The organism is Streptomyces sp. NBC_00989, assembly GCF_045162655.1.
Taxonomy (GTDB): domain Bacteria; phylum Actinomycetota; class Actinomycetes; order Streptomycetales; family Streptomycetaceae; genus Streptomyces.
Window position 1 is genome coordinate 114179 of record NZ_CP108729.1, and the last position, 56184, is coordinate 170362.

General features: G+C 68.5%; 62 protein-coding genes and 2 pseudogenes (1 of these 64 running past the window's edge). 44 read left to right on the plus strand and 20 right to left on the minus strand.

Going from position 1 to position 56184, the window contains the following annotated elements; genetic code table 11:
- Nucleotides 1–279 precede the first annotated feature (279 nt).
- Genes OG714_RS54775 through OG714_RS54785 form a run of 3 tightly spaced genes read right to left on the minus strand, consistent with a single transcriptional unit; the run spans nt 280 to nt 1794 of the window.
- Nucleotides 280–1197, minus strand: a complete 918-nt coding sequence (locus OG714_RS54775) for a DUF4238 domain-containing protein (RefSeq protein WP_331732243.1) — start codon at nt 1195–1197, stop codon at nt 280–282.
- 1 nt (nt 1198) lies between these two features.
- Entirely contained in the window at nt 1199–1573 is a 375-nt protein-coding gene (locus OG714_RS54780) for a fic family toxin-antitoxin system, toxin component (RefSeq protein ID WP_331732246.1), read from the minus strand.
- The gene (locus OG714_RS54785) at nt 1573–1794 is read right to left on the minus strand and encodes a hypothetical protein (RefSeq protein ID WP_331732248.1); all 222 of its coding nucleotides are present in this window, start codon (nt 1792–1794) and stop codon (nt 1573–1575) included. Before OG714_RS54785 ends, OG714_RS54780 begins: the two co-directional genes overlap by 1 nt.
- Before the next feature lie 247 nt (nt 1795–2041).
- Between OG714_RS54785 and OG714_RS54790 the strand changes: the two genes are divergently transcribed.
- From OG714_RS54790 to OG714_RS54810, 5 genes are all read left to right on the plus strand, one after another.
- Nucleotides 2042–3682: a hypothetical protein gene (locus OG714_RS54790; RefSeq protein ID WP_331732252.1), complete on the plus strand. Its 1641-nt coding sequence runs from the start codon at nt 2042–2044 to the stop codon at nt 3680–3682.
- Nucleotides 3683–3786: 104 nt separating this feature from the next.
- Nucleotides 3787–4221 carry a hypothetical protein gene (locus OG714_RS54795; protein ID WP_406132294.1) on the plus strand — a complete coding sequence of 145 codons (435 nt, stop codon included), beginning with the start codon at nt 3787–3789 and terminating at the stop codon, nt 4219–4221.
- Nucleotides 4222–4776: 555 nt separating this feature from the next.
- A complete protein-coding gene (locus tag OG714_RS54800) occupies nt 4777–4923 on the plus strand; it encodes a hypothetical protein (protein ID WP_331732257.1) in 147 nt (48 codons plus the stop codon).
- A gap of 1274 nt (nt 4924–6197) precedes the next feature.
- Nucleotides 6198–7019 (plus strand): DUF6292 family protein, encoded by an 822-nt coding sequence (locus tag OG714_RS54805; RefSeq protein WP_331732260.1) that lies wholly within the window; start codon nt 6198–6200, stop codon nt 7017–7019.
- A 50-nt stretch (nt 7020–7069) separates the two neighbouring features.
- The gene (locus OG714_RS54810) at nt 7070–7513 is read left to right on the plus strand and encodes a hypothetical protein (RefSeq protein WP_406132295.1); all 444 of its coding nucleotides are present in this window, start codon (nt 7070–7072) and stop codon (nt 7511–7513) included.
- A gap of 20 nt (nt 7514–7533) precedes the next feature.
- Here the strand turns inward: OG714_RS54810 and OG714_RS54815 are convergent, their stop codons facing one another.
- From OG714_RS54815 to OG714_RS54840, 6 genes are all read right to left on the minus strand, one after another.
- Nucleotides 7534–8565 (minus strand): hypothetical protein, encoded by a 1032-nt coding sequence (locus OG714_RS54815; RefSeq protein WP_406132296.1) that lies wholly within the window; start codon nt 8563–8565, stop codon nt 7534–7536.
- A gap of 516 nt (nt 8566–9081) precedes the next feature.
- Nucleotides 9082–9780 carry a hypothetical protein gene (locus OG714_RS54820; RefSeq protein ID WP_406132297.1) on the minus strand — a complete coding sequence of 233 codons (699 nt, stop codon included), beginning with the start codon at nt 9778–9780 and terminating at the stop codon, nt 9082–9084.
- A complete protein-coding gene (locus OG714_RS54825; RefSeq protein ID WP_406132298.1) occupies nt 9777–10442 on the minus strand; it encodes a DUF6919 domain-containing protein in 666 nt (221 codons plus the stop codon). Before OG714_RS54825 ends, OG714_RS54820 begins: the two co-directional genes overlap by 4 nt.
- Nucleotides 10443–10514: 72 nt before the next feature.
- Complete coding sequence (locus OG714_RS54830) at nt 10515–11285, minus strand: hypothetical protein (protein ID WP_331732272.1); 771 nt, start codon at nt 11283–11285, stop codon at nt 10515–10517.
- 127 nt (nt 11286–11412) lie between these two features.
- On the minus strand, nt 11413–12234 hold the full coding sequence (locus OG714_RS54835) for a hypothetical protein (protein ID WP_331732275.1): 822 nt from the start codon (nt 12232–12234) through the stop codon (nt 11413–11415).
- The gene (locus OG714_RS54840; RefSeq protein WP_331732278.1) at nt 12234–12584 is read right to left on the minus strand and encodes a hypothetical protein; all 351 of its coding nucleotides are present in this window, start codon (nt 12582–12584) and stop codon (nt 12234–12236) included. The genes OG714_RS54835 and OG714_RS54840 overlap by 1 nt, the downstream gene beginning before the upstream one ends.
- Before the next feature lie 488 nt (nt 12585–13072).
- Between OG714_RS54840 and OG714_RS54845 the strand changes: the two genes are divergently transcribed.
- Genes OG714_RS54845 through OG714_RS54855 form a run of 3 tightly spaced genes read left to right on the plus strand, consistent with a single transcriptional unit; the run spans nt 13073 to nt 15103 of the window.
- Nucleotides 13073–13729, plus strand: coding sequence for a hypothetical protein (locus tag OG714_RS54845; protein WP_331732281.1), 657 nt, complete (start codon nt 13073–13075; stop codon nt 13727–13729).
- A complete protein-coding gene (locus tag OG714_RS54850; protein ID WP_331732283.1) occupies nt 13726–14256 on the plus strand; it encodes a hypothetical protein in 531 nt (176 codons plus the stop codon). The genes OG714_RS54845 and OG714_RS54850 overlap by 4 nt, the downstream gene beginning before the upstream one ends.
- A 4-nt stretch (nt 14257–14260) precedes the next feature.
- Complete coding sequence (locus tag OG714_RS54855; RefSeq protein ID WP_331732285.1) at nt 14261–15103, plus strand: DUF4238 domain-containing protein; 843 nt, start codon at nt 14261–14263, stop codon at nt 15101–15103.
- 365 nt (nt 15104–15468) lie between these two features.
- Here OG714_RS54855 and OG714_RS54860 read toward each other — a convergent pair whose 3' ends face one another.
- Both OG714_RS54860 and OG714_RS54865 read right to left on the minus strand, forming a co-directional pair.
- Nucleotides 15469–16200: a hypothetical protein gene (locus OG714_RS54860; RefSeq protein WP_406132299.1), complete on the minus strand. Its 732-nt coding sequence runs from the start codon at nt 16198–16200 to the stop codon at nt 15469–15471.
- A gap of 46 nt (nt 16201–16246) precedes the next feature.
- Nucleotides 16247–16819, minus strand: a complete 573-nt coding sequence (locus OG714_RS54865) for an RNA polymerase sigma factor (RefSeq protein WP_331732292.1) — start codon at nt 16817–16819, stop codon at nt 16247–16249.
- A gap of 667 nt (nt 16820–17486) precedes the next feature.
- Between OG714_RS54865 and OG714_RS54870 the strand changes: the two genes are divergently transcribed.
- Nucleotides 17487–17873: a hypothetical protein gene (locus OG714_RS54870; protein WP_331732295.1), complete on the plus strand. Its 387-nt coding sequence runs from the start codon at nt 17487–17489 to the stop codon at nt 17871–17873.
- Nucleotides 17874–18049: 176 nt separating this feature from the next.
- Here the strand turns inward: OG714_RS54870 and OG714_RS54875 are convergent, their stop codons facing one another.
- The gene (locus OG714_RS54875; protein WP_406132300.1) at nt 18050–18703 is read right to left on the minus strand and encodes a hypothetical protein; all 654 of its coding nucleotides are present in this window, start codon (nt 18701–18703) and stop codon (nt 18050–18052) included.
- A 193-nt stretch (nt 18704–18896) separates the two neighbouring features.
- A complete protein-coding gene (locus tag OG714_RS54880) occupies nt 18897–20102 on the minus strand; it encodes a hypothetical protein (RefSeq protein WP_406132301.1) in 1206 nt (401 codons plus the stop codon).
- Nucleotides 20103–20933: 831 nt separating this feature from the next.
- Here OG714_RS54880 and OG714_RS54885 point away from each other — a divergent pair.
- The gene (locus tag OG714_RS54885) at nt 20934–21572 is read left to right on the plus strand and encodes a hypothetical protein (RefSeq protein ID WP_331732303.1); all 639 of its coding nucleotides are present in this window, start codon (nt 20934–20936) and stop codon (nt 21570–21572) included.
- A gap of 4 nt (nt 21573–21576) precedes the next feature.
- On the opposite strand, the gene OG714_RS54890 is transcribed toward OG714_RS54885, so the two are convergent.
- The 4 genes from OG714_RS54890 to OG714_RS54905 form a co-directional block, all read right to left on the minus strand.
- Nucleotides 21577–22122, minus strand: coding sequence for a GNAT family N-acetyltransferase (locus tag OG714_RS54890; RefSeq protein ID WP_331732306.1), 546 nt, complete (start codon nt 22120–22122; stop codon nt 21577–21579).
- Nucleotides 22119–22901, minus strand: a complete 783-nt coding sequence (locus OG714_RS54895; RefSeq protein ID WP_331732309.1) for a GntR family transcriptional regulator — start codon at nt 22899–22901, stop codon at nt 22119–22121. Before OG714_RS54895 ends, OG714_RS54890 begins: the two co-directional genes overlap by 4 nt.
- Nucleotides 22902–23131: 230 nt before the next feature.
- On the minus strand, nt 23132–23899 hold the full coding sequence (locus tag OG714_RS54900; protein WP_331732312.1) for a GntR family transcriptional regulator: 768 nt from the start codon (nt 23897–23899) through the stop codon (nt 23132–23134).
- On the minus strand, nt 23900–24439 hold the full coding sequence (locus OG714_RS54905) for a UTRA domain-containing protein (RefSeq protein WP_331732315.1): 540 nt from the start codon (nt 24437–24439) through the stop codon (nt 23900–23902). It abuts the gene before it with no gap.
- 155 nt (nt 24440–24594) lie between these two features.
- Here OG714_RS54905 and OG714_RS54910 point away from each other — a divergent pair, with 155 nt between their 5' ends.
- The 3 genes from OG714_RS54910 (at nt 24595) to OG714_RS54920 (ending at nt 26947) form a co-directional block, all read left to right on the plus strand.
- The gene (locus OG714_RS54910) at nt 24595–24813 is read left to right on the plus strand and encodes a helix-turn-helix domain-containing protein (RefSeq protein WP_406132302.1); all 219 of its coding nucleotides are present in this window, start codon (nt 24595–24597) and stop codon (nt 24811–24813) included.
- Nucleotides 24814–25110: 297 nt separating this feature from the next.
- Complete coding sequence (locus tag OG714_RS54915) at nt 25111–25935, plus strand: hypothetical protein (RefSeq protein ID WP_331732321.1); 825 nt, start codon at nt 25111–25113, stop codon at nt 25933–25935.
- A gap of 493 nt (nt 25936–26428) precedes the next feature.
- Entirely contained in the window at nt 26429–26947 is a 519-nt protein-coding gene (locus tag OG714_RS54920) for an ATP-binding protein (RefSeq protein WP_331732324.1), read from the plus strand.
- A 373-nt stretch (nt 26948–27320) separates the two neighbouring features.
- Here the strand turns inward: OG714_RS54920 and OG714_RS54925 are convergent, their stop codons facing one another.
- The 3 genes from OG714_RS54925 to OG714_RS54935 all read right to left on the minus strand — a co-directional run bounded on the left by OG714_RS54925 (nt 27321) and on the right by OG714_RS54935 (nt 31926).
- Entirely contained in the window at nt 27321–27911 is a 591-nt protein-coding gene (locus tag OG714_RS54925; RefSeq protein WP_331732329.1) for a hypothetical protein, read from the minus strand.
- A 251-nt stretch (nt 27912–28162) separates the two neighbouring features.
- Nucleotides 28163–30520, minus strand: a complete 2358-nt coding sequence (locus tag OG714_RS54930) for a site-specific integrase (protein ID WP_331732332.1) — start codon at nt 30518–30520, stop codon at nt 28163–28165.
- 107 nt (nt 30521–30627) lie between these two features.
- Entirely contained in the window at nt 30628–31926 is a 1299-nt protein-coding gene (locus OG714_RS54935; RefSeq protein ID WP_406123811.1) for a tyrosine-type recombinase/integrase, read from the minus strand.
- A 65-nt stretch (nt 31927–31991) separates the two neighbouring features.
- On the opposite strand from OG714_RS54935, the pseudogene OG714_RS54940 reads away from it, so the two are divergent.
- The 31 genes and pseudogenes from OG714_RS54940 to OG714_RS55090 form a co-directional block, all read left to right on the plus strand.
- A pseudogene (locus OG714_RS54940) lies at nt 31992–32216 on the plus strand (WhiB family transcriptional regulator); the annotation flags it as partial.
- 168 nt (nt 32217–32384) lie between these two features.
- A pseudogene (locus OG714_RS54945) lies at nt 32385–32576 on the plus strand (DUF5999 family protein); the annotation flags it as partial.
- Nucleotides 32577–32772: 196 nt separating this feature from the next.
- On the plus strand, nt 32773–33015 hold the full coding sequence (locus tag OG714_RS54950; RefSeq protein WP_331732338.1) for a hypothetical protein: 243 nt from the start codon (nt 32773–32775) through the stop codon (nt 33013–33015).
- 235 nt (nt 33016–33250) lie between these two features.
- The gene (locus OG714_RS54955) at nt 33251–34099 is read left to right on the plus strand and encodes a hypothetical protein (RefSeq protein ID WP_331732341.1); all 849 of its coding nucleotides are present in this window, start codon (nt 33251–33253) and stop codon (nt 34097–34099) included.
- A 218-nt stretch (nt 34100–34317) separates the two neighbouring features.
- Nucleotides 34318–35769: a DUF2637 domain-containing protein gene (locus OG714_RS54960; RefSeq protein ID WP_331732344.1), complete on the plus strand. Its 1452-nt coding sequence runs from the start codon at nt 34318–34320 to the stop codon at nt 35767–35769.
- A gap of 155 nt (nt 35770–35924) precedes the next feature.
- Complete coding sequence (locus OG714_RS54965; RefSeq protein WP_331732347.1) at nt 35925–36197, plus strand: hypothetical protein; 273 nt, start codon at nt 35925–35927, stop codon at nt 36195–36197.
- 184 nt (nt 36198–36381) lie between these two features.
- The gene (locus OG714_RS54970) at nt 36382–36909 is read left to right on the plus strand and encodes a hypothetical protein (RefSeq protein ID WP_331732350.1); all 528 of its coding nucleotides are present in this window, start codon (nt 36382–36384) and stop codon (nt 36907–36909) included.
- A gap of 12 nt (nt 36910–36921) precedes the next feature.
- Entirely contained in the window at nt 36922–37941 is a 1020-nt protein-coding gene (locus OG714_RS54975) for a hypothetical protein (RefSeq protein WP_331732353.1), read from the plus strand.
- Nucleotides 37942–37976: 35 nt separating this feature from the next.
- Nucleotides 37977–38348 carry a hypothetical protein gene (locus tag OG714_RS54980; RefSeq protein ID WP_331732356.1) on the plus strand — a complete coding sequence of 124 codons (372 nt, stop codon included), beginning with the start codon at nt 37977–37979 and terminating at the stop codon, nt 38346–38348.
- 78 nt (nt 38349–38426) lie between these two features.
- Nucleotides 38427–40130, plus strand: a complete 1704-nt coding sequence (locus OG714_RS54985; RefSeq protein WP_331732359.1) for a hypothetical protein — start codon at nt 38427–38429, stop codon at nt 40128–40130.
- Between the two features lie 131 nt (nt 40131–40261).
- Nucleotides 40262–40522: a hypothetical protein gene (locus tag OG714_RS54990; RefSeq protein ID WP_331732362.1), complete on the plus strand. Its 261-nt coding sequence runs from the start codon at nt 40262–40264 to the stop codon at nt 40520–40522.
- A gap of 136 nt (nt 40523–40658) precedes the next feature.
- Entirely contained in the window at nt 40659–42767 is a 2109-nt protein-coding gene (locus tag OG714_RS54995; protein ID WP_406132304.1) for a hypothetical protein, read from the plus strand.
- A 118-nt stretch (nt 42768–42885) separates the two neighbouring features.
- Complete coding sequence (locus tag OG714_RS55000) at nt 42886–43488, plus strand: hypothetical protein (protein WP_331732368.1); 603 nt, start codon at nt 42886–42888, stop codon at nt 43486–43488.
- Between the two features lie 166 nt (nt 43489–43654).
- Nucleotides 43655–44422 (plus strand): hypothetical protein, encoded by a 768-nt coding sequence (locus OG714_RS55005; RefSeq protein WP_331732371.1) that lies wholly within the window; start codon nt 43655–43657, stop codon nt 44420–44422.
- A 59-nt stretch (nt 44423–44481) separates the two neighbouring features.
- The gene (locus tag OG714_RS55010) at nt 44482–44703 is read left to right on the plus strand and encodes a hypothetical protein (protein ID WP_331732374.1); all 222 of its coding nucleotides are present in this window, start codon (nt 44482–44484) and stop codon (nt 44701–44703) included.
- 170 nt (nt 44704–44873) lie between these two features.
- Complete coding sequence (locus tag OG714_RS55015; RefSeq protein WP_406132305.1) at nt 44874–45518, plus strand: hypothetical protein; 645 nt, start codon at nt 44874–44876, stop codon at nt 45516–45518.
- Between the two features lie 220 nt (nt 45519–45738).
- Nucleotides 45739–46854 carry a DUF5131 family protein gene (locus tag OG714_RS55020; protein WP_331732380.1) on the plus strand — a complete coding sequence of 372 codons (1116 nt, stop codon included), beginning with the start codon at nt 45739–45741 and terminating at the stop codon, nt 46852–46854.
- A 131-nt stretch (nt 46855–46985) separates the two neighbouring features.
- The gene (locus OG714_RS55025; RefSeq protein WP_331732383.1) at nt 46986–49469 is read left to right on the plus strand and encodes a DNA translocase FtsK 4TM domain-containing protein; all 2484 of its coding nucleotides are present in this window, start codon (nt 46986–46988) and stop codon (nt 49467–49469) included.
- A 280-nt stretch (nt 49470–49749) separates the two neighbouring features.
- A complete protein-coding gene (locus OG714_RS55030; RefSeq protein ID WP_331732386.1) occupies nt 49750–49887 on the plus strand; it encodes a hypothetical protein in 138 nt (45 codons plus the stop codon).
- Between the two features lie 64 nt (nt 49888–49951).
- Entirely contained in the window at nt 49952–50617 is a 666-nt protein-coding gene (locus OG714_RS55035; protein ID WP_331732389.1) for a hypothetical protein, read from the plus strand.
- A 96-nt stretch (nt 50618–50713) separates the two neighbouring features.
- A complete protein-coding gene (locus OG714_RS55040) occupies nt 50714–51376 on the plus strand; it encodes a hypothetical protein (RefSeq protein WP_331732392.1) in 663 nt (220 codons plus the stop codon).
- Between the two features lie 242 nt (nt 51377–51618).
- Nucleotides 51619–52104, plus strand: a complete 486-nt coding sequence (locus OG714_RS55045; protein ID WP_331732395.1) for a hypothetical protein — start codon at nt 51619–51621, stop codon at nt 52102–52104.
- 114 nt (nt 52105–52218) lie between these two features.
- Complete coding sequence (locus tag OG714_RS55050) at nt 52219–52683, plus strand: Pycsar system effector family protein (RefSeq protein WP_331732398.1); 465 nt, start codon at nt 52219–52221, stop codon at nt 52681–52683.
- Nucleotides 52680–53036, plus strand: coding sequence for a hypothetical protein (locus tag OG714_RS55055; protein WP_331732401.1), 357 nt, complete (start codon nt 52680–52682; stop codon nt 53034–53036). Before OG714_RS55050 ends, OG714_RS55055 begins: the two co-directional genes overlap by 4 nt.
- On the plus strand, nt 53033–54028 hold the full coding sequence (locus OG714_RS55060; RefSeq protein WP_331732404.1) for an ATP-binding protein: 996 nt from the start codon (nt 53033–53035) through the stop codon (nt 54026–54028). Before OG714_RS55055 ends, OG714_RS55060 begins: the two co-directional genes overlap by 4 nt.
- Nucleotides 54029–54098: 70 nt before the next feature.
- Entirely contained in the window at nt 54099–54548 is a 450-nt protein-coding gene (locus OG714_RS55065) for a hypothetical protein (protein ID WP_331732407.1), read from the plus strand.
- 167 nt (nt 54549–54715) lie between these two features.
- Nucleotides 54716–54976 (plus strand): hypothetical protein, encoded by a 261-nt coding sequence (locus tag OG714_RS55070; protein WP_331732410.1) that lies wholly within the window; start codon nt 54716–54718, stop codon nt 54974–54976.
- Nucleotides 54973–55611: a GGDEF domain-containing protein gene (locus tag OG714_RS55075; RefSeq protein WP_331732413.1), complete on the plus strand. Its 639-nt coding sequence runs from the start codon at nt 54973–54975 to the stop codon at nt 55609–55611. Before OG714_RS55070 ends, OG714_RS55075 begins: the two co-directional genes overlap by 4 nt.
- A 114-nt stretch (nt 55612–55725) precedes the next feature.
- Entirely contained in the window at nt 55726–55959 is a 234-nt protein-coding gene (locus tag OG714_RS55080) for a hypothetical protein (protein WP_331732416.1), read from the plus strand.
- A complete protein-coding gene (locus tag OG714_RS55085; protein WP_331732419.1) occupies nt 55956–56117 on the plus strand; it encodes a hypothetical protein in 162 nt (53 codons plus the stop codon). Before OG714_RS55080 ends, OG714_RS55085 begins: the two co-directional genes overlap by 4 nt.
- Nucleotides 56114–56184: the 5' end (the start) of a hypothetical protein gene (locus OG714_RS55090; RefSeq protein WP_331732422.1), read on the plus strand. 484 nt of this gene lie beyond the right edge of the window; the window shows 71 of its 555 coding nt (coding positions 1–71); its start codon is at nt 56114–56116; the stop codon falls past the right edge of the window. The genes OG714_RS55085 and OG714_RS55090 overlap by 4 nt, the downstream gene beginning before the upstream one ends.

The following is a 56184-nucleotide window of genomic DNA, read 5'->3' on the forward strand; positions in this document are numbered from 1 at the left end:
CAGCCGTCCGCACGAGCTCGACAGCGCACTCCGTCGACGCATCCAACCGCTCCCGCAGTGCTTCCCATCGCGCGTCCAACGCCACGAGAACAGGATTCCCGAAATCGGGAACTGTCATGTCGGCCTCAGACACAGGCTCTCAGACTCGTCGAGGTCAAGCCCGGGCAGTTGCCCGAACCGGCGGTGTGACTCCGGAGTGTGGGCAAGTTGCAGGAGTGCGGCGCGAGTTGTGTCTCGCCCGAGACGGGCAGGCCGTTTCCGGGAGTCTGCGCGGGACTTCTACATCACGCCGGTGATCCCGTACTCCTGCAGAAAGGCCGGCGCAATCATGTGCTGGATGCCGAGCCACTCAGACAGATCCTGCGCCAACCGCGGATGGTCTGAGGCCCACGCTGGCGAGTGCGCCACGAATTCGCGGCTGTTGAACACCGTGAGGCGGTTCAGCGCGGCGGTGTCCAGTCGCCGGGCCTCCTCCGGGTCCTGGGAGATGACCAGGGCCATACTCTCGCCGAGCGGCACCGTGATCCTCTTGAACTCGTGGAGGCCTGCTCCAACACCGTGGTCGAACCACCCGAGGGGTACGGACGGGGGATCGCTTCCGGCATAGCCGGAGAGGCACACCACGTTGTCGCCCACGAGAAGCCCGCCCGCGCGGGGCCTGTAGCAGGACCAGTGCATGCCTGCGAGCACGCTCACCAGGAAGTTGAACCGCTCCTTGGGACGCACATCTTCGTGGCGCATGCTCCACGGGCTGATGACGTAGACATCGAGCAGCCCCAGAAGGCTGGTCTGCATCTCTTCGCGGGAGGCCTGTTCCCATTGACTCTCAGTGTCGACCTCCCGCGCCACGACGTACATCAGGAAGCGGGAGCGCTGCCACTGCAGGGCCAGAAGCCACGCCAGCGCCTCGCGTGCCTCATCGGGGACGGACCGTGAACGAGATGCGTCCAGTGTCCGGATCGCCGACATGGCGTCGCCCTCGATCTGGGACATGGCCGCTTCCAGCGTCGTGTGGTCCGGTTCCCGCCCCGGCCTGTACAGCGTGTGCCCGTAGTTGCGGTGCCCGACGTTGGTCACGGTGCTCTGGTACTGCCTCTGATCCATGACCTTATGGACGATCAGGCGCCCCACCGGATCGGCGAACCGTCGCAGCAGGAACTGGGGAACGAAATGGTGTTTCTTGGGATGGTCGGGCACGTCAGCCCCAGTTCTTCAGCGCTTCCGCGACCTCGCGGACGTCGCGGCGCCCCTCGACGACGTCGGCGACCAGCGTGATCGCTTCCTGGCTGCCGACCTTGACCTGGATGCCGCTGGCGTAGAGATAGGCATAGGCAACCTGCGCGGCGAACAACTCGTTCGAGTGTTCAAGAGCAGGAACCCGGGCGAGGCAGTGCAGGAGCGCGGCGGCCCGGTGACGCGCAGCCGGGTACACCAGGGTCCCCATGACCTCGTGCCGGTGGCGCGCGACGGAGGCCGCCAGCGCACCGTAATCGGTGACATCGGGGTCGCCGGGCACAAGATTCTGAACGATGTCCAGCAGCCATCGCTCATCGATGAGTACGACCGGCGGCATCAGGCGGCGTGGCTGGTGGGGCCGGTCCCGAAGCGGTCGACGAAGGCCTGCCCGTGCTCCTCGACGAAGCCCCTGGCTCCCTCGATGAACCGGGTTCGTGCGAGGTCGTCGGTCAACCGCCGACTCGCGTACTGATCTGGTTCCTCATGATCGTCGGCGGCGCGACGGCGCAACTCCTCGAACGTTTCGTCGTCGACCTGGATTCTGATCTCCTTCGCCATGCCCCCACGGTAGCCGGACCAAGTTCCCGGCGGGGAGGGATGAGCGGAGTGGTCTGTCAGGAGAAACGGGTCCGCGAGGCCTGCTTCAAGAGCTTAGCCAGATGCCTCGGAGGAAGCCGGTCCAGAGAAAGAAGAAAGGGGCAGTGGCCGTTGTTAGACGGCGAGTGCCCCTTTAAGTCTGCGATGAGCGTACCACGTGATCGTCGCCGTGCACGGTGGGCGCGATCACCTCGGCTAGGGTGCTCCGATGGCCACAGCCCCAGCTGTTTCGGATCCCTATGCCCGGCACGTGCTGGCCCGCATGTCGGACTTCTTCACCGATGAAGGCACGCCGTGGGCGCGCCGTCTGTGGGACATAGGGTCCGTGCTCGCGCTCGAGGAACTCTGGGAGGCCGGCTCCTGGCAGGCCCACGGGGTGCTCTCGCAGACCGCGTGTGACTGGCAGCGCATCCAGCTCAACGCTCTGATCGGCCCCGACCGAGGTCTCGGAGACAAGGACCTGCGCAAAGAACTCACCGGTCTGCTGAAGAACTCGTTGCCGGATCCCAGCCCCGCGCGCCGTCGTTTCAAGGAGATCATCGGGCACGTCCGGGTCGGCTATCTGGAGCGGTGGGCGTCGGCGGTCAACGTTCCCGTCGCGGAGCGGGTCAAGCCTGAGCGGTACTCCCGCACGGTGGCCTCCCACCTCCTTGACCTGGGCTACAGCGCCAGCCACCTCAAGGCCTGGGCGAAAGGTCTTTACGACGCGCGTGTCACCACGGTGGACATAGCGGATAGTGCCGCCGAGCTTGCCCGGACGCCGGCCGGCTCGTACGAGGTGCTGGTGGCGCTGGAGAAGGTGCCCATGCGGCAGCTCGCCGAACCGCTGGAGCACTGGTACGGCAAGGGCAAGGTCGTCGCCTGGCTGCGCGAGCACGGCCACGACACCGCTGGTGTCCGGCCGGGCGGCGGGTTCGTCTACCGGTTCACGGCGCTGGATCCGTACGGTGCCGCCGAGCAGGCGCGCCAGATGGTAGAGCGGATGACCGCCCGCTCCCAGTTCCTGCGCAAGGACCGCGGCGGGGTCGAGCCACTCCCCTATATCTGGGTCGCCGGTCACACCCAGCCCATCCCACTCGATCCCCCGGCGCGGGGCGCCGATGTCCTGACCCTGGTCAACGAGGGGCACCTCTACGATGTCGTCGGCACCCGCAGCCGGATCGACGACGCCCTGGAACTCGCGGCCGCAGTCAACCGCGGACCGATGGCCCCGGCCGTCGCCGGCGCGTGGGCCGCCGTCGAATCGCTGCTGACGCACCCGGACGACCCCAAGGGGGAGAACGAGCGGTCCGGCAAAGCGCTGGCAGCCGACCGGATGGCAGCCATCATCGCCTGCTCGTGGCCCCGCGCCGAACTCACCGCCCTCGCGCACCGTCACAAGCCCCGTGCGAAGGACGACCTCGCCCGTGCCATCGCCTCGTGCGTCACGAATCAGGAGCGCGCCCGCCTGGTCGCCGATGCGCTGAGCGCGGGTGGTGCCTCCGCCCTGGACTTCACCGGCACCTCCACGAAGTACAGCGACCGGCCCGCTGCCCAGCGCATGGCCGACCTGGTCCAGGACCCCCGTCCGGTACTGGGCGATGTCGCCGGTGCCTTCCGCATCGCACTACGGCGGCTGTACCGCACCAGGAACATCATCCTGCACGGCGGCGCCACCCAAGGAGTGGCTCTGGAGGCCTCGTTGCGTACCGCCGCGCCGCTGGTCGGCGCGGGCCTGGACCGCATCGTGCACGCCGCGTACGCCGAAAAACTCGACCCCCTCGACCTCGCGGCCCGAGCCGAAGTCGCCCTCCAACTCGTCAACGGCGAGACCGGGCTCTCCGTCGTCGACCTCCTGGAACCCGTCTGACCGGCAGACCATGCACTGCAACACCGCTACAGCGCGGCCCACTTCGAGTGAGCGGCCCGCCGAACGGCAGTGCGCAGCGTCCGTCCGGCTCTACGATGCCGCCGATGGCTTCCTTCGCGAAGGACCCGCGGTGTATCGCCATGGCAGAGGCCATGGCCCCGTTGCTGCGCCGCGCCTGCCCCGAGGGGGCGGGCGGCTACGGCGGCTCCTACCAGGTGAATCTGGATGACGAGGAAGCCGTAGGGCTCGGCGGAGTCGAACTGATCAGGGCTGCGATGCGCAAGGCGGCCCGGAAACTCGACTGGAAGGTCGAGACGATCGGTTGGATCGGCACCCGATTCGGCACGATGATCGCCATCCAGGACACCCGGGAGGTCCCCGAGCCGTATCGGGCGGTGGTCGAGGCGGCTATGTACGAGCGGATGAGTGCCGCGGTGGCCAGGGTGCCGTCCGAGCTCGATGAGGCTCCCGTCCAGCGTGGCTCGGTCGCGCTGATGACCCAGGAGTTCCGCGCGGCCGTGGCTGACGCGCGCGACTGATCAGACGGGTCCGCTTGAGGGCACCATCGTCAAGGTCCGCGACGTTGCCCGAACTGTCGCCGTGGATCGGGGCCTTGAGATTGCCGGCGAGGACGGGCCGGACAACGATGCCCTCCGGGCCGAGCGGGAGCGCCTCGCCGCTCGCATTGCGGAGATCGACGCCATCGTCGATTGAGAGGCTGCGATCTGCGGGGCCCGGCGATGGATGGGCCATAGCGCCGCCTGCCGCATCCAGTGGCAGACCACGATCGACCCCTTGCGCAACGTAACGTGATGCAGGTCACATTAGCCTCGTTCGTGTGACGTCGACGGTCGCCGCCGAGCGACCGGCTGAAACTAAAGCGACCACGTTCTGACCTGCACTTCTACAGGTCGGCCTATTGAGTCCGGGCGGCGGCGAAGGTAGGTAATGAAGCGCACTGGATTCATACATCATAAATTCCCCGGCGGGCCACCGAGCCTTTCCGACACGGCGTGGTGGTGTAGCTTATTCCTGCTCCCTAAATAGCCGTCTCACCTCGCGTGAGACCGGACGGTGAAGGGAGGTGAAAGCGGATGACTACCGGTACGGCGCCCGACGAGGGCGACGGGCCGGCGGGCAAGCATCGAGGCCGTTGGGCGCGGGTTTCCCGTCGCCTGCGGCCCGTGGTCGTAGTGGCCCAGCTCATCTACTACGCGCTCTGCGTGTGGCGGGAGTTGTAGGCCCTGACCTCGGATGTTGAAGAGGGGGGCCGCCGTGCCTGGCGGGCCCCCCTCCAGTCCTCCGCCAGTGGGCCCCGTGCCGTGCTACTCGGCGGGTACGGGGCCCACCCTCTGCGTGGACTGATGTCAGGCACGGTAGCACATTTTAAATCCAATTACGCAACTATCCTCGTCGGATTCTGGTGGGGATAATTTGTAATTGCGAGCCGTTGACTTTCCGGTATTTGCGTCCAAAGTATTGCGTGAAACATTCCGCAGTCTGCAATTCCCACGCTGTTGCGTCGCAAAGTTCCAGGACTCAAGTACGGAATTGTGTCCCCACCGGAGGGGCGACGCCGGGCACCAGCACTCCGTCCCGCAGACCGTGCAGGACCTCCCCGCCACCCATCCTGGTCCATCCCGCGGGCTTGCCGGCGCCCCGATGAGGTGCGCGCGCTTCGGTATCCCGGCAGGTCACCGCCGGGACAGGCCGCATTCCGCCGACCGCGCGGCCGTCCGATGCCGTCCTGAGCCACAGGGCACCGGGATGGATCGGTGCCCCTTCAGCGCACCCACGGGTGCGCTAAGGCGCAGGTCAAGGCACGTTTCATATGCATCCCGCGCGCTGGAATTCGCCGTAGATCCTTTGAATTGCGGAGCCCTGATCGTTGTTGGTTCGCTCGATTGAGGGCGACCTGCGTTGACAACGTTGGCAGTTTGAGCCCGTCAGGGATGCCATACGCAATGCACCTGCTTGCGAGGTGGGAGGCCGGGCCCACTGCGCCGTGCAGCAGTGGCCGGGCCCTGCGCGCCCCGGCCGACGCACGCGGCGTCGACGGGTAGCCCCAGGCGATACCCGTCCACCGTACGGATCGGGGTCACAGCCGCAGGAAGTCGCGCAACCCCCTGCCCCGATACGTCGGTTGGGGATCACACTCTCGTGGAGATGCCCGCCGCTCGCGCCGCATGGCGACGGGGGTTCTCCGCCCACCGCGCTCGTTCGGCAGCGAAGGCCTCGCGCTCCTCGGAGGACAGTCCGGCCCGGGCACCCGTGGTTTCCCGCGGCCGACGGCCGCTCCTGCGATACAGCTCGACGAGTCCTTGACACGGTGATCCCCTGACGATCGAGTCGAAGGGGGGAGTCCTCCGTGTGGACGACGACGTCCGTGACCTCGGGCACGGTCCTGTCGTCAAGCGCCGCCGTCCGGCGTCCGGCAAGGCGAAGCTCTTGGTGGAGAACTCCTCGCTGCGCTGACCCGTTGTCACCCGGAACCCCCACGCGATCGGAGCTCCTCATGGCCACTGATCCCCGTACGGCCAAGGACCTCGCCTTCGGCGCGCGGCACTACGCCACCGCTGTCGCCGAGGAACTGCTGGCTCAGGGCGTTCCCGTCAGCTCGGTGCACGCCTGCGGGCCGTACACCGAGCCGGAGAACTCCTTCGTCGACGTCGAGGGCGGCATCAACTTCACCGACCGCTTCGACGAACTCTTCGGCGGCAACGACTGCGGCCTGCACTGGAGCGGCGCGTCGGGCTGGTGCTTCTACAACAACCCGGGCGCTTACGGCGACTTCCTTGACGGTGCCCGCTGGATGGGAGACGGGTTGTTGCCCGAGCCGCGCCGTGTGGCGGCCTTCCTCGACACCGTCCGGCTCAACCCCGCCCAGGCCGGCAGCGTGGAACGCCCGTACTACCGCCAGGAAGGCCGCGACTTCCCGGCGCTGCTGGAGCGCCTGGCCTCGTATGTGCCGGCCCCGGCCTCGCCGAACCATCCGCCCGGGCCGCGACTCATCCAGGCCCAGGCCACGGCCTACCGCAACCGGGTCCTGGCCTCCCTCGCGGTCCGGGGCGTACCTGACCCGATGATCGAACTGCCGCTGCGTGCCAGCGAGTTCGACGCGCTCGGGCTCCTGCTGGAGTATGTCGAGGCCGTGTCCTCGGCACTGGGTCCGGGCACTTTCGCCGCGCATCTCGGGCAGGACCTGCAAGCGCGGCGCGGCCGCGGATACGAGTCCGTCCACCGCCACAGCACCGCACGCGCGTATGCCACGGAACTCCATGACCGGCTCGACCAGGCACGACGTGAACAGACAGGCAACGGTGAGGAGCCATCCTGACTCCTCCCGGCCCTCGGTAAGCGCTGAACGACGGCCCGGTCGATGTCGCGGTGGACCAGTCGCACGACCAGGCCTCGGTCGACGAACTGGTGGGTGGCGTCGGCGAGTCCGTTCACGGCGGCCTCCTCGATGTCGCCGGGGAGTACGGCGTGCAGCGCCGGGGCCGCGGCCGCCGCCCGGTGGTGACCGTCGGCGCACTGCGTGACCAGAGTGAGTGGCGCCTTCGTGGGGCCGGAGAGATATCCCTGGACCAGCAGTGCAGTCGCCGCAACGACCCCGCGCACGCCCGGAGTGGCCATCACGGTGTCGACCTCGACCTGGTCGTACGCGGTCAACTCCCGCAGTTCCGCACCGCTGTGCGAGTCCGGGACGTGTTCTTCACCGTTTCGCAGTCTCATGAGCGGTTCGGCCCCTGTTGCGTGCGGGCACGTCCCCGCACTCGCAACTGGTCAGAGTCGTGCGGGCGGGCTGAGAGTGAAGGTCGCTTCGTGTAGTTCACCCGTAGGGGTTGGAACTACTGACGAGGCCGCTCGCCTTGGCCTGAGGAGGCGGTGGTGTTGGTGTCGCTGCTCTTGACGATACTCAGGAATGCCCTGGCGGCATTCCTGGAGACGGGCTCATCGCTCTCGGCGAGCTGGTGCATCGTCTCGATGAGAGCTTCGAGCACTGCATCGTCACCGCCAACTGAGACGATCAGTTCGCGGTCGAGGATTCCGCTCCCCACCATCGCCCCAATGATGATGTTGCCGGCCGTGGCAGGGTCGCCCTCGCGGAGCTTGACCCGCGCCTCCGGGATGGCGAGCCAGACCTGCTTGAGCAACTCGGCCTGCCTGCTGGCCTCGTCGAACGACGGCATGTCCTTCTTGATCTCATCTTCGGCGCGGCTGCCGGGAGCCGCCTTCTCGATGAGCATCGTCAGCCCGCGCAGCAGACCACGGCCATGATCGAACATCTCCCAGAATCCAGCCTCGTTGAGCCATGAGTGCTCGGGGACGATGCCGTCCGCCGAGTTGATCAGCGGGACCGGGCTGATGTGGAGGCCCATGCTGTGGCCCTTGTAGTCCTTCGACTCTGCCTTGTCGCCGAAGTGCACGACTCCGGCCGTTTGGAGGCGTTTGCGAACCGGCGCCGGCGCGAAGCGCTTCCAGCGGTCCTTGTCGTCTATGGTCAGCCAGTCGTCAGCGTGGCCGGGATTGATCGCGAAGTCCATCAGGAGGTACTGGATCTCCAGAACATCACGCATGGCGTCGGACGCGACCGAGAAGTATCCGGACAGTGCCGCTTCAAGGGCTGTCATGAAGTCGGCGTGAGTGCGCTTGACTACGAAGGTGAGCTTCGAGAGCTCTGGAGTTTCAGCGAACGTCTTCCCGACCGTCGAGAGCCGGGCAAGCAGCTCGTTGATCCCCGTGAATCGGATGTCGCCAGACAGCCGCTCCAGATTCTGGCGGCGTCGGGCATCCGCAGTCGCCAGCGCAAGGGCGGCGATGGGTGCCCCGTCCCCTGCCATCTGCTTGACCAGCGACATGTATGTGGTCTTGTCGGTCATCTCACCCCTTCCTTCAACGGTGATGCTCGGTCCTGCTTCGTCTGCGGGGCAAGCGCATATCCCGGTCTGCTTGTACCAGAGCGGGCAGGGGGAACGGCGTGAGGGTGCCGTTGGCGTGGTGCTCGGATCGCGCCCCAGGTAGGCCAGGTGGCGAAACCAGGAACAGGCGGGTTCTACCGGCCGCATCTGGTCGTCAACGATGACGAGCAGACGGTCCGGCAAGGCCCTGGAGTCCAACCGCCGTACGGCCTCCTCCCCGACGCTGCCGTACAGGCCAGGCCGTTCCTGTACGCGGGCCCGGCTGGCAAAGAAAAGATCCACTACCCCTCCGGCTGAGAGAACCCACAACCGTCGGAGGTAACGAAGCAACGCGCACACAGTGCTTGGCGGCCCCTACGGGGCCGCCCTTCGATGAGAGCGCTTGGAAATACCGGGAGAAGAAGTGTTCCCCTTCATGGTGGTGGGGGTGCTCGCTCGGCGCGGAGCGCCGGGCGGGTCTTGTGGGTTCGTGCGTAGTCAGCCGCGGTTGCGGTACGGCGGCGGATTCGTGGCGCCAGCGAGCTCGGCGGCCTGGTCCCCGGTCAGCAGACCGCGCGCGTCGATGCCGGCGGCCACGGCTTCCACCTGCGGCCACAGCATCGACAGCATGAGGTCGGCGATCCGGCAGGCCGTGGTCCACGACATGCCGGACGTGCCCTCGTCCGGTAGGTCCTCATCGCGGGTGAGCACCAGGCCGGCGTTCTGGAACCAGGTGCTGGTGGACGCGAAGTCGTCATGGTTGGCGCACAGGGCCCGGGTGTCGGAGGACCAGAGGCCGGCGGCGTTGAAGTAGCGGGCCTGCGCGCGTTCACCGGCGGCGCACTGGGCGGCATACCGCCAGAACGGGATCGGCGGCCCGTCGAACTCGGTGCGCCCGGTGAGTGACCACCCTCCGTCTGCGGCGGGCAGGTCCAGGACGCCGGTGACCTTGATGTGGGCCCCGTAGGCGGCGGTCACGACGGCGTGTCCGGCCTCGTGGTACGCGGCCGACCGGCGCTGAACCTCATAGGGCAGCGCCACCGCCAGCACCGGCTTCTTCGTGCCGTCGTTGAAGGTCCCCCAGGCGTCGACCATGGAGGTGGCGGGGACGGTGGAGTCCTCCGCCCCGTCCTCCAGGGCGTCCCTCACGGGTGGACCACCGGCGGGTTCGGGACCGGCCTTACGCACGGCGTTCAAGTCGGTTCGCCTTCCTGGGAGTTGAGGAAACGGGTGAGGAAGGGCCACAGCAGAGTGTCCCGGCCCCATTCCGGATCGATGAGCGTGACCTGCCAGGCGCCGACGACCTCGCGTACGGCCTGGCGGTCGCAGCCGGGGAACGTACGGCCTACCGCGCGTGGCGGCATCCGGTCCCCGATCGCGGTCATGACGCCGTGGCCCTCCCAGAACGTGACGTCGACGGCGTCTCGTGCACCGTGCTCGCCGGCACGGCATCGCGGCGGGTACGCCCGTACGACCAGTCCGGCCTCGGCGGCCCGCGCGTGCAGGGCCCGGGCCAGAGCCGGGTCCGCGACGAACGCGGTGACGAACGCCCGCTGCCGCCACGGACGCCCGTGCAGCGCGGCGAGTTCGCCGGGCTGGGACTGGACCGTGAGAATCCCGGCACGGTTGGCGGCCGCGAGCACGTCCACCAACGGGAGCGTCTCCGGATCGGTGCCGCCGCGATGGCCGTTGGGGTGGAAGAGCAGCAGTCCCCGCAGCCACTGGGCAGTCAAGACCGCCACGTCCTCGAACGTCCGCGCGCTCTGCCAGGCACGGACCTCGGCGCGACGCCTGCGGCCGGCGTCGCGCCGAGGTCCGTGCAAGCAGCGCTCGCCCCTCCCCCACCATTCCGAGGACACGGGCGGGCGTGCTGCCCTCCGCCGTCCGCGTGCGGCTCGCGGCGGAGGGCAGCAGGAAGTTGGTGGTCCGGCTCATGCCACGGCCCGGAACGAGCCGACCTCGACGCTCCGGGCACCGGGGCGCAGGGCGGGCTCCTGCTCGACGTAGCCGCGCACCAGCACCCGGTCGCCTGCCTTGAGCCGACGGCCGAGGGACTGCTCGGCTGCGGCGAAGCGGTCGGCGGACACCCGGGCGTACGCACTCTCGTCGTCGCTGCTTTCCAGCAGGAGGCGTACGTGTGCGCCGAACCGCCCCACCGCGGCGATCGTCGCCGTGGCCTCGACGCGCTCGCCGGCCCGGATCCGCGACAGCGCCTTGAGGCAGGCACCCAGGCTGGTGTGGTGCTCGACGAGGAGGCCGCCCGGCATCGGCACGGGCTGGCGGGGACCCGGCAGGATCCTGCCGGCCCGGTAGGCCTCGACCAGATGGTCCAGGTGCTGGGGCCGGTAGCCGTCCGGCAGGTAGATCAGAGCGCAGGCGCGGTCGAGCCGCCGGTAGAGGTCGCCCAGCTCGTCGTCCGCGTCCCACATGGCCTGCCACTGCTCGCGGGTCAGCTCGTTGCCGGGGGTACGACGCAGGGGTTCGCTGGCCCGCTTGACCTCCAGGTAGCGCCGGACGGTCGCTTCGACCTCGGCACGGCTGAGACGCTCGATCGCGTACTCGCGCATGTGCTGCTCGTCGTACCAGGCCGGCAGGCAGTACTCCGAGCTGCTCGTACGCCGGGTGCGCGCGAGGAGCAGGGGTGTCACCGCGGTGGTGGGACGGGGCGCGGCCGGTGGAGTAGTGGTGGTCGGGGTGGTCATCGCAATCGCCTCGCAGAAGCCTGGAGTTCGCCCCGGCCGGGTGGCCGGGGCGAAGGGGTTCGTGCTCGGAAGTGCCGATGGCGCTGGTGAGGTCAGCCCGCAGGGAAACGAGCGGACGCGCGAGGCGTCAGGCGGTCGTCCACTGGAGCTCGTCGACCGCCATGACGTCCTCGGCGCACAGGCTCACCAGGTCAGCGGCGGACAGCCCGGCGCGCTGCGCTCCCTCCCACACCAGCTGGGGTGAGACAGCGCCGACCAGGATCTCCAGGTCGGCGGCGCAGAAGAGCGCCATCAGTCCGGCGTCGTCGGCGTGGCGGGCGCCGGCCTTCGTGGCGGCCGCGAGGGCCTGCGCGTACGGGCCGGTGGCCACGGAGCGGTCCGGCGTATCCGTCGCGGGGGCGGGTTCGCCGGGGGTGGCGAGCTGGCCGGAGTCCGGCTCGTACCAGCGGTACATGCCGCCGCGCGCCGCACTGAACCCGGCCTCCGAAGGGGCCTCGTGCACCCAGTCGGCGTCGGCGGACGGCGAGCGCTGTGCGGTGGTGGGGATGCCGTGGACAGTTACCGCGCCCTGGAGGAACGTGTACCGGCCGGAGGCGCGGTCCGCTTCGAGCTCGTCGGGCGTCCGGCACGGCTCCTCGCCGCGGGGGCCACCGTGGACGATGTCGCCGGCGGGATTGACGAGGTGCCAGGACGCTTCGACGGCGGCGAGGGGTGAGACGTACCGGCTGATGTCGAGGTTGCCGTCGGCGTCGCGGAAGACGGCGACCCGCCGCTCGCGGGTGGCCTCGGGACCGTCACCGAACATCATCTCGATGACGCTCAGAGCCGACCCTTCCAGGCGGGTGACGAGGCCGGGGCCGGTGTACACGAAGATCAGGTCGCCGGGAGCAAGAGGCGTGGCCGGGGTAGTGGTGATCCCGCGGGTCCCAGGAGCGTTCGTGCCGGCCATCACGCCGACTCCTCAACGGGCTGCGGCACCATCACGACCGGGCGGCCGCGGTGGTCGACGACGACCAGCGGGCGGAGCTCGCTGGCGGCGTCGAACACGGCCTGCCCGATGTCGTTGCCGCCGACGACGGCGTCCGGGCTGTCGGTGACGTCCATGAAGTCCACCGGGCACTGAAGGGCATCCCGGACGGCCTCGCGCGAATCAGCGAGGGCCGGCGGTCGCATGCCCGCCGCGACGGCGGCCTGGTCGAGGTCGGCGTCGGGCGCATCGTGGGCGACTCCCGAGCGGAGCGCCGCGCCCACGAGGGCGGCCCGGTAGCGGGTGGGGCTGGTGCGTTCGCTGATTTTCACGGGCGGGCTCCTCCACATCCCATAAGGAGCTGCACTGCTGACGCTGCCTCCATTGCGGGGCTTCCCTTCGTGTTCGGCGTGGGCGCTCCGGCGTCACCCGGAACAAGTTGTTAATTCGATACTAGATAATAATGCGGGTGATCGCAACCCCTCGGAACCGGGAAAACGTGACGTGATCGAACGTCACCCCATGACAACTCGCGCACCAAACGGTGCGGCGACAACTGATGCTCACGGCATTCCGCATCTCGACCATTCCCCCTGCTCAACCTGTGTGCCTGCGCATGGTCAGCCGCTGACACCCCCTCGGCTGTCGCTCCTCCCTGCCCAGCGGCCATGCCGTCAGGCTCCAGGACGGACCATGGGAGCATGCCGTTCTCGCCGGCCGGTCCCGACGCCGCCGAGACGGACGGCAGCGCCGCGGATTGACCGGCTCTCTCCGGGGGCGACGCCTCTGCACTGTCAGACCCCTGCGCCATGCTGGCCTGGTGACTGAGGCTCAGAACGTGATGGAGGTCCTGTACGGACCCTGGGATCCCGACTATCGCGGCTCGCTGGAACTGGATGTTGACTTCGGGCGGGTGCGGCTCACAACGCCGGTGCTCCCGCCCGTGGATCCGCATGTGCCTGCCATCGTTGAGCTGGCCCGAGCGGAACTCCGCGCTGGCACCCTTCCCGACTACCCTCAGGCGCCTTTGACGGAGACCAGCGAACTGGCCCAAGAGTGCGTCCAGCAGCAGTTGGCCGGCTACGTCGAAGCCGATCGCCCACGAGCGGCCCGGATCTACGTTCTGGAGTTCCAAGGAGCGCGCCAGTACTGCATGTTCGGACGGACGACGAACTTGATCAACCGTGTGGTGGATCACTGCCGGGCTGCGGAACCTCACGGCTACGGACTCGTGGCCGGCTGGGCGTCGCCCGGTGTGGACGATGCCCAGGCGCTGGAACGCGTCGTGCTGAGCGTCGGCGGAAGGGTCCACCGGCGGCCGCACTATCGAGAGCGCTTCTACGACATGCCGTTCGAGACCGGGCTGAACATCGCCCGAATGGTCTTCGAGCTGAACTCCGACTGGCGAACCCGCACTGGAGGGGCACCAGGACCAGCCGACCCCGTTCCCTCGCCCCGGGTTGAGCCGATCGGGTGACGCCTGATCGGTTCCTCCCGATGGGCTGGCTGTGCGCGCACTGCCTGTTCGACCGGCGCGTCAAACCGCGCCTCACGGACGTCCTCCTGCGCGCCTTCCACCACGTGTTCAGCGGCAGCACCATCATCCCGCTCAACACCGTCGAAGCCCGAGTTCTCTGCGAGGCGCTGTCGCAGGCACCGGCCGAGGCAGAGGATGAGGGGTTGAGGGAAGCGATCGCCGCACTCCACGCAGGAATTGACGCCGGCGATCCCACGACGCTGATGAGCGACCACCTGGTCGTGGCCGCGGTCGAAGCCCTGCGGACAGCTGTGCCGGGCATGGACGCGAGGTACGCCTCCATCCTCGCGGCCGTCGCCGAGCACCTTGCCCAGTGGCAGCACAACCCGGACGGCCTCGGCCAGGACCAGTTCGCCAGCCGCGTCGAGTGGCGGCAGGCCGTCCTCAGGACCTCCTCCACGCCCACCGCCCGGTCTGAGCGCACCCCGCTGTGGTCCCGGGCACGGTCACTGATGGTGCAAGGGTGAGTTCATGAGCTCGGGAGACAAACAGCACTACGTACCCGCCGCGTTGATCGGCGGCTTCGGGAACGCAGCTGACCGCAAGCGCACACGGCACGCGGTCGTGTGCTGGCGCAGACGGGAGTCGGGCGCCGCCCTGGAGACGAAGGCCGAGACCATCGGCTGGGTCAAGGCGATGTACCGGCTGAAAGACCCAGCCGATGGCCTCGACCCGGATGTCGTCGACAAGGTGTGGAAAGTGATCGAGCCGCATATTTCAGACGCGGTAGGCGAATTCGAGAAACGCACGGAGACCGCGGCGGAGCGGGAGTGGCTGATGGTGTACGCCTCCATGGCCGGAGTGCGCCACCCGGACTTCGAGCACGCGATCAACCGGTGGCTCGCGGAATGGGGAAAGCCCGACGTCCGCGGCGACGATGTCCACCGAGTGCGGCTCGAAGCGCTCGAAAACGGTCTGGTGCCGCTGCGCGAATGGCGCTGGCGGATCCTCCACAGCCCGCCCGAAGCCCCGCGTTTCACGCTCAACGACCGCGCCTGGAGCTACGTCCCGGAGTTTGACCGTGGGGCACGCGGCCGTCGTGCCCTGTACCTGCCTCTCAACTCCAGGGTTGCCGCAGTGGGCTGGCTGGGTGAGAGCGCCGGAGGGTTCGACCACCTGACGCTGCGCCCGAACTGGGTCCGCTGGTTGAACGCCGTGACCTGGACGCTTGCGCCAATGTTCGTCGTCGGGCACCCGGACGACGCTGCGGCCCTGAGCGCTGAGCGGACCCTGAACGAGGTGGAGAAGGCGATGACGCTTCGCAACGGTTCCTTTCAGGGCATCACCCGCAAGTTTCTCTTCGATGAGATCTGAGCGAGTGAGAGGCGTGCCGCGCGAGCGCGTACTGGAGCTCATCGACCACGTCACCGCCCTGTCCGAACGCGGTGGCCCCTTCCACCTCTTCCAGTGCCGGGTCGACACAGTTCGTCGAAACCGACGAGACCAGTCGGCGGACGGGCAGTTCGGCCACACGCAGGTGAGAGGTGGCCTCGTTGCCCACGTTCTGGATCGGAACTCGGGACTACCCGACGAAGAGGGCGGCGCAGGACCCAGTCCGCGGCAGGCTCCCCTCCCGCCTGGGCGGAAAGCCCTGGCGGGAGACGAGGCCCGCGCACGGTGATCATTCCCGTGCAACTGGAGCTACTGCCCTCCAGATCACTGGGTAACTCGTGGTCTGCTCACTGCAGGTGCAGCTCTAGCTGCGTCAGCAGCGTCAGGGCAGTGAGTTCCTCGTCGAGGGGCACGTCCCCGTCGTCACTCCGGCGCCTTTCCAGTGCCGTTTCGACCACGGCGATGAGCGCGGCCGCGGCGCTGAGCGTGCGGTCCGGTTCCCAGAAGAGCACGGGGGTGTCCCCCGCCAGCTGCAGCGCCTCACGGATCCTGGGGATGTCCCAGGGGCAGTGTTCTGCACTCCCGCGTATGGCCAGGACGTAGGGCATGCCCGCGTCGTCGAGGTAGTTGAGCGCGTCGAAGCAGTCCACCATGCGCCGGGGATCGGCCAGCACCACTGCGCCTACGGCGTCCTTTCCGAGGATGTCCCACGCCTGCGGGTCGACGGAGTCGGGCGTGGCGAATGTGTACAGCATCAGGTCTTCCGACAGCGTGATGCGGCCGAAGAACCCGGTGATCACCGAATCCCGTCCCGGCACCTGGAATTCCGTAGGTGCACTGAATTCGCTGACCTTTGTGATGAAGTCGACTGAGCCTGCCTGCCGGCTTCCCACGACGAGGATCTTGCTGTTCACCGGCCTGTTGAAGGTCCCCGTTCCGGCATCGGCCTCGGTCAGACTGTCTGCCGGGTCGTCGGCGGCCATCCAGGCCATCAGCCGGTCCAGACCGGCCTGGTCGTAGCCCGGCGCCGAGGGGGCGACACGATCAAGCTGGCCGAGGAGCTCCTCCACGGTGATCATGCCGTGCGTCTCCCCCTCGGGAGAACGGAGCTCGTCATGGGGCCTGTCAGCGCTGCTCACTGGGCACCTCCTCCTGGAATGACTCCCACCAGTCGGATGGGAAAAGGACCTCTGTCCCGAACTTTTCAAGAAGCACTTTGCGGGCCCTGTGCAGATGGACTCGTACCGTGCCGGCGGTCATGCCGAGATACTCGGCGATCTCGCGGGGCGTCCAGTCGCCCTGCCACCGCAGCAGCGCAACACGCCGCCGCACAGGCGGCAGTTCGGCTATGGCGGCCCAGCACTGTTCCAGCAGCACATTGGCAGACGCGGTCCGCGGCGTATCAAACGCCGAGGGGGAATCAAGGACGTGCGGCATCGGAGCCCGGCGCCCTGCGGAACGCCATTTTTCGAACACCTTGATCCTGGCAAACCGGAACAGCCAAGCCCGCTGGGCCTGTTGGTCCAGAGACCCGAGTCTCCCCCAGCGCATCGCCGCGGTTTCGAACGCCTCCTGAACGACATCAGAGGCTGCATCGGGACTGCCCTGCAACCGGCTGACGAACTCCTCGAGTTCACGGCTGACCTCCCTGTACAGGAGGCCTACCTCCGACCAGTGCTTCGGTGGGATACGGCTCATCCGGACTCCTCGCTACCGGAGGCGGCCGAGGGGCCGCTCCCTACGGTGATCCACATGGCAGGCCCGCCCGCACCGCCTCGCTGGACGACCTGCGTCCCCGCCGGCGCACGTGTCGTGACCGCCACGAGCGTCCTGCGGCGGGCGCGCTCCACCAGCAGCCTCAGCACTCCGCCTAACAGCAGCACAGTGCATGCGGTGGCCCAGGCGGGACCGTTCCGCCCCAGCTCCGTCCACATCTACCAGTCACCTTCTTTGTCTCGACCCTGAAACGCGTACACCTATACATGTGTCGAGAGGGCCAGAACGTTTACGCGATTGGCGTATCTGTGTCCGATATTTTTCGGGAGCGGGGCGCGGTCGACGGCCGGCCTCATGGACACCGGAAGTCGTACGAGCGCCGATCAGGGCCAACGCCACGCGGTGGGCGAGCGGGGTCCCGCCTAAGGCGGCCTCACCGAGCCGTCGCCACAGGGCTCCAGTTCTGGCCTCTGAGGCCGCCGCACAGATGGACCACCTCGGCGAACTCCGCGTCCAGGCCGTCCACCGCGACATCGAGGAGCAGATGCTCCACGCCGGCGCGGGCAACGCCGCGGCGTAGGGGCACGGCTCGGGGTGCTCTCCGTATATAGGGGAGCACCCGTCCGACGTCACCGTCGTTGACCACGGCATGGACCAGTTGCAGCGCGCCGCCGCGCCGGGTGTCGCCGAGCGGGCCGAGACCCTGGCCGATGCGGCGTGCGAGCTGCACGACTCCGTCCTCGCCCCCTCGGCGTGGAGCGCGGCCGCGATAGAGGACGGAATCGAGTCCATGGAGATCACCGCGCTCGCCTTGATGCACGCCCACCCCGACGCCACCGACGTCATGCTCGCCATCCGCAGCAACCTCGCCCGGGCCCGCGCCGCCCTCGGCCTCCCGCCCCGCGACGGGGAGCCTGACGTCGGTGGCGACGAACACCAGGCCGTCAGCCAGCCGACGCCGATCCGGTCCCGCCGCCGTGCCCTCGGCCCCGGCTACCAGGGCGTGCGGATTCCTCAAGATCGTAGGGCGACGTAGCCGCTCACATCAGCGCGCTCGGCCTCGTCTGACGACCGGCCCACGCGGCTGCCCCCAAAGGCGCTCCGTCGTACGGGTAGATCCCGGGGCGCCACCGTCCTCGGTGGCGCCCCAACTACCTGCCATTTGCCGTGTGTTCATCACCGGAGCCGGAAGCAGCCGGGACCCGGACAAACTCAGCACCGTTGCGCTGCACGTCCCTGACACTCTGGCCGGCTGGCGCCTGCGGTCGGAGGGTCACAAGCCCGGCGCTTCGCCCAGTCGATCCTCTGCTCCGCCAACGGGAAGGCCTGCCTTGCGCGTTCACGCCGTCTTCCCGTAGCCGAGCTCAGGTCGTGGATGGGTCCGGCGCTGTGCGTCCGGTTGGTGATAGGCCCTGGCTCCGTCTGGCGGTGTGGGGTAAGGGAGACGCTGTCGGGCACCTGTGTGAGCGTGTTGTGCCGGGGATCGACGTGCAGTCGGGCGGCGTTGATGAAGTCCAGCCGCGCGGCTTCCATTCGGTCCCTGGCATCTTCCCAGGCCGTCTCGCCGGTGGCGGTCTTCTGGATGAACTGCTCGCTGTGGTCCCAGAAGACCTGGTCGATGGCGGCAGCGGCAGTGACAACAGCCGGGCTACCGACAAGCCAGATCGTTCCCAGGGCCACATTCCAGGGCACCCAGTCCAAGGGTTCGTCGTGGCGCCAGGCCCTGCGCAGGGCAAGCTGGATGCGGGTCGACTCGGCAACGATGGCGGCGCATGCCTCGATCTGCTTGTCGCGGGACCAGTGCATTCGGTCGGCCCGACTGGTGAGCATTGAGCCGGCCAGCACGCCGATCAGTGCGGCTGCCACGCCCCCGATCGTGGTGATGGTCGTCGGCCAGTCCACAGACATCCGGTCCCCCTCGCGGTTGTCACGGTGAACCGGAGTTCTGCCCCCCATCACCGCGCTGGTATGCGCGAGCCGCTCCGCAAGGTGAGCGATCTGGCCATCCGCCGTTCGGCACGGCAGCAGAGTCCGTGAGGCGGCTGTGGCAACGGCTCACTCACACCCGATTTCCCGTCAGCTCCAGGCGGTCGCCCTGCCCGACAGCAAACCTGCACAGAGCTACGCCGTACAGGTCGATGGCGTCGTCCTGGTCTTCTTCCATATGGGCGACCACTTCGGGCCAGATGTTCCAGTCGACCTGAGCAGCGGCTCGGTCGGAGTCGTTGCGCGGCCGCACAGCAGCCGCTTCGGTCTCCCGGCGGCGCTGCTTGGTCTCAATCCAGGCCGCCCACTCGGGGTTGCTCATCGGCGCCACGGCCCGGCGGCCCGCCTCGGTCTCCTCGGCGAGCCGCTGGTCGTACGCCGCGACGACGGCCAGGCGCTGGGAGATGAACACGTCCGGTCGTTGCGGCCGCCACCGCATGCCAGAACACATCGCCGTGAGCTCGGCGGCGATCTCGTGAGCGTCCAGACCGCGGTCGGTGAAGGGGCGCAGCACGAACTCCAGCCGCCGAAGCGGAACCGTCTGCGTCCAGGAGACCAGGGCGCGCACCAGCCGGATCGTCCGCGCGGCGCGGCGCACATCCGCCGCCGTACGACGACGGCCTTCGACCGGGGTGCTCTGGTGGTGAACTCGTGTCTTCGACCGGCTCGCGCGTTGGCGCGCGCTGTAGTTAGAACCCCCCGCCATCTTCAACTGGCCGTCTTGCTTAACCCAAGTACGGGAAGGGGTCTCACAGGCCTCTGAACTCCGGTTATCCACAGGCGAGTTATCCACAGCCTCCACACGCTCCGGAGACGCGGGAGTGATGCCGCGTTGGTCGATGACGATCCGAGCCGCGTAGGCGTCGCCGACGACGATGTGGCCGTGGGCGTCGTCGTAGATGGCCGGGATGACCGCGCCGTACACCGTCGCGGTCCCTGCATATCCGTCCAGGCCGCGTGCGCGGTGCGCATTCGTCCGGCACCCGCGTTCGACCCACACCAGCGATCCCAACTCCCGCAGATACGCCACGTGTCGGCTGATCGTCGCCCGCGACAGACCCAGCCGCGCCACCATGCCCTCCAAGCAGTAGCGCACGTGACCGGAGTCGAAGTCCATCCGCTCCGCCAGGTCGCGCGCGATCGTCACGGTCGTCGCGGAGGCGCGCGGGTGCAGCCCGGCGGCTACGAGCCACTCGACCGAGCGCAGCCACCGGCGCGGTCCGGAACGCCGCGACCGCGTCCGCGCGACGACCTGCTCCTCGGCGAGCACGACGGGCACGGAAAGCACCCCGACCGGAAGAGATCCGGAGCGAGGTGACGGAACGACGGCCGCCGACGCCGCAACTGCGCTCATGCGCCGGATTTGCGCAAGCGCGATCGAAGTCGTGACATCGAATGTGACCGGAAAGACGCCACAAATGGGGCCACTCGGGCACGGATGGGCTGACAAAGGGCAGCGTCATGCTGCAACATTGGTCGTGCACTCCTGAGTAGTTGCGGGAGGGCATGAAAAAGGCGCCTCTGGCGCTGGTTCGGGGAGAACCAAGATCGAACTGTTCGACCGGCTGCTAACCGGAAGGACAGGTCCTTCGGGAGGGCCTGCTAAGCCCACCCGGTGGCAGATGGGACGCCATCAGCCAAGGTGATTCGTACTCACCGAGGTGGCCGGGCGTCCCGGCGGCTCGAAGACCCGCTCAGCGGGCGCCGCCTATCGCACCTACTCCATCGCACCCCCGTCTGGGGTAGAGGTGTGCCCGCAGCCGGACTGGCGCGGGAAGACATGGAAGGCACCCAGCCGGAGCGACGTACGAGTCATCGCTGCCACGGCGGGTGCCTTGGTGTGTGCCTGTCGGAGGGTACGGGTACCCTTCATCGCGTCGAGACCTTCCCTGGATAGGTCTGCGGCCGTGCCCCGGAGTGCAGCCTCGCGGGGCTCAACCATGTCCATATGGATCTTATTCAGGGGACACGGTACCCCTCCTAGATCCTCCGGCGACACCCCGGCACCGCTCGTGTCGTCAATGGACGAAGGCTTCCTGACGGAGCGCCAGGCGCCGTGGTCACCTGCCCTGTTCCCCATTTGGGTCGCCGTCCGGGCATGATGAGCGGTATGCACGCGACGCAGATGCCAACGCATGACGATCCCCTGGACGTGGAGACCTTCGCCCGCCCCGAGCAGCAGCGCCGGTACATCGCGGCCATGAATCGCATCGCCGCGGAGCGCCGCGCCGGGGAGCCGGCTCGCGTATATGTGAGTGCCGCCCCGCAGACCATGACCGACACCAATTGGCAGCGCTGGCTCACGTGCATCACCGAAGGCCTGCCCAGCGGTGTCGAACTCCTGCACTACCGCTCCGCCTTCGAGGAACGGCCCTACGATTGGGACGCGCTCGTGGACGACCTCGACGGACTCGTCATCATTGGGAAGCCGAAGAGGCTTGGGAGCCGCGTCCACGTACTCGGCCCCGTAGCCCGCCTCGAACTCCGCTCCTTGGTGGCGAAAAGGCCGGTCCTGCTGTGGACCCACAACATGGGCCTCGTACCCGTCATCGACTGCAAGAGCCAGGTCATGACGCCGCCTGAGGCGCCGCGGCTGAAGCTGATCGCTCCGAAGCGTTGGGACCGTGGCTCCGCCACCCTTCGGGCGGCCATGAATGCCCTCCGACCGGAGGGTGATGGTGATGTCGGGTTGGAATCGGACCAGGCCACGGTCACGCACTTCACTGCTCCGTTCGCTGTGCCTCGGTGATGTCCTAGAGGGCCGTGGGTAGTTCAGGGAACCCGTGGCTATCACTCCGAGCGGCGTGTCGTTGAGCGAGCCATCCGGCGACGCCGGCGCCTCCAACACCGCCGCCTTCGACAGTGCGGACATAGTGGAAGCCGTTGTCCAAGTAGTAGCGCTGCAAGGCCGCGTTGGCCGTGTTGACATTGATGCGGACCCACACCGCGCCTGCGTGTGCGGAACGGTCACAAGCCCAGTCGACGATGCGGCTGCCAAGCCCGGTGCCCGCGTAACCTCGTTGCACGATCAATTTGTGCAGGTGGAGGGACGGGGTGCGGAGTTCCTCATCAGTCCAGAGATCCGGTTCGGGCTCGGTATCGAGAGTGACGGTCGCGGCCGTCGTGTCTCCGTCTTTGATGAGGTAGACGGATCCCGCACGGATGCTCTCAAGTATGTGGTCGGCTGGGAACGGGTTGTTCCACTGATCGATTCCCCGTTCCGCCAACCACGTTGCCGCTTCCGCGCGGTACTCAAGCAGCAGCGGCAGGGCACTCTCGGATGCCTGAACGATGATCAACGAAGGGGCTCCTCGGTCTGGCCGAGGGCGTTGAGATCACCTTGTTCCCAGGTCAATCTGTTGAGGTTGCCGTGGAATGTAGAGATTGTGCACCGTACTGGGTGGTCCGACGCGTAAGCGGTTCGAGTCCAGATCAGTACGGGGACGCCGGTTCCCATGTCCAGTTCGCGGGACTCGACGGGTGACGGCATCCTCACCTCGGCCTCGTTGAGCGTGCCGATCTGGTCGATTCCACGACTCGCTAGATAGCGAGTCGTGCCCTCTTCGATGTCGCGAGGTTCGGCAAGGCGAGGGTGATCGTCGACCAACCACTTTGGATAGTAGGTGGCTTGTGTTGACCAAGGTGTGTCGTCTACGTACCTCAGGCAGTAGCGCAGTACAGCTGACGATCGGGGTTCAACCCCGAGTCGCTCAGCGACCTCCTCCGGGAGCTCGACGAGTTGCACTCGGAACTCCTGCCTCGGCTCACGGCCAGCTTGCAGTACTTCGTTGTCGTAAGAGTCGCCGGCCTCCGGGTTCGAGAACTGGAGGTTCTCGAACCGGCTCGTGTTGAGGGTGAAGACTTGCCGTTCGACCACGCGGTAGGAACGCCCCTGGGACGAGGTGATGAGCCCCTCGCCCGCTAGCTTCTTCAGGCCGTTGCGCACGGTGTTCCGAGAGGCGTTGAAGCGGTCCATGAACTCTCGCTCGGACGGCAGGCCCGCGCCTGGCGGGAACGTGCGGTCGTTGATCTCCGCTCTGAGTGCGTCAGCGACCTGAAGGTAAAGAGGGGTGTTCATGGGGGCATCTTCCCCCACCACTCCTTCTTGTTGGTACATCAGATCCGGGTCCCCCTTGACTCAGCGCTGTCTGTAGGAGCACGATCACTCTATAACTTGTACCAACAAGCTGGCCAAGCGGGCCAAGTGGTCTAAGTGGTACCACGCGTTGGTCTCTTGTCTCTACATCCAAGTTGGCGCCTGAAGGTCCGGAGGTCTCCGTGACGAACCTGGCCGTGACCGGCTTCTCGCTACAGCGCTTCCCCTTGCCGGTACAGAACCTCGTACAGGTGTCCCGCCTTGATCATCACGGACACCTCCAGTGGGCGTCTGCCCGTGGTGTAGACAACGCGGAAGGTGCGCAGTACCGCAGCGTCTTCTGGCAATTCGAGGCGTGTGACCTCTTCGGGGGTCGGTGGCCGTGCGGAGACGAGATCCAGTTTTCCCAGTGGGGGGTAGCCGAGGTCGGCCAGGAGGGTTGGGGTGCCGCCGCGGATACGTCGACGGTGCATGAGGGCCGTTCCTTGCGCGATGTCCACGGGATAGTAGGAGTGCACCAGTTCGGCCGGCTCGTCGTCGAGCAGAAGCAACTGGTAGCGCATCAGGGCGGATTCCCCGGTCTGAAGCCCCAGCACTTCAGCCGCTTGCACGGGGGGCGCGACCTCGCTGACGTCGATGATCTCGCTACTGCCTCGTTGCTGCCGGTTGGCGGCCTCGGTAATCCAGCTGTACGCGGCGCCTTCCTCTGCTGGTGCCATGTACGAGGTGGGGTCGATGACCTGCTGAGTCGTCCCGCGAACGAAAACGCCGGCGCCCGCCTTGCCGCTGATGAGACCTTCGTCTTTAAGGAGCTTCAGTGCGCGCTGGACGGTCTGGTTGACGACGCCGTGCGTCTCCATGAGCTCACGGACGGACGGAAGTCGACTCTCCGGGGCCATATCGCCAGAGAGGATCAGCGCCCGCATCTCCGCGGCGATCTGTCGATGCTGTGGCCGAGGATCCGGGTGCTGCTTTGGCATTCAGTCAACTCGCATCTGGTAGTGCAGGTGCCGATCCTGCGCTCGCATGGTCATCAGCATCGCTTCCATGGGCAGCCCGTTTTCGGCGACTGCGATGCGGGCCAGGACCAGGACCCACGCGCCCGGCGCAAGGTTGAGCGCAGCGCGTTCGTCAGCGCTGGCCTCGCGAGCCGACACGTCTTCCGCGACCTCTGCCGCCGTATATCCGAGTCGAGCGAGGAGTGTTGGAGCTCCACCGGGGATCTTGCCTCGCTCTCCGAGGGCCGTCCCTCGGGCGATCTGCGTTGGGTAGTACGAATCCGCGAGCTCAACGGGCTGGTCGTCTTCAAGGATCAGGCGACGTCGGACCACTGCCGGCTCGCCGGGGGTCAGGCGGAGGGCCGCCGCGATCGCCTCTGGTGGAACGCACTCCCCGACTTCGGTGAGGCGCTGGCCGCCCTTCTTGCCGGCCTGCGCGGCCTCGGCGGTCCAGGCATCGACTTGGCCTGGTTGGCGGGGTTGGACGTACGAGATCGAGGTGCTCGTCCAGGCGTTGGTCACTGCGTCGTCCTCTCCTGTGCCTTCGGTTCCAAGGCTATCGCCTTGCTGCATGTATCAGCACAGTGTGAACCTGTTGGAGCTATTGCAACTGTGCTGATTTGATGAGTACAGTCGAAGAATGCTTGTGGAAGTATCCGATTGAGGGAGGTCTCTCTGTGCTGAACGTGAGGGAAGTCGCCGAAGAGTTGAAGGTCAGCACGGCGACGGTCTACCGACTGATCGCAAGCGGAGTGCTGGAAGGAATCCGCAGTGGCCAGCCCCGTAAGAAGGGATCAAAGTCCCGAGGCGGCGCGATCCGTGTCCCCGAGCAGGCCGTACAGGCGCACCTGACCCGGGCCAGCCTCAGCTCGGCCACGGCAGAGGGCGGCGATTGATGCGCTGCCGGGTCCTCGTGGACCCGGCTCTCCCACCCGGAACTGTCTCTGTGACAGCGCCGGATGAGGGAGCCGGACCTTCGGTCCCCTACCAGCATCACCGCAGCAGTCGCCACCTCGGTGGTACCCGGAGTTTCAGAGGCTCTTTCAACTCCTCCGGGCCCGTGACTGCTGCGTGCACGTCGCAGCGCTGTTGCGCTGTCCGTCCGTCAGGGACGCCGGTTCGCCGCGCGCCCTGACGGGCGGAGAGAGCACCCGCGACGCATCCTCCTGTCACTCCGTACCTGAGGAGTCATCATGACTAATACGTCCGCGATGCCGACGGCCCGTAAGCGGGCGAAGAGGGCCCGCACGCGGCGGGTCAACGACCAGCCGAGTCTCAAGGTCTCGACCCTGCATGCCAACGACATCGATCTTCTCCCTGGCACGGAGAGTCTGATCTGCCCGGACTGCGACACCTGGGTTCCTATCACCGGTGTCTGGGGGCGCCACCCCAAACTCGTTCCGCACCACAGCGAGCGCGCCGGTACTCCAGACGCGGTGCGCTGCGAGAACGGCAGTCTTCGCTCAGTAGAGCTGGACCTGAAACTGTCCGAGTGGCAGCACCGGCTGGGCGAGGCAATCACGGCCAACGCGGCCCGGCGTCGCACGCCAGTACGACGCAAGCCGAAAACGCCGCCCACCCCGGCGACTTCACAGGTGGTGCCCACTCCGATCAGCGCAGACATGGTGCGCCGGGCCTTCCGAGCTCACCGAGCCGAGTGCAAGGCCTGCCAGGGCACGGTCACTGACCGCGATGGCATCGTCCTGGCCTGCCCCGACGGTCTACGGCTGGCCGGCACCTACCTCCGTCTGCTGCGGCAGGAACCAGAACGCCGCGCGCTGCGCGTGTTCTTCGAGCAGGAGCGGGAGCGGTTCGACCGCACCTACGAGAAGCACTCCGCCGAAGTCCGGTCCGCCGGCTGGGCGACACAACAGAAGGCCACCACCGGCTCCAAGCACCTCGCCAAGCGCTCCGGTACGGCGGTGGAAGACCTGAACAACCAGGCCAGGCGACGCCAGCCGGGCATGCTGTCCGACTACCGCGGCCCCTGCCTCCCGCTGGAGAAGCCAACCGCCTGACCCGCTCCCCACACCGAACAACCACGCCCCCGGCTGTGTGGGGCCGCAACGACGAGCTGCGGCAGGCGCTCGGCGAGGCGATTGATCTGTACGAGGCCCAGCCCGTCGGGCTGTACACCTTCTAGGTCATCGCCGATGAGATCCAACTGCCGCGCTCGATCTGGCCGTTCCTGCGTTACCTGTGATCGCCGCCCGAGTGACGTGCGGCGATGGCGGGGGGCAGCAGGACCTCATCAGGTCAGCAGTCCCGCTGGGTTGGCCTCCGCCAGGGAAGGCCAACCCAGCAGTTAAACCCGAAAAACGAGGACAGCCCCCGGGATGCACCCCGGGGGCTGTTGTCGGTCGCTTGTCGTTCATCGCGTGAGAGGAACACGACCTTGCTGGAGAACATGATGGCATCCCCCGGACCGATCGGTGCCACCGGGGACTCCGACCCGGACGCGGACGAGCTGCTGCGCCGGGCCAAGGAGCAGGACCAGAGGGGTGGGACGCGGTGACCGCCACCGTCTACGGCACCGGCACCCTGCACGCCGTGGCCGTAGACGACAGGCCGTTGCTTCCCGACCCGGTGCCGGGACTGCTGGTGAGCGGGCGTGAGCGCGGTTTCCGTGCTGACCTGACGGCTTCCCGCGAGGCTGTCAGCGGTGTTCGTGCGCTGACGCGGTCGATGCCGGCGTCGTACGGCGCGGACGCGAGCCTTGCGGCGTCCGCGGAGCTCGTGGTCTCGGAGCTGGTGGGCAACGCGGTGCGGGCGAGCGGCCCGGGCACGGAGGTCCGGCTGGTCGTCGAGGTGTACGCCGCGCTGGCCGGCTCACCGGGCATCGAGGTGATCGTTCACGACACCGTCCCGGGGCAGCCGCACCGGGGTGAGACCGCGATGGACAGTGCCGAGGCGGAGTCGGGCCGGGGCCTGGGCATCCTTGCCGCGCTCACGGACAGCTGGTCGGTCGAGCCGTCGACGGAGCCCCGCTTCGAAAAGATGATCAGGTGCTTCGTCAGCCGAGGTGAGTAGCACCGTCGCTGTATGGGAGGGCGGGCGCGAGGAAGGTCAGCTCCCTCCGGCGCAGCCCCACCGCGTCCGACGGGGCCGGAGATCACCGTGCGCCCGCCCCCCATCCTCTGGCTGAGCCGCCGGTTGCCTCACTGCTTCTACGGCGCGGTCGCGGAGATCCGGGCCGGCCCAGCAGTCCCCCAACTTCCCAGGCTGGCCTCTCTGTTGGCCAGCGCTCCATATCCGACCCACGGAGGAATCACATGGACTGGCGTCACAACGCTGTTTGCCGTGAATTCTCTGAACTAAGAAGAGGTGCTGGCAGACGCTCTGCCAGCACCTCATAGAGAAACGGCTCCGGCGTGATCGCCGGAGCCGTTATGCGGGTCGTGACTTAGTTGCTGCGCCCGGCAATGGTGCCGAGGTAGGAGCGGTTCACCAGTTCCTGCAGCTGGCGCGCCGACTCGGTCGCGACCCTCGTGTTCTCCATCGCGCGACGAATCGGCTCGGTGACCGAGGCGGCCAGTTCCTGGAGTTGAAGCGCCGGCAGGACCGAGACCCTCACGTTCTCCGCCATCGCGCGACGGATCGGCTCGGAGACCGAGGCGGCGAGGTCCGGGAACTGGAACGCCGGCACGACCGGGACCCTCGCGTTCTGCATCACCGCGCGACGGATCGGCTCGGTGATGGAGGCGGCCAGCCTCGCGTATGCCTCTGCGAGGGGTTGCGCCGAACGCATCTGCGTGTTGATTGAATCGGCCAGCGGCTGGAACCGGACCACCTGATCAGGGGTCGACTGCGGTGAGACCGCCTGCGCATCGTTCTGCGCAGAAAGGTCATCACGCTGAATACGATCGGCGCCGACCTCGGTGGTGGGGGCGGCCCGGTGCTCGGCGAGCACGGCCCGGCGGGCCTCGGTGTAGGACTCGCCGGTTTCCGACATGCGCTCGCGGATGGCCTTCTTGAGGGCCTTATTTTCCGTCATGTTCAACTCTTCCCTCGGCGTGGACCCACGCTCCCCGCCCGGAGAACGCACATGCGCGCGTTGAACGACGAGAAGACCTTGCGCGAGTCTTGGACCCTTGGCCGTCATCACGGACCCCGCGTGGGGGAGTCCGATCAAGCGAGAGGCAGGCGCTTGCTGCCTAACCCCGTAAGATACCAGACAAGATCCCGTTCCGCTAGCACGGATGCCCAAACCGCCTGTGAGGTGGGGTTTTCCGAGAGTCTTGGGCGTCAACTCCGGGAAACTCCCTGGACTGTTCGGGCTGCTATCTGACTGAAAGTCGGCATCCCGAGTTCGACGACGGTCGACCGACGGGCCCTCTCGACGTCGAGCTGGACGAGTTTGTCGTCGGCCTTGGCGAGACTGACCTTGAGCCCCTCGATCTCGCCGAGCCAGCCCTCGTGTTCGGCTTCTGCGATCCGATCACGGAGGTTGTTCCTGATCTCGATCAGTCGAGGTTTCTGCGCCGGGTCGACACGGAGCATGGGGCAGCGGATGCATGCGTGTTCGTGGATGCATGCGGTCCCGAAGGCCCTTCCGCAGGTGCCGAGGGAGAGCTTCCGGAGCTCGAAGTGGCCCAGGAACTCGTTCCATTCCTCGTCGGTCGGGGTGCGGTACTCCTCGCTCGGACGGGTTGCCCGGCGCCGGGCAATGAACGCGCGGTGGGCCTCGATGGCCTCCGTCGGGTAGATCGCCTTGTAACGCATGGTGGTTGAAATATCGTCGTGGCCGGCGATGATCTGCGCGATGTGCGGCGGCAGGCCGTTCATGATGGCGTCGGTGATGAAGATCCTTCGGAAGTCGTGGGGCTGGTAGCCGAGCGGCTGGCCGGTGTTGTCGGTCAAGCCGGCGAACTCAAGCGTCTCGTCGAGGGCCCGGCGGATCAGGCTCTCGGAGATCGGCCGGTCCTGGCCCCCTGTGCGCCACTGGAACAGCAGGGGTATGGGCGGACTCCAGATCCTCTCGCCGCGGTCGTAGGTGCGGACCAGCGGGACCGTCCCGGAGGCGTTGCGGACGCGGCAGACAATGGCACTGAGGACATCGGCGAGTTCGGGGCTGACCAGCAGAAGTCGTTCCTGATCGGTCTTGGACGGGGCGATCTGCAGGAGCGGGACGACCTCACCGGTGTCGGGCAGTGTGTACTGAGTGATGCTGTGGTGGCTGACCTCGAGCATCTCTTCGATACGAACGCCGGTGTGACGGAGGAACTCCACGGTCGCCCAGGCCCAGAAGGCCCGGTTCTCGGAATAACCGAGCGTGCATCGTCGGCCCTCCACGTCGTAGGCGCTGGTGGCGGGGACGCCGTCGGCCCAACGAGGATGCAGGACGCGGGTGTAGGTCTCCCCGAGAACGGTGAACTCCGCCCCGGGAGCCGCCTCAAGAGCCGCCTCGTGTCGCATCCGCGCCTCCTTGAGCTGCCGGTCGGCGGCTTCGACGAGGGCGGGCAGGACAGGAAGCCGCTCCCGGGTGCGCTGGTCGGCCTTCGCCTTCTGCCGCTTGGCGTGCTTCTTGTGGGAAAGCTCGGAGTCCTTGATGGGACTGGGGGTCACCCAGGGACCCCAGCGACCCGGCTCCTCGGCTGCCCACTGGGCTATGTCGAGGTAGAAGGCCCGGACAATGTTCAGAACCGAGATCGCGCTCTGCCGTTCAGCGGTGATCTCGATGTAGCTGCCGTCCGGCTGCCGCTTGCGGCGTTTCTTGGTGCGGATGCGGTCCTTCCAGGCGGTCGCGACACTCTTCGGGAGGCGAAGGGAGTCGATCCCGGGGTGGTGGCGCTCAAGGTCTGCCCAAAACAGCTGGGCGAGGTTGCGCGACAGCCCTTCCAACGACGTGTAGTCCAGGGCGGGTTGGCGCTCGGTGATGTAGTCCACGATCAGGTCGCGGACCGGACGGCACTGCAACTGGTAGCGGTCCACCAACTCTTCGACGCTGACCTGTCCGGACCGCTGGCGGAAGGAGCGGAGGGTGGCCGGCGAGTCCGGCGGAAGAACTTCCAGATCCTTGAGCCAGAGGTAGAACAGCGTCCGGCCGCTGTTGTGCGTCAGGACCTCGATCTCGATCTCCCGGAGTTCCAGGCAGTCTCCGACGGTGATGTCGCGGACCTTGCCGCCCTTGGCCAGGACGATCGTGGCGATCTGATTTCGGGCCTGGAGCCCGAGCTTGGCGTCCCAGACGCCGGGAGCGGCCCCAGCCTCCAGAGCGGCGAAACCGTCCGGATCACGGTGCTGGGCCACGATCTGGCGCATGTGGCGCGAACGACGGGTCAGCAGCCAGGCAGGAGCGGGGCGGATCACATCGGCGCAGGCCAGCCCGAGGATTCCGGATCGAAGAACACCATCGGCAACTGGGCCCACGTGCTGCCGGACCCAGGCTTCAAGCTCGGGCAGACCGACAGTGAAGTTCTTGTCCAAAGGACAGTTGAGCCAGCGTTCCTGCCAGGTCTCGCCCTCGAACTGCTCAAGCCATCGCAGGACGTTGCGAGCTCCGTGCCATCGCATGTAGCGCGTCTGCTTCGGGATGTCCTTGAACAGTTCGTTCAGCCCGTCGAGGGCCAGGTAGGAGCTGACCGCGGTCTTGGCCCAGGTCACCGGGACGGACCGTGGAGGGTAGGTCTTCTGCAGGGCCCGGTGGAGCGATCCGTGAAAGGCCAGAACGGGTGCTTGAGCTGGCACTTCCACCAGAACTCGCGTACTCGTCATGACCGTCCGAACAGGACGTCAAGGCTCGCCGCGTTGTAGCCGGGTGCCGGCGGCCGCGGTGCAGGGAGCTTCCCGGCAGCCCGGCGGGCGTGATGGGCGAGCAGCTGCTCGATGATCTCGTCCTGGCTGGCCGCCAGGTAAATCTCCGTCGTGGACAGATGCGCATGATTGAGGACCCACTGGACGTCGGCCAGCGACAACTCGGGATCGCGGGCCATGCGGTAGGCGGCGGTGTGCCGCAGGTCGTGAAGGGTCCAGTTCGATCCGAGGAGTTCATTGGCCCGGGTGAACATCGCCCTGGCAGCGTGGTAATTCAGCGGGCGCCAGGGTTTCCTCAATGTCCACCACAAGGTGTGGTTGCGGCCCCGGGGCACCCCCTGACGCCAGGCCTCCTCCTGGGCCAGGCGAAGCCAGACGAACGCGTCCGTGGAGGCGGGGACTTCCTGGTACTCGCGGGTGCCCTTCCTGATCACACCGATCAGCTGCTGGCCCGGGTGAGCGTCCTTTGACTTGCTGGTGAGGAGTTCCTCGGCCCGGACCCCGGTGGAGACCCAGAAGGCCAGCAGGGCCCGATCCCGGTTGTGGTTCAGCGCGGCGAACAGGGCGTTGAACAGCTCGTCGGGAATCCGCTTCGGGATCCGCTTGGGAACGGTCGGACGGTAGCGGCCCTTGCGTTCCTCCTGGAACACCTCCATCGGGCTGCGATGAGCGTTCGGCCGAGCCGCCGCCTGGACCTTGCGGGAGCGACGGGACCGGTCCAGGGGGAAAGGGTTGAGCAGCGGTCCGGCGCCGCCCTCATCGCAGTGGAAGTCGTAGAAGTTCCGGATCACCGTCTCGCTGTGGGCCCTGGTCGTCGGCGCGTACTTGGTGCCCGGACCGGACTTGCCCGTGAGCGCGTTCGAGGTCCCGCGGTCCGGCCGGCTCTGCCGTGGGATCCCTTCCGGAGGTATCCCGTACTTCTGGTAGCGCCAGTGCAACCGCACTGGTTTGTCGGCGAGTTGGAGCCATCGGGTGAAGTCCCGTGCATCGACTCGGGCCGCCTTGTCCCACGAGATCTCCAGCGTCCACAGGAACCTGTACCAACGCAGCAGGTCCATGCCGTACGACCGGATCGTGGTCGGCGGCTTCGAGGCCGCCTGTAATTCGGCGAACCACTCCGCCACCGGCTCAACGAGGACGTCCGAAGGATCGAGCAGCCTGTACGGCTCCTCCGCCCTCCCCGTCTCCTCAAGCCTGCCTATCTGTGGCACAACGAGGTTCACCAAGTCCCTCTTGGGACCGGTTCGATCAAGCATGCCGGGAAGCTAGCAGAACAGCATCTGACCTGCGAAAACTACGTACTTAGTTCAGTCAACAGGCAGAGGACCCCGAGCTGTTCTTCCCCATCGGGAACACCGGCCCGGCACTCCTGCAGATCGAGGAAGCGAAGGCCGTCTGCCGCCGCTGCCCGGTGATGGATCAGTGCCTTCAGTGGGCGTTTGAGTCCGGCCAGGACTCCGGCGTCTGGGGCGGCCTGAGCGAATACGAGCGCCGCTCCACGAGGCGGCGCGCCGCCCGGAACCACGCGCGCCAGGCAAGTGCCTGACATCTCTACCACCCGCAGCCCTGCGCTGCCCGGGCGTCTCCGGACCGGTTTTGGCCGACCCGGAGGCGGCGGAGAACGCAGGGACCGAACCCAGCAGCCGACTGCGTCGTGCTGCTGCCTTCCGGTCCACCTCATCCGAATCTGGCACCGTCCCGAGGGAGTTCACCCATGGCCGACATCGAGTGCAAGCACACGCCGACGTGCCCGACCGCCGCCAGCCCCGACCGCGAGGCCGCCCAAACCGTGGCCGGCCACCCGGAGCAGGGCTGGAGCCTGCTGTGCAACGGGGTCTTCCTCTTCGAGGACACCGGCGAGCTGCTCCCCGACGGCCGGATCGTCATCCCGCACCGGCCCACCGACACGCTGAGCGAGGTGTCGACGCTGCCCATCGGGCCCGAGGACACCCACCTGTTCGTCACGGGCACGGCCGGCTGGGGGAAGTCCGCCCTGGCCGCGCTTCACCCGTCGGCCTGACAGATGTCTCTCGTCCGTCCCGAAGATCCGTCCCCCCACCGTCTAACCCCTTCTTCACTAGGAATCGGACCAGGAGGTCCAGATGCGCTCCTCCCGGAACGTCACCACCACGCCCGAACAACGGTATTTCGCCGAGGCGAACAAGCCCGCGCTCACCGACGATCAGCTACGCCGTCGCGCCATGTTGCAGGGCGGAAAGGTCGGAAGCCGCGGCACCAGTGGGGACGTCACCACGATCGAAGTACACGGTGAGAACGAGCTCGGTCCGACGTACGCGCACCAGCGCTACTTCCGCGGCTCCGACAGCCTGTGGCGAGAAGGCTGACCTGCACCGCATCCCGGGGACTCGCTGACGTTGCCTGTCGCTCCTGCCGATCCGTTCGGCGGGAACGGCAGGGAGTTGCAGGGATTTTCCCCGATCCCGCACTCCAGGGCCGGCCTCCCCCGTGGGAGGCCGGCCTCGTGCCGCCGGGTCCGGTACGACCATCCCCCCGTACCGGACCCGGCCACATCCCGAGCACGTCCATGAACGACTCGACCACCCGAAGGGAGCACTGCGCATGAGCGTCACGATCCGCAACACGTACGGCACACCGCACAACATCAGCGAGGACAACCCGACCCACGTTACGAGCTGCGACCGCTACCGACTTCCGCTCGTCGGCGCCATTGCCCCCGGGGACCCGGGATTCGAGGACATGGTCGCGTGGCTCAAGGACGACGGCCACGACACCCGCCCCGACGGGTACGGGCTGATCTTCCTGGAGTCCGAGGAATTCAGCGCCACCTACTTCGGGTCGATCGAGCAGATCGAGCAGTACAAGCGGGAGAACGCCGACGGCACGGCGACCTTCGACGCCGCCCAGGGCGTCATGTACGCGCAGTGGCCCCACGGCAAGGGATGGGACGACTTCATCCCGCGCGTCTTCTGGAACGTCGCCGCGCGCGGGGCGATCGCGGACGGCGTCGGCCTCGTCACGGCCTTCGAGCACCCGGTCGCCCAGGGCGCCGAAGTCGTCGTGTACGAGTTCGAGGGCAAGTGGCTTCCCGAGCAGCCCCCAGCCAACATGATCACCTACCACTGCACCGCCTGCCATCAGGACACGTTCCACGACGGCGGAAAGGTCCACGAGAACAACGGTCCGCACGACCGCAGGTGGGTTGCCCGGCAGGCGCGGGAGCACATCGTCAGCGCCGCCCGCTACGGCGTGAACCGCGACGGCGACTCGCAGTGCCGCCCTTCCGACCCGGCAATGTTGAAGGTCGTCAACGCCGTTGCGCGGCAAAACCTCGGCATGACGTACGACCCCCTGCCCGATGACGACGGCGCGTACTGCGCGACTAAGGGCCCCTGCTCGATCATTCGCGAGCTTCGCGCTGGTGTCCGCCCGCCCGTCTACCGCGCCTGAGCCCAACGACACGTGCACCGCCCTGTGTTGCCTGTCGCCCCCGCCAACCAACGAGGCGGGGACGGCGGGGAGCTGCAGGGATTTCCCCCCGATCCCGCACTCCACGGCCGGCCTCCCCGACGGGAGGCCGGCCCTCCTGCTGCCGGGTCCGGTACGACCATCCCCCTGTACCGGACCCGGCTCCTTGTCTCCCGTTCCTCCAGCCCAAGGAGCTGACGATGAACAGTCCCAGCCCTCCGCCCCGTGAGCCGAACGGCGATGGCACCCCCAACGGACTGAGCCGACTGCACTGGATCCTGATCGGTGTAGTCGTCGCCGGTGCCGCCATCATCGCCGCGATCGGCTTCTCCGGCTCGTACGCCGCCGTTCGCGAACTCGCCGCCGACCGTGGCTTCGGCGGCTTCGCGCCCTACTTCCCCATCGGCATCGACGCGGGCATCCTCGTGCTGCTCGCCCTCGACCTGCTGCTCACCTGGATCCGCATCCCCTTCCCGCTGCTGCGCCAGACGGCCTGGCTGCTGACCGCGGCGACGATCGCTTTCAACGGTGCCTCCGCATGGCCCGACCCGCTCGGGGTCGCCATGCACGCCGTGATCCCGGTGCTGTTCATCGTCGCCGTCGAAGCCGCCCGTCATGCGATCGGCCGGATCGCGGACATCACCGCGGACAAGCACATGGAGGGCGTGCGGTTCACCCGCTGGCTACTCTCCCCCGTACCCACCTTCCTGCTGTGGCGCCGCATGAAGCTGTGGGAGCTGCGCTCCTACGAGCAGGTAGTCCGCCTGGAGCAGGACCGGCTCGTCTACAAGGCCAGGCTCCGTGCCCGCTTTGGCCGGGCCTGGCGGCGCAAGGCTCCCGTCGACGCGATGACCCCGCTACGGCTCGCCCGCTACGGCGTTCCGCTCGCCCAGACCGGCCCTGCTGGGCTCCTGGCTGCGGGCATTACCGCGCCCGTCGTGTTCTTCGCGGACAACGCCGTTGTCCGCGCGGACAACACGCGGACAACGAGTGAGCGAACCGACGTGTTGTCCGGCCCGGCGGACAACGACGCCAGGGTCTTGTCCGTCTCGATGCCTTCGGACGCGGACAACGGAGTCGAGCGCCCGTTGTCGTCCGCGTTGTCCGCCCGGATGTCCGCGCCCGCCGGTGACGGCGGCGAGCATGTCCGCGCGGACAACGGTGGACATCCGCTCGACCTCGAAATCCCGCAGCACGGCCGGTACTTCACGGATGAGTCTGTCCGCGCGGACGCTCGGCCGGGTCCGGCCGGGAAGGAAGCCGTCGCGGCATTGTCCGCTGCGGACATGACCAGCGCGGACAACGGGGCCCCGGACAAGACGAGCGCGGACAACCGGGCGGACACAACGCCGGACATGGTCGCGCTCGACGCGGACAACGCAGCGGACAACGGCGGGCGTTCCGAGGCGGACAACGAGGCGGACAACGGCAACGCGGACAACGACGCGGACAAGAAGCCGCCCCGTGGGGCCCTCACCAATGGTGTCCGCCGGCAGCTCGCTGTCGGCGAGAAGGACGCCGGCGTCATCACGGACCGGCTGTCGAAGGCCCTGGGTTTGTCCGTCGACAAGAAGTCAGTCGCCCGGGTCGTACGCCGCGAGATGGAGAAGGCCGCCGAAGTTCAGCCGACCGGCGACGGCCCCTATCTGTAGGAGCCGGAACAGGCTCTGACCTGCACGAAAGAGTCGCTCGACGGTTCCACCGGCCCCCGAGATGCCGTCAACATCCCGGGGACGCGGTGAAGGCGCCGAAGCGCCGAGTCACACCCTCTCACTCCAATTACCCGTCAGGAAGGTGGAAACGGCAGGTGACCAGTACAAACGAGGGCCGGACGGCCTGGAACCGCAAGCGAGCCACGCGGCGCCAGGAGGACAGGCGGAAACGCACCTTAAGACACGTTCAAGGGCTGCGCCGCCAGGGCCAGGCCAGCGGGCCCAAGGGTCTCGCCGAGGCGGAATGGAACATCATCCGCGCGGCCATCGGCCGGCTGTCCGCCGAGCTGCAGGACGCGGAGTGGAAGCCGATCAGCGCGGTCCTGCGGCAGCTCAACGACGGCCTGAGTAGCCGTCACAAGCAGTGAGCGGATTGCGAAATTCGCAGTGCGTATTTCCCGTGCATGCAGTGCGTGCGGACGCCTGATGCGTAGGCGGGCGCGCGGGCGCGCGCGAGCGTACAGGCCACCGTGCGTAATCGGCAACTGGCGGCAACGTCCGCATTCGATCAAGAAATTTCGACGGAAACGGAACCCCTGAGGAGGGATTCATATGGCTGCAGTCGACGCGTCCTCCGTGGGCGCCGGTGTCGGTGTCGCTGCTATCGCCCTGTCGGTGTCGCTTCAGATGATCGCCCGCAAGGGCGGCGGTGGCGGCGGCAAGGGGCATGGCAAGGAACACGGCGGTGGCGGCGGCAAGCTGGGCAAGGTCTGGGCCGTCATGGAGAACCCGGTCCTGCACATCGTGCTGTGGATCACCGGTGGTGTGGGCATGGTCGGCACCGGGATGGGCGCCTGGGTCAACTCGGTCGTCACCTGGGCCAACACGGAAGTGTCCGGGCTGCTCACCCCGTGGGTCGGGCTCGGCCTGGCGTGGCTGGTGTCGCTCGCACTGATCGTGATGCTCATCAAGGACATCCGAGGCAACAGGGCCGGCCCGCGCACCCTCGGCCTGGCCGCCACCTCGCCGTTCGCCGTGGTGGCGATCCCCGGATCTGTCGGCGCCGGCCTCGCCACGGCAATCACCTTCGTCAGCAGCCTGGTCGGCGGCGTCGTCGGCTGGGCTTTCGGTCTTCGTTAAGGGATGTGAGTCATGGAACCGATCTCCCTGTTGGTCATCGCCTACCTCGTGCTCAAGGGGCTTGAGGGGGGCGCCAACAACGTCAAGGAGTCACACGACAACAACAAGAAGAGGCTGTCGCCGAAGGAAGAGGGCGACAAGTCCCGCAAGGGCACGAACGTGGCGGCGGGGATCATCACCGGGGCCACCGCGATCTACACGTTCGGATCCGGCTTCAGGAACGGCTGGAAGGAAGCCTCGGGTGAGGCACGCGAGGTCGTGGAGGCGCAGCGGGCGAGGAACAAGGAACTCCGCGACCGCCGCACCGTGCCTCCCGGGGACGGCCGCCCGCCGGTCACGGAGGCGGACGGTGCGGGAGTCCTGAAGAAGGACGACTCTGCTGCGCCCGCTCCTGGCGGTGAGACCGCTCCGCCGGCCCCGAAGTCCCCGCCCGCTCCGCCGGCCCCGAAGTCCCCGCCCGCTCCGCCGGCCCCGAAGTCCCCGCCCGCTCCGCCGGCCCCGCCCGCGCCGGGCGGGGGCACCTCTGCGGGTGGCCCGCCGATGGTTCCGGCTCCGCCGAGCTATCCGCCTCCGCCCACGAACCCGCCCTCGTCTTCCGGACCGGCACCCGCCGGGCCGGTTCCGTCTACCCCTGGGAGCAGCAGCGTGACGACCCCCGGAAGCATTGAAGTCGTCTCCGTCGACACCCTGGTCTTGTGGCTGACCGACGCCGTCGAGTTCGCGAACCGTGAGCGTGACGACGCGATCGCGGCAGTCAAGCGGATCAGTGACCTGGAGATAAAGGTCGAGAACGCGTACACCGCGGCCGCGGCCGCGAAGTACGACGAAGAGACGCTCACCTTGCTCGCCAGCCTGCGCGAGCTCCTGGCCAAGCTGAAGCTGACCCGTGAGGAAGACGCCAGGAGCAGCGCGGACGCACAGGCCAACAGCGGCATCGCCGCCAACAACGTGCTGGTCCGCCACGGCGGGATCAACGAGGCCGCAGCCGCCGCACCGGTCGACATGGCCGAGTCCCGCACGTACGTCGACTGACCTTCTCCCCCGGACCCAGAAAGGCACTGCTTCTCATGGCAGAGATCACCTATCGCGCACTGCTCATCGTCATCGCCCAATTGGTCGCTGCGACCAACGCGGAAGCGGTGGCCGCGTTCGAGCGCAAGACCCGCATCAAGGCGAAGGCGCAGGACGCCCTCAATGTCGGAGACCGACTCGTCGTCCTGGAATTCGACGGGCACACCCAGCGTGACGTGCGCACGATCGCGGACAACTTCGCGGGCCAGGCCGGTAAGGCGGTCCTGGCGGCGAACGCGGCCACGGACCTGAACGCCGTGGCCCAGAAGGCCGCGAACGCTGTGCGGCGCAACCACGGCGGCATCCACAACGCCGTGGGTAGCGCACCCGTGGCTCCCGCACATCGCACGGCCTACGGGCGTCTGTAGCGGCACAGTCAAGGACCAGTCCCCCTCTGCCCTGCGCGGGTGGGGGCTGGTCCTTGGCCGTGCCGCTACAGACGAGTCGTGGGCACAGCGCGAATCGCCGCTGTATCCGCCCAACTCACCTCCAGGGAGGGCCACATGGCCGCCGCCTCCATCACCCCCGGCACGCTCATCCGCGACGCCGTCACCCGCCGCAAGGCCCTTGTCATCTCGGAGTTCCGGCCCGGGTCCAACGACTTCACCCCCGGCGATCCGCGCAACTACTACACCGTGTGGTTCTACGCCATGGGCCCGGCCACTGACGCCACCACCGACCGCATCAAGTTCCACGACATCACCGTCGTCGGCGAGCTGGAGGACCAGTCCGAGACCACGCTGCGTAAGATCGACATCGGGCTCGGACATGAGGCGACCATCGCCTCAGGGGACCTCCGCAGCAGGGCCAGCACCGCCCACATCCGCATGCGCGACGCCCGCCTCGCGGCCGCCTCACATATGCCCGCCGATGATCATGCAACGACTGCCGCGGCCGCCGGGCCCCGCTTCGCGAGCCTCTCCGCGCTGCGTGACCACCTGAAGGCCGCAGGCGCGGCGGAGTGGGCCGAGAGTCCTACGCTCACCCAGACCCCGGGCCGCCAACTCGCCGTGGTCCGGGACGAGTTCCAAGGGCACACGGAGTGGTGGATCATCGCGCCGGGCCCTGCCGAGCACCTCTCGGCGAACACGAAGTGCCGGTCCAAGAAGCAGGCCCTGGCCCTGGCCGCAGCGATCGAGGACACGGTCGACGTGTCCTGGGACGCCGACGATGCCCTGCCGCTGATCAAGGCGTGGCGTTCGCCGACCGGACAGGGATTTGTCGAGGCCGTCACCGAGCTCCGCGGCATCCGACCTGACTTGGACGACCGCGGCATGTACGCGGAGATGGTTGCGTCGGAACGGAAGTGGACAGCCGAACACGACGCGCAGGTCGCCCGCGACCGCGCCGGCGGCTACACCGCCAACGTCACCCCTCCGGACATCGAGCCCGGTGACGACGTGTCCCTGCGCATCACGGTCTCGTCCAAAGACGGCTGGTACTACCCGGGCTTGTTCGACGACGTGGACGTCGACGGCCCGACCGTGCACCGGAGCGTGACCGTCAGGGGACGCGGCACTACACCGCCCCGGTCGTACCTGACCCCCGAAGGCACCACCAAAGTTGTCGACCGGCACTCCTACCTGGGAGCCGAGTGGGGCGACGGCCACTTCCTGCCGTTGAAGGACGGGACCTGGGAGACCGATGACGGACGCAGCGGCAGCACCCACAAGGAAGTGTTCGTGCCCCGCTACTCCACGGTCCGCCGCCGCCCTGCGCCTAGCGCGGGAGAGCCGGCCCCGGAAACGCGAGCCGTATCAGCGCAATCGTCGCCGGCCGGAGCGGAGATCACCTATCGCCAACTTCGGGCCGTGGTCACCGAATTGACCGACGCGACGCACGCGGAAGCGCAGTCGGGCGACGAACGCCGCCGCCGCATCGAGGCCAAGACCACCGAGGCACACGTCGTACTGGCCCAGCTCGCGGAACTGGATTTCGACGCGGGTACTCGGCGCGACGTGTGCAGGATCGCGGACAACTTCGCGGGCCAGGCCGGTAAGGCGGTCTTGGCGGCGAACGCGGCCAGGGACCTGAACGCCGGAGCTAAGAAGGCCGTGGCCACCGTCCGGCGCAACCACGGCGGCATCCACAACGCCGTGGGCAGCGCCCCCGTGGCGCCCGCACATCGCACGGCCTACGGGCGTCTGTAGCGGGCTCGGCCGACGACAGGTCCTCTTCCGCCCCACGCGGGAGCAGGTACTGGTCCTTGGCCGTGCACCCGCATACACCGCCGACCGGACGACACCACCACCCCCTTGAATCCACCAGGAGCACCCCGACCATGCGTGAACTCACCTCTCCCCAGCCGTCGTTGACCATCTTCGTCGACGAATCCGCAGACCTGGCTGAGCAGCCGGGCGTACGGGACGCCGTACGCGAGCTCCTCCTCCTCGGCCGCAAGCGGGGCCTGTCCCTGTCGGCCTACGACCGGGCGCCGAACGGGCTGCCTCGCTTCTGGCAGTACCCGACCGTGGAGGCGTACACGGCCGCCTGGACGCCCACGGCGTCGACCCCTCCCGTCGCCGGGAGCCCGGCCGGCTGACCAAGGCCGCCGACGGCCAGCAGCCGTCACCCAGTTCCTCTCCGAGGCCGGTTCCTGTACAGGGAGCCGGCCTCGATCCGGTTCCCCCCGCCCCGCAGCGGCTCCGCGCCGTCCCCGTATGCCGGAGGTTGTCCCCTTGTCCGCCGCACGCTCTCCCGAACCCGAGCGGGTCGTGGTCTCCGAGACACCGGAGGCCGGTGACACCGCCACTGACACCGCGCTGCCGGTGAGGGCCCTGGGCGCCGTGCGCCGTTGGGGCTGGCGCAACCGCCGCCACCTCACCCCCCTCTACACGTCCGTGGCCCTCGCCGGGTACGGCCAGGCGCTCACCAGCGCCCCCGAAGGAACCACCGGCGCGCTCATCGCGGACGCCGTCACCGTCGCCACCTACTGCGCCTGGACCAAGTGGCGGGCCAAGCAGGACTGGGACAGCCCGCTCGCCCAGCGTCTGAACGGCTGGCGGATGCTGCCCACCCCGCCCGGCCGGCCGCTGCGGCGGGGTGAACTGGTGCGCTCCGCCTCCTCGGTGGGCGCGGCCGCCGTCCTGACCACGCTCATGCCCGTCCTGGACACCGGCCCGTTCGAACCCGGCATGTCCGGAGCCTGGTGGTTCGGCTGGCTGCCCGCCACGGCGATCCCGTGGTGGTACCGCCGCCGTATCCGCCCCACCAAGGAGGCCATCCCCGAGGAACTCCCCGCGCTCGCCGCCCGCTGGCTGGCCACCGTCGGTTCCTCCAAGGGCGCGCTGCCCGAATCCACACTGGACGATCCCGAAGAGATGGAGATCGAGGGCGCCTTCCAGTGCACCATCGCCCTCGATCCGGTCCGGCACACCACTGCCGACGCGATCGCCGTGACCAGCCGCATCGCCGCCGCGTACGGCGTGTCGGTCACCTCGGTATCCGTCGAAGGGCATCCGTCCGGCAACGCCGCACTGGCCCGCCTGCAGATCTACGAGCGCAACCCACTGAAGAAGGTGCCAGCCTTCCCCGGACCGCAGGTCCTGGACAAGAAGACCGGCATCGCGCAACTCGGCCTCCACATAGACGGCACCCCGGCGCTCTACCAGATGTGGCGGCCCGGCTGGGGCGCCGTCCACACCCACGTCTCCGGGTCTACCGGCGCAGGAAAGTCCGCAATCTTCCGGAACCTGTTCGCCATCGAGAAGCAGTCCGGCTGCATCGTCTCCTGGGGAGGCGACCCGCAGTACGGCAAGAGCTTCGGGTTCTGGCAGGACTACCTGGACTACTTCGCCCCCGGCCCGGACGAGTGCATGGGCCTGCTGATCGCCACCAACACCGAACTGGACCGGCGCTCCAAGAGCAGCGCCGTCACCACCTGGGTCGACGCCGACGGCGACACCATGTACGGCGAGACCGACTGGGAACCCGGCGAGGACCCCCTGCTGTGCGTCACGATCGACGAATGGCAGGACGTCTGGGGTGCCTACGGTGAGGAAGCGATCGAACTCGCCGTCCGGATAGCGATCCTGGGCCGCAAGTGCGGTATCAAGCTGCGGCTCGGTACCCACCTGCCGACCCTGGAGTCCCTCGGCAGCGCCAAACTGCGCCAGCCGCTGACCGCCGGCAACATCATCGCTCTGCGCACCACCGAGCGATCGGCCGGCTACGTCATCAACCTGCCCGCCGACCCCAACGACATCCCCGCGGTGTGGGCCGACGAACTCGGCGTGCCCACCTCCGGCCTCGGCTACATGAAGGGTGTTCAGGAACGCGCGGCCACCTTCCGCGGCTGGAGCCCGGAGCCCAAGGAGGTTGCCACCCGCTGGGCCAAGAAGACGGACGTCGTCGCCGTCCTCGTGGACGGCGCCGCCGAACGGGTCGGCCCGCTCTACACCGAGTGGCGCGAACGACTGGCCCTGCGCCGCACCGGCGAGGAACCGCCGGTCCCCGGAGTCACCGACGTCGACGACGAGGTCGACGAGATGGGCGGCGGAGGTCCGGTCGGGGTCTCCACCGCAAAGCAGGTCCGCGTCCAGCCCGCCAACGAGCTGACCGTGATGGTGGAGGCCGAGGCGAAGCCCGCGACGGGAACGAAGAAGCAGCAGATCCTCGACTTCCTCGCCGCGAACCGGATAACCACGACCGGGATCATCGCCGACCGGCTCGGTATCCCGCTGTCCACCGTCTCCTCCACCCTCACCCGCGCAGCGAAGAAGAGAGAGGTCGTCCAGATGGCCCACGGAACCTGGGCCGCCCCCACCGAAGAAGAAGACGCCGCCTGACCCACCCGCCGGCGTCCCCACCCCTACCCCGTGTGCCCCGCCACCGCCCCCCGGTGACGGGGCACACGCGCGTACCTCCGCGCCCCGAACAGCACGTCGCCGACATCTGGAGCACCTGATGAGCTACGCGCACGACCTCCAGGCCGACCAGACCGTCGGCCAGACCGCCCCCCTGCTGAGAGCAGTCCCCCTGCAGACCCCGCCGGCACCCCACCACGACGAACCGGTCCTGACGCTCTACCAGGTCCCCGTCCCCGGCGCGATCGAGGTCACCCTTCCCAACGGCCGTACGGCCTGGGCAAAGGAAGTCGAAGCCCGCCTCGACCCCATCCCCACCAAGCCCCACGAGCCCATGCCGAGCTGGGCCAAAGGCATCTGCCTCGTCTCGGGCGGCCTGACCGTCCTGGTCCTGGGCAGCGCCGTCGCCCTTCGGATCGCCGCACCCACGTTCGGAGACCTCGTGGACGTGCTCGACATGATCTGGCGGGTCACCCTCGCCCTCGCCGTCATCTTCTTCGGCGCCGGCATCGTCGTACGCCGTCTCCTGGCCTCCGCCCTTGGCGACAACCACGCCACCGGAGCCTCACGCCCTCAGGGCGGCGGCCACAGCGAACAGCACATCGTCATCGCCCCGCAGATCGACACCGGCGGAAACCGCCTGATCGGCCGCTCCGGTGACGTGAACTTCCAATTCGGCGACGGCAACCGCAACAAGCAGTAACCGGCACCACCTGCCGGTCCGCCTGGCCCTCGGCCCCGCGCCGCACAGCGCGTCCGAGGACCGGACAGATCGACACGGCCGCCACACCCCAGACCACGCACCGCCCCCTCCACGAACAGCGCCCGCAACAGCGGCCCCTGCCCGCTCACCGATCCGAGAGGAACCCATGCCCCGTACATCCCGCAACGGCCGCGCCCGCCTGCCCAGTTGGATGCGGCCCGCTCGACGTCACACACCCCCACCCGCCGACCCCCTGCCCGCCACCATGCCCTCAGCTACGGCACCGCCTCTGCCCAGTCCCACCTCGGGGAGCATCCTCCGCGACTGGCGGGTCCCGCTCGGCGTCGACATTCACGACGGCCAGTCCGTCACCGTCGACTTCGACCGCGACGCGCACCTGCTGATGCAAGGCGAACTCGGCTGGTCGATCGGCCCCACGATGGACGCCGTCCTCGACCACATCCTCGCCCGCGGCGCCCACCTGGACCTGGTCACAGGTATCGCCTCGCTTGCCGGCCGATTCACGGACAGCCCCCGCATGTCCCACTACACCGAAACCGAGGCCGCCGAAGCGGTCGAGGCATTTCACGCCAGCATGGTGAACGCCGGGGCCCCCGCCCATCCGGAAGACCACCGCTTCCTGATGATCGACGGTCTGAACCTGCTGCACGCCGACGCACGCGACGGTGACCTTCGCGCCGAGAACGCCCTCGACCTCCTCTACGCCCTCATCGTGTCCGGCCGCCGGTCCGGTCACCACATCGTGGCGCACGACTGGAGTCTGCACTGCAACCGGACTCCGGCACTCGACCGGTTGCGGGCCGCCTTTCCGGCCGTGCTGGAGAGCGTCAAGCCCCAGAAGCACTTCGAGGACCGCGCCGTCCTGCTCGCCCACACCGGCGCCCACGGTCTGCGCCTCCCACGGACTGCCTGACCCTGCGCCATACAGCCCCAGCGAACGCCAACACCCCTTCTCCCCAACGGAGTTACGCCATGCGTAAGAAGCCGCCGACCGTCCAGTACACCCTGCAGCGCGTACCGCCCTCCAAGACGAGCTGGTGGGTCGCTCACCGACACCAGGTCCTGCCGGTCGTCGCCCTGGTCGTCGTCGCCATCGCACACAACGCGGACGGCACCAACCCCGAGCACACCCAGCCCTCCCCGCCCGCCTACACGACGCACGTCGGCAACCCCGCGCCCGTGAACACGCCGTAGGCGAAGCCCCGACTCACCCGTCGATCCCGAACTCCCGGTCCACCACCTGCACTTCGGCAGCACAGTGACCGGCCTCAAGGAGGCAGCAGCCCATGAACGCGAACGACAAGACCGTTCCCTTTCCGGTGCCGCCGACCAGTAACGACGGTGCTGGCCCCCCACCCCGCAGGATGCGACAGCGGTTAGCCACCCGGTGGCACGCGCCCGGCCGCCCGGACAGTTGGCCGCGGGCACGGTTGCAGGAGATCCGAGATGTACCCAGCGCCGGGTGGCGCCACATAGCCACCTGGATCAGGACCGTCATCGTTCTCACCGCACTCACCGCGATCACTCTTCTGGGCTGGTGGAGCATCAACGCCCTCATCGCCTTGCAGCCCTGGACCGCGCTCGGCGACACCGGCCTGCTCGCCACGGTCATCCACCCCGTCCACGGCTACCTCACCGCCCACACTCGCGATCTGCCCGTCGACGCACAGATGGCCTACCGGACCTGGGAGGTCGTCGGCGGTGCCACATTCCTCACCAGCACGATCTTCAAGGCCACCTGCGCGCGCCTGACCTGGACGGCCTGGGGTGCCGCCACCACGGCCATGGTGTGGATCGCTTCCCCGGCCAGCGGCCGTCCGGTCGCCACCGTCCTTATGGTCCTCGGCTGGACTGTCGCCTCCGCCCTCGCGCTCCGCGGCCTGTCTCTGCGCCCGCAGTTCACCACTCACGTGCACAACGACCCGCAGATCCGGGTCAACATCCACACCCCGGCCCCCGTGGTGAAGCGCGTGGAGATCAACGGACGCGAGCTCCGGTCTGTGGAGTAGCCACGCGCCTCCGCCCGCGTCCTCGGGCACCACGCCTACACCGATCCCACCAGATCAAAGCGTCCTCACCACCGCGGCCGGGCCCCACACCTGAAGGGCCGGGCCAGCAGCCGCCGTTCGAGCCCTGCTGACCCGCCGCCCACCTCCGCCGTCCCGATCCCGTCCCATCCCGGGCCGAACCGGCAGCCTTTCCGCTCTCGACAGTCAGGAGAACAAGCCCGTGACCACCGCACCAGCGCCGCACGTCACCACCGCGCAGGAGGCCGCCACGCCCGACGGCGCGACCACCTGGACCACACGCACCTGGGACGTGGTCACCGCCGGCACCGGCCGCCGCCTGGGCAGCGTCATCTGGCACGAGGACCGCATCGACTCGCCCTACCGGTGGAGGAAGACCGGACGAGTCCTGGTGCCCCGCCTCTTCCACCCCCTTGTGCCGCAGCTCTTCATCACCCGCGTCTTCGACGTGATGGAGGCCAACCCGCAGATCACCTTCGTCATCCCGACGGAACACCAGACCCGGATGCGCGACTTCGTCCAGGAGCGCGAGGCCAGGAAACGGGAGTATGCCGCCAAGTTCAACGACCTCCCGGACGAGGCCAAGCGCACCAGCCCGGCCGCCACGTCCGCGCGCGCCCGCGCCGCGAAGCCCCCGACGAACATCTGGCTCGGGGTGAAGGTCTACGACCGCAGGACGGCGGGAACCCGCATCCCGGTACTGCTGGAGACCCCGGCCGCGATCCGGTTCGTCGTCTGCGAACCCTTGAAGGGCCCCGTTGACCTGCACGACTACCTCGTCGAACGCCGTGACGTCACCGACATGTACGCCGACGCACCGGAGGACGCCGTCATCGACGGCATGGTGCGCCACGGCGACCAGTTGCACCGCACCGAGCGCCTGCACTGGGTCATCACGGGAGGCGGGTTCGGGCCCAACGCCCGCCCCCTGCACCCGCAGTGGGCCCGCGACATCCGCGACGCGTGCGAGCAGCACGACGTGCCGTTCTACTTCACGCGGCACGGCGACTACATCACGGCGCCCGTCGTCGACGACCCGGCATTCAGCGGCGGCCGCGCATACGACGACCCGCTGAACGGAGGCCGCAGCTCGGCCTCGCTCCGCGAGCGAGGCCCCAGCCGCACGTTCCGCTCGGGCCCGTGGCGCGCGATGGTGCCGGGCGACCGCACCGGACGCACCTGGATGCTCGACCAGGACACCATCGCCGTCCGCGTCGGCAAGAAGACCGCCGGCCGCGAGCTCGACGGCCGACTCCACGACGCCGTACCCAACGTCTCGGCGGACACGAGGCCGACATATGAGGCGGCCGCACGCTGACCGCTCGGCTGCCGACCCGGACCGCGGTGAAGTACCCCACCAGGTCCGCCTCCGCCGAGCCGCGTCCACGACTGGCAGGGGCGACGGAAACACCCCGGGCCACGTCACGACGCCGGACGGCCCGCTCCGCCATGCCCTGTCACTCAACCGCGCACCGCCTGCCTGCCTACCTCATGGAGCCTGCTGTGAAGAAGACCCCCGCGAAGACGTCTGCTGCGAAAAGGGCACCGGCCAAGAGGCCCGCCGCGAAGAAGGCCGCGGCGAAGCCGGCGCCCACCCCTACCAGCCTTCTGCACCGGCTCTTCCGCGGTATAGGGCGGGGCACCAGGAACCTTGATCCGGCGCACCGCAACGACGGCGTGGCGCTGGGGCTGTTCGCCCTCGCGCTGATCGTCGCCGCAGTCACCTGGGCCGGCCTCCAGGGCGCGGTCGGCGCGCTGGTCGACATCCTGGTGACCGGTGCCTTCGGGCGGCTCGACCTGCTCGTACCGATCCTGCTCGCGCTCTTCGCCGTCCGGTTCGTCCAGCACTCCGAGAAGCCCGGGGCCAACGGCCGTATCGTGATCGGACTGTCCGCGCTGCTGATCGGTGTCCTCGGGCTGGTCCACATCGCCTGCGGCTCGCCCGCGCGGGACGACGGGATGCAGGCCATACGGGACGCCGGCGGACTGATCGGCTGGGGCGTCGCGACCCCGCTGACACACACCATGGGCTCTGTGCTGGCCGCACCGCTGCTGGTGCTGCTCATCGTCTTCGGGCTGCTCGTCGTCACGGCCACCCCGGTCAACGCCATCCCGCAGCGACTGCGGGCGCTCGGCGAGCACCTCGGCGTCGTCCAGGGGAAAGCGGCCGACATGCCCAGCGAGGACGACGAGCGATATGCGGAGCAGCGGCGCGAGGCGCCGCCCGCGGGCTCCCGCCGTAGCGGGCCCGCCAGGGAGGCAAACGACACCGACGGCGTCGGACAGGAGGCACCACGGCGCGGCAAACTCAGGACCGCAGCAAAGCCGGCGTCCACCGACTCCCAGCCGCACCGAATGACGTCCCCCCTGGTCGTCCCCGACCTCACCAAGGAGCCGCCTGCTGGCGGGGAGCACGGTCTTCCCGCGCGCGCTCAGCAGCTCCAGCTGTCCGGCGACATCACCTACTCCCTGCCCCCGCTCGACCTCCTGGAACGCGGCGGCCCCGGCAAGACGCGCAGCGCCGCCAACGACATCGTCGTCGCCTCCCTCCAGAACGTCTTCATGGAGTTCAAGGTCGACGCCTCGGTCACCGGCTTCACGCGCGGGCCTACGGTCACGCGCTACGAGGTCGAGCTGGGCCCCGCCGTCAAGGTCGAGCGGATCACCGCGCTCACCAAGAACATCGCCTACGCCGTCGCCAGCCCCGATGTGCGGATCATCAGCCCGATCCCCGGCAAGTCCGCGGTCGGCATCGAAATCCCGAACACCGACCGCGAGATGGTCAACCTCGGTGACGTGCTCTGCCTCGCGGACACGGCCGAAGACGACCACCCGATGGTGGTCGCGCTCGGCAAGGACGTGCAGGGCGACTACGTCATGGCCAACCTGGCGAAGATGCCGCACATCCTGGTGGCCGGTGCCACCGGAACGGGCAAGTCGTCGTGCATCAACGGTCTGATCACCTCCGTCATGATGCGCGCGACCCCCGAAGACGTGCGCATGGTCCTCGTCGACCCCAAGCGCGTCGAACTGTCCATCTACGAAGGCATCCCGCACCTGATCACGCCGATCATCACCAACCCGAAGCGGGCCGCCGAGGCGCTCCAGTGGGTCGTACGCGAGATGGACCTGCGCTACGACGACCTCGCGGCGTACGGCTTCCGGCACATCGACGACTTCAACGAAGCCGTGCGCAACGGCAAGGTGGAGTCACCGGCGGGCAGCGAGCGCGAACTCCAGCCGTACCCCTACCTGCTGGTGATCGTCGACGAGCTCGCCGACCTGATGATGGTCGCGCCCAGGGACGTCGAGGACTCCATCGTGCGCATCACGCAGCTCGCGCGCGCGGCCGGCATCCACCTGGTCCTCGCCACCCAGCGGCCCTCCGTAGACGTCGTCACCGGTCTGATCAAGGCGAACGTGCCCTCCAGGCTCGCGTTCGCCACCTCCTCGCTCACCGACTCGCGCGTCATCCTCGACCAGCCCGGCGCCGAGAAACTGATCGGCAAGGGCGACGGACTGTTCCTGCCGATGGGTGCCAACACGCCCACCCGCATGCAGGGCGCGTTCGTCACCGAGGACGAGATCCGCGCCGTCGTGCAGCACTGCAAGGACCAGATGACCCCGGTCTTCCGGGACGACGTCACCGTCGGCACCAAGCAGAAGAAGGAGATCGACGAGGACATCGGCGACGACCTCGACCTGCTCTGCCAGGCGACCGAACTCGTCGTGTCCACGCAGTTCGGCTCCACCTCGATGCTCCAGCGCAAGCTGCGCGTCGGCTTCGCCAAGGCCGGGCGGCTCATGGACCTCATGGAGTCCCGGGGCATCGTCGGACCCAGCGAAGGCTCCAAGGCGCGCGACGTCATCGTGAAACCGCACGAGCTGGACGGGCTGCTGGCATTGCTCCGTCCCGTACCCGGCCCTACGTAAACGGGCACCGACAGCCTCCAGGAGCGGGTTCAGACCGCGACTGCCGGAGAGAGGCTGAGTTGCGGGCAGTCGGCTGACCGCGGTGGCCACGATGTGGTCTCCGCGGCGGTACCGGCTGAGACCGCAACAGGGACCGAGTACTCCCGCGCCCGGGCCCGCCATGGTCGGGCCGACCATGACCCCGACCACGGCAGCCCAGGGAACACGTTGCCTGAACGTGACCGGTGGTTGGGGCTGATGGTCGCCTCCCTGGTCGGGGCCACCGGGTGAGGTACCCGCCATGGACTTCACGCCCGCGCCCGCCTCGGACAGCAACACAGCAGAGAGCCCCATCGAACGCCTGGACGAGCACGTGACCGTCGCCGGTCAACGCGATGGGTACCACCGGCTGCTCGGCCCTTTCCCGCAGGCCGCCTGATCCTCGATCGGGTGGCCTCCCCGCGTTTCCAACCCGCTCCCGGACTCCCCAAGGAGGAGAACCCATGGGCAAGACCATGCGCGCCATCGCCGCGATCGCCGTGTCAGGCTTCGAAATCGTCGTCGTGCTGACCGCTGCCGGAACAGGCGGCGTACTGGGCTACAACGCGCCAGCCCGACTGGCCGCCGCTGGATTCGACGGCTGGCCCGGCAACACCACCTCGATCTCGGCCCCCTTCTACGCAGGCCTCATCGGACTCGCCCTCGCCTTAGGGGTCGGCGAGCTCCTCAACTCGGTCATGCCGCCGCTGCGTGCCCTCGCCCGCACCTCGCCCTCCCTGGCCTACGGGCCGGGCACGCAGCAGCAGACGGACGAGGAGCTGCCCACCGGCGCCGAGGACCTCATCGACCGACTGACCGATGCGGCCCGGGCCGGCTGCGCCCACGAGGCCGCGCTGCACTCCGGGAAGGTCGACCCGGCAGGGAACCTGCTGGACCAGGTCAAGCTGTGGGTCAGCATCGACGGGACCAGCGCACAATTCCCCCTCGCCGACGGCGCCTACGTGCAGTACCGCAAGAACGAGGACGGCAAGTTCGCGACCCACGAGTACACCTTCGTCGTACCGGAGAACGAGGACGAGCCGGTCCCCGTCACGTCCATGGGGCAGGTGCGCGACCTCATGAAGCAGCACCTCGACCGCGAGGTGGAGGACGAGCCGGTCAGCGCCTGACCTGCCGGACCCCTGTGCCGCCCCGACCCCTCGCGGGACGGGGCAGTGCAGAGGCCCGGCAGGCGGGCTCCGACCGACACGGAGGGCCAGCGCCCCATGACGACCATGGACATCACCCACAGCCGCGCGGAGTCACCGGAGTCCGCCGAGGCCGCGGGTCGCAGCACCCGCCGCATCAGCGAGCTAGTCGTCGCGACGCTCCACCTGGAGCACCTGGCGGATACGGCCGACCAGCCCGACGACGAGACCGCCGCGCACGTGAACGGCATCACGCCCGAGCAGCAGCGCTCCTTCGTCCTGGGCAACGCCGACCGTATCCGCGCCGCCCTGGACAAGATCACCACCCCGTACGAGACGCCCGCACCGCCGGCGCACCCTGATCCCCGGCCTGCCGAGGAGCACGACCGCGACCTTCAGCCGCCGACGTGCTGCCCCTCAACCGATGTCGCTGCGGCCGTAGTTGCCGCATATCCGGGGTCTGCGGCCCTCGACGCTGTATCCACCGGCGACCGGAAAGGCGCTCAGCGGATCGTCGCCGCCATGTTCCCCGACGAGCTCGCCGCGTTCGCTGGCCACCTCAACGAACTCCGCGAACTCCTCGGCCTGGTCTGCGCCAACTGCGGATGCCTGGTCGAGCTTGGTAGCGCCACGACCGACCCCTTCGCCGCAATGTGTCGGTTCCTGTGCCTCGATTGCGCGGCGCCGTTGCAACGGCGGCCGCCGCACCCGGTGCGCTCAAAGCCGGCCGCCGGCGGATGACCGCCTCCCGTCACGGCATCCGGGAGGCGTCGTGCCCCCTGTCCGGACACGGAGGCCTGCTGGTGCTGGGGAGAGCGGCGCGAGCGGGTCCTCCGCCCTCTGCCGCGCCCCACCGTCCCGTACGACGTATCCCCGTTCTGACGGATCCCCGTGCCGCCCCGACCAGCAGACAAGCGCTGGCTGGGGCGGCGCGGAGGACCGGACAGCCCGGTCGCCCGAACCCCTGAAGGAGCTGCACGCACGTGACTGAGACCCTCACCCCGCCCACCGCCGCCGCGGACTCGCCGCTCGCCCTCCTCTTCGACATCGCCCTTGAGATCGGCGTGCAGGGCGAGGACGAACAACGCGAGGACGCCAAGACGGCCGCCCTGCACCACGTCTGGAGCCACTACCCCGACACCCTCGGCAAGGCCGTGGACGAAGACGACTGGTCTGGCCGGCCCGCCCTTCCGGAGGCCGGATGGGAGGCGTGCGCCGTCGCCTACCTGGATGGTGGCCTGTGGCTGCACCACTCCAGCGACGGCGACCAGGAGCGCGACGTCCTCACCCTCATCGCGCCCTGCACCTGCGGAAACGGCTACGTCGACACTGCCCTGGGCGGCGAGTGGGACTTACTGCAGGTCCTCACCGAGCTGCGCGCCACCGGCGGTCGCTTCCCGCACCACAACGACTACCCCGACTGCGGCAGCCAGCGCCTTCTGCGCGACTGGAGCGCCACCCGGCCGTGACAGCCAACAGCGGCTGGTCCGCGAGAACCGCACCAGCCGTCCCCACTCCCCTCTCGGGCGGCCTGCACATCACGTAGGCCGCTCCACTCACGTTCCGGCAAGGAGAACCCGCCCATGACGCCACTCACCGACACCGTCTCCCTCACCGACAAGAACCTGGACACCGCCTACGCGGCCGTCGTCAACGAGATCGGACGCACGGACAACAAGTCCTCCTTACTGCTCGCCTTCAACGGCGCGGTCCTCGCCGGTCTCGCGTCCGTAGCCGACAACGACCTGCCGCCCGTGACGAAGGTGTTCGGCGCGCTCGCCGTCCTCGTCCTGGGCGCGGCCGCCGTGCTGCTGCTCCTGGTCGTCAGGCCCCGCCTGGGCGGCAATGACCGGGCGTCCTTCCCGTACTGGGCACGCCTGGACGACGACGAGATCCGCGCCTGCATGGACGGCGACACCCGCGCCGCCCGCATCGGCGTCCTGTCCGGCATCGCCGTACGGAAGTTCACCCACCTGCGGCACGCGGTCGACCTGTCCCTCGCCGCGCTGGCCCTGCTCGCGCTGGCCGCCACCAGCCTCGCGCTGTGACCGCGCCCTCAGCCGCCCGCACACGTCTGGAACGCGTCCGCGCCTCGGTCGCAATCGCCTCCCTGGCCTTCCAGCAGATCGAGGACGACCTCAGAGGCGACGGTATCGACGCGGTGGAGCTCGCCGCGATCCTGCGCGAGTTGAGCGAGGACACCGACCCGCCCGGCGGGCTCATGGCGTTCCTCGCGCAACTGCTCACCGCTGCCGCACAGCGAGCCGAGCACATCGAGCCCGACCGCGACGGCGACGCCTCCTGCCCACTGCACGAAGCCGCCGCCCTGATCACCGACAACGTCGGGCAGCGCCTGATCTGGGCAGCCAACTCCCTTCACCCGCAAGGAGATCTCGCATGACCTCACTCGTCTATCCGCAGATGCCGGATAGCTGCCTGGTCGTCCTCATCGGCGCGTCCGGGGCGGGCAAGTCGACGATCGCGTCCACCTGGCCCGCCTCGCAGGTCCTGTCCCTGGACGCCCTGCGCGAAGCGTTCAGCGACGATGCCGGCGACCAGGACGCGACCGGCGACGCCGTCGACGCCCTGCACCTGCTCCTGGAGCGCCGCATGGCCCGGCGCAAGTTCACCGTCGTCGACGCCACGAACGTCACCCGGGCGGCGCGGGAGCCGCTGGTCGCCGCTGCCAAACGGCACAACATGCCCGTCATCGCGGTCGTGGTGTCCACTCCTGCCGCCGTGTGTGTGGAACGTCAGATCCCGAGGCTGGCCAACCGGACCGTGCGGGACGACACCGTGCTCGCGCAGCACAAGTTGATGGTCCACGCCCACCCGCAGCTGCGCAGCGAAGGCTTCAACGACGTCGTCGTCGCCGACAACAGCCTCTACCGGCTCCTGCCCTACCTGAAGCGGCTGAGCGACGCTCGGACCGCCGACCTCGGACTGGACGGCGGCGACGGCCTGGGTGACCTGCTGCTCGTACGCCGCACCTTCGGCCCCGAGATCCTGCCCCTGTGGCGGTGGAAGCCCGGCTCCAACCTCGCCGGCGGCGACCGCGTCGGCGAGATCCGCCTCGGTCAGATGTACCTCACCCTCGCCCTCCGCAACAACGTCGACGGCGACGGCGACATCGGGTTCGACGTGATGCTGCCGTGCCCGCACGACGACGAGTGCACCGGCTACGCGTGGGCGCCCGCCGACAGCATCACCTCCCTGTTCGAGGCCCTGAACGGTGACTTGGACGACAGCGAGGACATCGTCTGCACCGTCCACGGCGGGACTGACGACGTGGACCATGAGGGCGTCGACAGCGTCGGCAACAGCGACCAGGACGACGCTTCCGAGGTCGGAGGCGACCTCGAAGAGCAGACGATGGAGCCAGTCCGCGGATGATCACCGAGCCCGACCCCGGTGTGCCGGCTGCGACGGCATCGGAATCGCCGTCGGCTGACTGGAGACACTGATGGACGCTGTCCTGGCAAGCCTCGTCGCCGTGACCGGCACGCTGGTCGCCGCTTTCGGCGGGTTCGTCGTCCAGGTCCACATCAGCCGCAGGGACCAAGTCCGAAAGACCGCGGCCCAGTTCGCTCACCGGCTCTCCGTCCACCGCGGGCAGCTCTACCGCCGCTGGGAGATCGCACGTCAGGAGAACCCTGACCCGCAGGAGCAGCGGGCCGCAGGCGACATGAGCGACACCACCCGCGGCGACATCACGCTCGCCCTGTACGAGTTGCGGGTCCTGACCCGGAACACGCGCCTGCTGCGGCTCGCCGAAGAAGCCGTCGACGCGACCTATGCCGTGAAACGCCGTGGCGAGGACCTGGCGGCGGTCACCGAAGCCGACATAGATGCGCGTCGCAAACGCGGACTCGCCGCGGACACCGCGTTCCTGACCGCGGCGGCCGCTCTCTGAACCTTTACGCCGTAAAGACCCGTCGGCAGACCACCCCGGGTCGCGCACATCGCCCTCGCCACCAGTACAGGGCGGCACCGTCCTGCCCGGCCACGCACGCGGGGCACGCCTCCGGCTACCAACCACCGGGCGTGCCCCACCAACCCCCGATACGGAGGCACTTCGAGATGACCACACCCCTACCGCAGTCCGCAAGGACTCCCCAACCCCCGCCCGCGAACGTCGCGCTGGGCTGCAAGATCTGCGCCGGCCGCCCGGCGATCCGCCTCCACACAGTCAGCGTGGGAGCCCCCGCGGCCCTGCCGAGGGCGGACCAAGCGGCTGCCGAGCACGGCGGCGGCGCTCACGTCCATCAGTCCCTCCCCGACGACCTGTACGTCGTCGTACGGGCCGACGACCGAGCCGACGACGAGGCGGGGCAGCCGTGAACGGGATCCTGATCGCCGCCGCCGTGCCGGCGGCCGGATGGGCCGCGCACGTCGTGTGCCTGTACCGGCGCCTGGCCGCTACCCGCCGCGACCCTCTCACCGGGCTCCTGCGCCGCGACGCATACACCGCCAAGGCCCAACGGCTCCTGCGCCGGAACCCCGACACGGCCTTGGTGGTGATGGTCGACCAGGACCGCTTTAAGCGGATCAACGACACGCTCGGGCACGCGGCCGGCGACGTGGTCCTGCAAGCGACCGCCGCCCGTCTCGCTGACTGGGCGGGGCCTCACGCTGCCGTCGGCCGCCTCGGCGGTGATGAGTTCGCCCTCGTCCTGCACATCGACCCCAACCACCGCCATGCCCGGCTGGGGCAGCTCGTCCGGATGCTCCACGTGCCTGTCCCCCTCGACGACGAATGGCTCGTTCCTGTCGCCGCATCGGTCGGGGCCGCCGCCCCAGATCTGCTCGGCACGCACTCCCTGAAGCTCCTCCAGCGTGCCGCCGACGCTGCCCTCTACGACGGCAAGCACTCCGGTCGAGCCGTCCTCGCGGCCCCCCGGCACGCCACCGTGCCGTCCGCCAACGGGCGCAGGCTCGGCCGCCCCGGCACCGCCCGCTGGGGCCAGGCCGCCTGACCCCAGCCCGGGCACACACCTCCCCTCCACCCCGTCCGTGAACGCGCCCCGGCATGCCGCTGCCAGCCCGTCGGCAGCCAGGGACGCCGTGAGGCGACCAGACACAGGAAAGCGATGACCAACCAAACCACCGACGCCGCGCCCCGAGCTCCGTTACCGCTCGGCGGGGCCCTGCGCAGCGCTGAAACCGAACTTGCACGTCTCCGCGGCCGCATCCGTACGGTCACCGACTTCATCCATGACGAGGTCTACGACCTGGATGCCCGCCGCGCCCTCGCACAGCGTCTCGGCCTGCCCGCACCCCGCCAAGCCCCGACGCCGGTGAACAGGAACGGAGCCACCCCGTGATCGAGGTCGCCCGGGCCTGCGCGCTCTACCCGCTCGCCGCCTACCAGATCACGAACTGCCTCCTGCGGGCCGCCCTCACCACCGCCGTACGGCAGGCACCCGTGCTTCTCAGCCCACCAGCGAGGCCGCCCATGCAGGAAGCGAGGACCTCGGCGTGAACAAGCTCGTCGTCCACGAGCCGTATGCAGTGCGCGCGCTGACGCTCTGGCAGCCCTACGCCTCCGC

Coding starts and splice junctions, on each gene's coding strand:
- OG714_RS54960 (WP_331732344.1), top strand. CDS start 34,318: ATGAACAGTCCCAGCCCTCCGCCCCGTGAGCCGAACGGCGATGGCACC.
- OG714_RS55035 (WP_331732389.1), top strand. CDS start 49,952: ATGGGCAAGACCATGCGCGCCATCGCCGCGATCGCCGTGTCAGGCTTC.
- OG714_RS54870 (WP_331732295.1), top strand. CDS start 17,487: ATGGACCAGTTGCAGCGCGCCGCCGCGCCGGGTGTCGCCGAGCGGGCC.
- OG714_RS54895 (WP_331732309.1), bottom strand. CDS start 22,901: ATGAACACCCCTCTTTACCTTCAGGTCGCTGACGCACTCAGAGCGGAG.
- OG714_RS55065 (WP_331732407.1), top strand. CDS start 54,099: ATGGACGCTGTCCTGGCAAGCCTCGTCGCCGTGACCGGCACGCTGGTC.
- OG714_RS55025 (WP_331732383.1), top strand. CDS start 46,986: ATGCCCTGTCACTCAACCGCGCACCGCCTGCCTGCCTACCTCATGGAG.
- OG714_RS55030 (WP_331732386.1), top strand. CDS start 49,750: ATGGACTTCACGCCCGCGCCCGCCTCGGACAGCAACACAGCAGAGAGC.
- OG714_RS54935 (WP_406123811.1), bottom strand. CDS start 31,926: ATGCTTGATCGAACCGGTCCCAAGAGGGACTTGGTGAACCTCGTTGTG.
- OG714_RS55005 (WP_331732371.1), top strand. CDS start 43,655: ATGCCCCGTACATCCCGCAACGGCCGCGCCCGCCTGCCCAGTTGGATG.
- OG714_RS55050 (WP_331732398.1), top strand. CDS start 52,219: ATGACGCCACTCACCGACACCGTCTCCCTCACCGACAAGAACCTGGAC.
- OG714_RS55070 (WP_331732410.1), top strand. CDS start 54,716: ATGACCACACCCCTACCGCAGTCCGCAAGGACTCCCCAACCCCCGCCC.
- OG714_RS54790 (WP_331732252.1), top strand. CDS start 2,042: ATGGCCACAGCCCCAGCTGTTTCGGATCCCTATGCCCGGCACGTGCTG.
- OG714_RS54805 (WP_331732260.1), top strand. CDS start 6,198: ATGGCCACTGATCCCCGTACGGCCAAGGACCTCGCCTTCGGCGCGCGG.
- OG714_RS54865 (WP_331732292.1), bottom strand. CDS start 16,819: ATGAGCCGTATCCCACCGAAGCACTGGTCGGAGGTAGGCCTCCTGTAC.
- OG714_RS54785 (WP_331732248.1), bottom strand. CDS start 1,794: ATGGCGAAGGAGATCAGAATCCAGGTCGACGACGAAACGTTCGAGGAG.
- OG714_RS54975 (WP_331732353.1), top strand. CDS start 36,922: ATGGAACCGATCTCCCTGTTGGTCATCGCCTACCTCGTGCTCAAGGGG.
- OG714_RS55040 (WP_331732392.1), top strand. CDS start 50,714: ATGACGACCATGGACATCACCCACAGCCGCGCGGAGTCACCGGAGTCC.
- OG714_RS54800 (WP_331732257.1), top strand. CDS start 4,777: ATGACTACCGGTACGGCGCCCGACGAGGGCGACGGGCCGGCGGGCAAG.
- OG714_RS54835 (WP_331732275.1), bottom strand. CDS start 12,234: ATGGCCGGCACGAACGCTCCTGGGACCCGCGGGATCACCACTACCCCG.
- OG714_RS54970 (WP_331732350.1), top strand. CDS start 36,382: ATGGCTGCAGTCGACGCGTCCTCCGTGGGCGCCGGTGTCGGTGTCGCT.
- OG714_RS55000 (WP_331732368.1), top strand. CDS start 42,886: ATGAGCTACGCGCACGACCTCCAGGCCGACCAGACCGTCGGCCAGACC.
- OG714_RS55080 (WP_331732416.1), top strand. CDS start 55,726: ATGACCAACCAAACCACCGACGCCGCGCCCCGAGCTCCGTTACCGCTC.
- OG714_RS55010 (WP_331732374.1), top strand. CDS start 44,482: ATGCGTAAGAAGCCGCCGACCGTCCAGTACACCCTGCAGCGCGTACCG.
- OG714_RS54795 (WP_406132294.1), top strand. CDS start 3,787: ATGGCTTCCTTCGCGAAGGACCCGCGGTGTATCGCCATGGCAGAGGCC.
- OG714_RS54990 (WP_331732362.1), top strand. CDS start 40,262: ATGCGTGAACTCACCTCTCCCCAGCCGTCGTTGACCATCTTCGTCGAC.
- OG714_RS54855 (WP_331732285.1), top strand. CDS start 14,261: ATGAGCTCGGGAGACAAACAGCACTACGTACCCGCCGCGTTGATCGGC.
- OG714_RS54860 (WP_406132299.1), bottom strand. CDS start 16,200: ATGATCACCGTGGAGGAGCTCCTCGGCCAGCTTGATCGTGTCGCCCCC.
- OG714_RS55060 (WP_331732404.1), top strand. CDS start 53,033: ATGACCTCACTCGTCTATCCGCAGATGCCGGATAGCTGCCTGGTCGTC.
- OG714_RS54925 (WP_331732329.1), bottom strand. CDS start 27,911: ATGACGGAAAATAAGGCCCTCAAGAAGGCCATCCGCGAGCGCATGTCG.
- OG714_RS54950 (WP_331732338.1), top strand. CDS start 32,773: ATGCGCTCCTCCCGGAACGTCACCACCACGCCCGAACAACGGTATTTC.
- OG714_RS54980 (WP_331732356.1), top strand. CDS start 37,977: ATGGCAGAGATCACCTATCGCGCACTGCTCATCGTCATCGCCCAATTG.
- OG714_RS54780 (WP_331732246.1), bottom strand. CDS start 1,573: ATGCCGCCGGTCGTACTCATCGATGAGCGATGGCTGCTGGACATCGTT.
- OG714_RS54955 (WP_331732341.1), top strand. CDS start 33,251: ATGAGCGTCACGATCCGCAACACGTACGGCACACCGCACAACATCAGC.
- OG714_RS55015 (WP_406132305.1), top strand. CDS start 44,874: ATGCGACAGCGGTTAGCCACCCGGTGGCACGCGCCCGGCCGCCCGGAC.
- OG714_RS54900 (WP_331732312.1), bottom strand. CDS start 23,899: ATGCCAAAGCAGCACCCGGATCCTCGGCCACAGCATCGACAGATCGCC.
- OG714_RS54885 (WP_331732303.1), top strand. CDS start 20,934: ATGCACGCGACGCAGATGCCAACGCATGACGATCCCCTGGACGTGGAG.
- OG714_RS54815 (WP_406132296.1), bottom strand. CDS start 8,565: ATGACCGACAAGACCACATACATGTCGCTGGTCAAGCAGATGGCAGGG.
- OG714_RS54830 (WP_331732272.1), bottom strand. CDS start 11,285: ATGACCACCCCGACCACCACTACTCCACCGGCCGCGCCCCGTCCCACC.
- OG714_RS54915 (WP_331732321.1), top strand. CDS start 25,111: ATGACTAATACGTCCGCGATGCCGACGGCCCGTAAGCGGGCGAAGAGG.